At 62.7% G+C, this 57,671-nt stretch carries 52 protein-coding genes and 1 pseudogene (1 of these 53 running past the window's edge); 33 read left to right on the forward strand and 20 right to left on the reverse strand.

Annotated elements, in window-relative coordinates:
- Positions 1–54: 54 nt before the first annotated feature.
- The gene (locus EU800_RS17815) at positions 55–243 is read right to left on the reverse strand and encodes a hypothetical protein (RefSeq protein ID WP_207209935.1); all 189 of its coding nucleotides are present in this window, start codon (positions 241–243) and stop codon (positions 55–57) included.
- Positions 244–266: 23 nt separating this feature from the next.
- On the opposite strand from EU800_RS17815, the pseudogene EU800_RS17820 reads away from it, so the two are divergent.
- Positions 267–485: pseudogene (locus tag EU800_RS17820) on the forward strand (IS5/IS1182 family transposase); the annotation flags it as partial.
- 4 nt (positions 486–489) lie between these two features.
- Here the strand turns inward: EU800_RS17820 and iolG are convergent.
- The 5 genes from iolG to iolD are packed head-to-tail and all read right to left on the reverse strand — an operon-like array spanning position 490 to position 6,021.
- Positions 490–1,473: an inositol 2-dehydrogenase gene (gene iolG, locus EU800_RS17825; protein WP_129634384.1), complete on the reverse strand. Its 984-nt coding sequence runs from the start codon at positions 1,471–1,473 to the stop codon at positions 490–492.
- 6 nt (positions 1,474–1,479) lie between these two features.
- Entirely contained in the window at positions 1,480–2,319 is an 840-nt protein-coding gene (locus tag EU800_RS17830; RefSeq protein WP_129634385.1) for a class II fructose-bisphosphate aldolase, read from the reverse strand.
- Positions 2,316–3,158, reverse strand: coding sequence for a 5-deoxy-glucuronate isomerase (locus tag EU800_RS17835; RefSeq protein WP_129634386.1), 843 nt, complete (start codon positions 3,156–3,158; stop codon positions 2,316–2,318). Before EU800_RS17835 ends, EU800_RS17830 begins: the two co-directional genes overlap by 4 nt.
- A 14-nt stretch (positions 3,159–3,172) precedes the next feature.
- Positions 3,173–4,156, reverse strand: a complete 984-nt coding sequence (gene iolC / locus EU800_RS17840) for a 5-dehydro-2-deoxygluconokinase (protein WP_129634387.1) — start codon at positions 4,154–4,156, stop codon at positions 3,173–3,175.
- Positions 4,156–6,021, reverse strand: a complete 1,866-nt coding sequence (gene iolD / locus EU800_RS17845; RefSeq protein WP_129634388.1) for a 3D-(3,5/4)-trihydroxycyclohexane-1,2-dione acylhydrolase (decyclizing) — start codon at positions 6,019–6,021, stop codon at positions 4,156–4,158. Before iolD ends, iolC begins: the two co-directional genes overlap by 1 nt.
- A 122-nt stretch (positions 6,022–6,143) precedes the next feature.
- Between iolD and EU800_RS17850 the strand changes: the two genes are divergently transcribed.
- Genes EU800_RS17850 through EU800_RS17860 form a run of 3 tightly spaced genes read left to right on the forward strand, consistent with a single transcriptional unit; the run spans position 6,144 to position 9,310 of the window.
- On the forward strand, positions 6,144–7,244 hold the full coding sequence (locus tag EU800_RS17850; RefSeq protein ID WP_129634389.1) for a Gfo/Idh/MocA family protein: 1,101 nt from the start codon (positions 6,144–6,146) through the stop codon (positions 7,242–7,244).
- 26 nt (positions 7,245–7,270) lie between these two features.
- Positions 7,271–8,164: a TIM barrel protein gene (locus tag EU800_RS17855; RefSeq protein ID WP_129634390.1), complete on the forward strand. Its 894-nt coding sequence runs from the start codon at positions 7,271–7,273 to the stop codon at positions 8,162–8,164.
- A 12-nt stretch (positions 8,165–8,176) separates the two neighbouring features.
- The gene (locus tag EU800_RS17860; RefSeq protein WP_129634391.1) at positions 8,177–9,310 is read left to right on the forward strand and encodes a Gfo/Idh/MocA family protein; all 1,134 of its coding nucleotides are present in this window, start codon (positions 8,177–8,179) and stop codon (positions 9,308–9,310) included.
- A gap of 65 nt (positions 9,311–9,375) precedes the next feature.
- Here EU800_RS17860 and EU800_RS17865 read toward each other — a convergent pair whose 3' ends face one another.
- Entirely contained in the window at positions 9,376–10,380 is a 1,005-nt protein-coding gene (locus tag EU800_RS17865; protein WP_129634392.1) for a LacI family DNA-binding transcriptional regulator, read from the reverse strand.
- Positions 10,381–10,561: 181 nt separating this feature from the next.
- Here EU800_RS17865 and EU800_RS17870 point away from each other — a divergent pair, with 181 nt between their 5' ends.
- From EU800_RS17870 to EU800_RS17885, 4 genes are all read left to right on the forward strand, one after another.
- Positions 10,562–11,512, forward strand: coding sequence for a sugar ABC transporter substrate-binding protein (locus EU800_RS17870; RefSeq protein WP_129634393.1), 951 nt, complete (start codon positions 10,562–10,564; stop codon positions 11,510–11,512).
- 72 nt (positions 11,513–11,584) lie between these two features.
- On the forward strand, positions 11,585–12,709 hold the full coding sequence (locus EU800_RS17875; protein WP_129634394.1) for an ABC transporter permease: 1,125 nt from the start codon (positions 11,585–11,587) through the stop codon (positions 12,707–12,709).
- 1 nt (position 12,710) lies between these two features.
- Complete coding sequence (locus EU800_RS17880) at positions 12,711–13,505, forward strand: ATP-binding cassette domain-containing protein (RefSeq protein ID WP_129634395.1); 795 nt, start codon at positions 12,711–12,713, stop codon at positions 13,503–13,505.
- 60 nt (positions 13,506–13,565) lie between these two features.
- Entirely contained in the window at positions 13,566–13,805 is a 240-nt protein-coding gene (locus tag EU800_RS17885; protein ID WP_129634396.1) for a hypothetical protein, read from the forward strand.
- Positions 13,806–14,109: 304 nt separating this feature from the next.
- On the opposite strand, the gene EU800_RS17890 is transcribed toward EU800_RS17885, so the two are convergent.
- Entirely contained in the window at positions 14,110–15,186 is a 1,077-nt protein-coding gene (locus EU800_RS17890; protein WP_129634397.1) for an ABC transporter ATP-binding protein, read from the reverse strand.
- Positions 15,187–15,285: 99 nt separating this feature from the next.
- Here EU800_RS17890 and EU800_RS17895 point away from each other — a divergent pair, with 99 nt between their 5' ends.
- From EU800_RS17895 to EU800_RS18005, 23 genes are all read left to right on the forward strand, one after another.
- A complete protein-coding gene (locus tag EU800_RS17895) occupies positions 15,286–16,017 on the forward strand; it encodes a GntR family transcriptional regulator (RefSeq protein ID WP_242500620.1) in 732 nt (243 codons plus the stop codon).
- Positions 16,014–16,922, forward strand: coding sequence for an alpha/beta hydrolase (locus EU800_RS17900; RefSeq protein WP_129634398.1), 909 nt, complete (start codon positions 16,014–16,016; stop codon positions 16,920–16,922). Before EU800_RS17895 ends, EU800_RS17900 begins: the two co-directional genes overlap by 4 nt.
- A 27-nt stretch (positions 16,923–16,949) precedes the next feature.
- Positions 16,950–18,170, forward strand: coding sequence for a sugar ABC transporter substrate-binding protein (locus EU800_RS17905; protein WP_242500621.1), 1,221 nt, complete (start codon positions 16,950–16,952; stop codon positions 18,168–18,170).
- 87 nt (positions 18,171–18,257) lie between these two features.
- The gene (locus EU800_RS17910; RefSeq protein WP_129634399.1) at positions 18,258–19,184 is read left to right on the forward strand and encodes a carbohydrate ABC transporter permease; all 927 of its coding nucleotides are present in this window, start codon (positions 18,258–18,260) and stop codon (positions 19,182–19,184) included.
- Complete coding sequence (locus EU800_RS17915) at positions 19,184–20,017, forward strand: carbohydrate ABC transporter permease (RefSeq protein WP_129634400.1); 834 nt, start codon at positions 19,184–19,186, stop codon at positions 20,015–20,017. Before EU800_RS17910 ends, EU800_RS17915 begins: the two co-directional genes overlap by 1 nt.
- A 19-nt stretch (positions 20,018–20,036) precedes the next feature.
- Entirely contained in the window at positions 20,037–20,924 is an 888-nt protein-coding gene (locus tag EU800_RS17920; RefSeq protein ID WP_129634401.1) for a sugar phosphate isomerase/epimerase, read from the forward strand.
- Positions 20,921–21,919: a Gfo/Idh/MocA family protein gene (locus EU800_RS17925; RefSeq protein ID WP_129634402.1), complete on the forward strand. Its 999-nt coding sequence runs from the start codon at positions 20,921–20,923 to the stop codon at positions 21,917–21,919. Before EU800_RS17920 ends, EU800_RS17925 begins: the two co-directional genes overlap by 4 nt.
- A gap of 225 nt (positions 21,920–22,144) precedes the next feature.
- Entirely contained in the window at positions 22,145–23,059 is a 915-nt protein-coding gene (locus tag EU800_RS17930) for a LysR family transcriptional regulator (protein WP_129634403.1), read from the forward strand.
- Between the two features lie 123 nt (positions 23,060–23,182).
- Positions 23,183–24,343 (forward strand): ABC transporter substrate-binding protein, encoded by a 1,161-nt coding sequence (locus EU800_RS17935; RefSeq protein ID WP_129634404.1) that lies wholly within the window; start codon positions 23,183–23,185, stop codon positions 24,341–24,343.
- 63 nt (positions 24,344–24,406) lie between these two features.
- Complete coding sequence (locus EU800_RS17940) at positions 24,407–25,408, forward strand: ABC transporter ATP-binding protein (RefSeq protein WP_129634405.1); 1,002 nt, start codon at positions 24,407–24,409, stop codon at positions 25,406–25,408.
- Positions 25,408–26,349 (forward strand): ABC transporter permease, encoded by a 942-nt coding sequence (locus tag EU800_RS17945; protein WP_129634406.1) that lies wholly within the window; start codon positions 25,408–25,410, stop codon positions 26,347–26,349. The genes EU800_RS17940 and EU800_RS17945 overlap by 1 nt, the downstream gene beginning before the upstream one ends.
- Positions 26,339–27,145 (forward strand): ABC transporter permease, encoded by an 807-nt coding sequence (locus tag EU800_RS17950; protein WP_129634407.1) that lies wholly within the window; start codon positions 26,339–26,341, stop codon positions 27,143–27,145. Before EU800_RS17945 ends, EU800_RS17950 begins: the two co-directional genes overlap by 11 nt.
- A gap of 16 nt (positions 27,146–27,161) precedes the next feature.
- A complete protein-coding gene (locus EU800_RS17955) occupies positions 27,162–28,586 on the forward strand; it encodes a gamma-aminobutyraldehyde dehydrogenase (protein ID WP_129634408.1) in 1,425 nt (474 codons plus the stop codon).
- Positions 28,587–29,025: 439 nt separating this feature from the next.
- Positions 29,026–29,610: an ANTAR domain-containing response regulator gene (locus EU800_RS17960; RefSeq protein WP_129634409.1), complete on the forward strand. Its 585-nt coding sequence runs from the start codon at positions 29,026–29,028 to the stop codon at positions 29,608–29,610.
- Positions 29,607–30,785, forward strand: a complete 1,179-nt coding sequence (locus EU800_RS17965) for a CmpA/NrtA family ABC transporter substrate-binding protein (RefSeq protein ID WP_129634410.1) — start codon at positions 29,607–29,609, stop codon at positions 30,783–30,785. The genes EU800_RS17960 and EU800_RS17965 overlap by 4 nt, the downstream gene beginning before the upstream one ends.
- A gap of 274 nt (positions 30,786–31,059) precedes the next feature.
- On the forward strand, positions 31,060–32,427 hold the full coding sequence (locus EU800_RS17970) for a CmpA/NrtA family ABC transporter substrate-binding protein (RefSeq protein WP_129634411.1): 1,368 nt from the start codon (positions 31,060–31,062) through the stop codon (positions 32,425–32,427).
- 127 nt (positions 32,428–32,554) lie between these two features.
- Entirely contained in the window at positions 32,555–33,640 is a 1,086-nt protein-coding gene (locus EU800_RS17975; RefSeq protein ID WP_129634412.1) for an ABC transporter permease, read from the forward strand.
- A 5-nt stretch (positions 33,641–33,645) separates the two neighbouring features.
- Positions 33,646–35,349, forward strand: coding sequence for an ABC transporter ATP-binding protein (locus EU800_RS17980; protein ID WP_129634413.1), 1,704 nt, complete (start codon positions 33,646–33,648; stop codon positions 35,347–35,349).
- 23 nt (positions 35,350–35,372) lie between these two features.
- Positions 35,373–36,314, forward strand: coding sequence for a GAF domain-containing protein (locus EU800_RS17985; protein WP_129634414.1), 942 nt, complete (start codon positions 35,373–35,375; stop codon positions 36,312–36,314).
- Positions 36,315–36,328: 14 nt separating this feature from the next.
- Complete coding sequence (nirB, locus tag EU800_RS17990) at positions 36,329–38,773, forward strand: nitrite reductase large subunit NirB (RefSeq protein ID WP_129634415.1); 2,445 nt, start codon at positions 36,329–36,331, stop codon at positions 38,771–38,773.
- On the forward strand, positions 38,770–39,102 hold the full coding sequence (gene nirD / locus EU800_RS17995) for a nitrite reductase small subunit NirD (protein WP_129634416.1): 333 nt from the start codon (positions 38,770–38,772) through the stop codon (positions 39,100–39,102). Before nirB ends, nirD begins: the two co-directional genes overlap by 4 nt.
- Positions 39,102–41,723 carry a nitrate reductase gene (locus tag EU800_RS18000; RefSeq protein ID WP_129634417.1) on the forward strand — a complete coding sequence of 874 codons (2,622 nt, stop codon included), beginning with the start codon at positions 39,102–39,104 and terminating at the stop codon, positions 41,721–41,723. The genes nirD and EU800_RS18000 overlap by 1 nt, the downstream gene beginning before the upstream one ends.
- A 394-nt stretch (positions 41,724–42,117) precedes the next feature.
- Complete coding sequence (locus EU800_RS18005) at positions 42,118–43,239, forward strand: M20 family metallopeptidase (RefSeq protein ID WP_242500622.1); 1,122 nt, start codon at positions 42,118–42,120, stop codon at positions 43,237–43,239.
- Here the strand turns inward: EU800_RS18005 and EU800_RS18010 are convergent.
- Entirely contained in the window at positions 43,209–43,874 is a 666-nt protein-coding gene (locus tag EU800_RS18010; protein WP_129634418.1) for a TenA family protein, read from the reverse strand. The genes EU800_RS18005 and EU800_RS18010 overlap by 31 nt on opposite strands.
- Positions 43,867–44,709, reverse strand: coding sequence for a BtpA/SgcQ family protein (locus EU800_RS18015; RefSeq protein WP_129634419.1), 843 nt, complete (start codon positions 44,707–44,709; stop codon positions 43,867–43,869). The genes EU800_RS18010 and EU800_RS18015 overlap by 8 nt, the downstream gene beginning before the upstream one ends.
- A 32-nt stretch (positions 44,710–44,741) precedes the next feature.
- Between EU800_RS18015 and EU800_RS18020 the strand changes: the two genes are divergently transcribed.
- Positions 44,742–45,620: a ribokinase gene (locus EU800_RS18020; RefSeq protein WP_129634420.1), complete on the forward strand. Its 879-nt coding sequence runs from the start codon at positions 44,742–44,744 to the stop codon at positions 45,618–45,620.
- Between the two features lie 88 nt (positions 45,621–45,708).
- Here EU800_RS18020 and EU800_RS18025 read toward each other — a convergent pair whose 3' ends face one another.
- The 10 genes from EU800_RS18025 to EU800_RS18070 form a co-directional block, all read right to left on the reverse strand.
- Positions 45,709–46,473 carry a glutamine amidotransferase gene (locus EU800_RS18025; protein ID WP_129634421.1) on the reverse strand — a complete coding sequence of 255 codons (765 nt, stop codon included), beginning with the start codon at positions 46,471–46,473 and terminating at the stop codon, positions 45,709–45,711.
- A 17-nt stretch (positions 46,474–46,490) separates the two neighbouring features.
- The gene (locus EU800_RS18030) at positions 46,491–47,555 is read right to left on the reverse strand and encodes a phosphotriesterase (RefSeq protein ID WP_129634422.1); all 1,065 of its coding nucleotides are present in this window, start codon (positions 47,553–47,555) and stop codon (positions 46,491–46,493) included.
- The gene (locus EU800_RS18035; protein ID WP_129634423.1) at positions 47,552–48,556 is read right to left on the reverse strand and encodes an ABC transporter permease; all 1,005 of its coding nucleotides are present in this window, start codon (positions 48,554–48,556) and stop codon (positions 47,552–47,554) included. Before EU800_RS18035 ends, EU800_RS18030 begins: the two co-directional genes overlap by 4 nt.
- Positions 48,556–49,329: an ATP-binding cassette domain-containing protein gene (locus tag EU800_RS18040; RefSeq protein WP_242500623.1), complete on the reverse strand. Its 774-nt coding sequence runs from the start codon at positions 49,327–49,329 to the stop codon at positions 48,556–48,558. Before EU800_RS18040 ends, EU800_RS18035 begins: the two co-directional genes overlap by 1 nt.
- Before the next feature lie 8 nt (positions 49,330–49,337).
- Positions 49,338–50,270: a substrate-binding domain-containing protein gene (locus EU800_RS18045; protein ID WP_129634425.1), complete on the reverse strand. Its 933-nt coding sequence runs from the start codon at positions 50,268–50,270 to the stop codon at positions 49,338–49,340.
- A 24-nt stretch (positions 50,271–50,294) separates the two neighbouring features.
- Positions 50,295–51,311, reverse strand: a complete 1,017-nt coding sequence (locus EU800_RS18050) for a LacI family DNA-binding transcriptional regulator (protein ID WP_129634426.1) — start codon at positions 51,309–51,311, stop codon at positions 50,295–50,297.
- Positions 51,312–52,222: 911 nt separating this feature from the next.
- Positions 52,223–53,155 carry a dihydrodipicolinate synthase family protein gene (locus EU800_RS18055; protein ID WP_129634427.1) on the reverse strand — a complete coding sequence of 311 codons (933 nt, stop codon included), beginning with the start codon at positions 53,153–53,155 and terminating at the stop codon, positions 52,223–52,225.
- A 120-nt stretch (positions 53,156–53,275) separates the two neighbouring features.
- Positions 53,276–54,370, reverse strand: coding sequence for an oligogalacturonate lyase family protein (locus EU800_RS18060; RefSeq protein ID WP_129634428.1), 1,095 nt, complete (start codon positions 54,368–54,370; stop codon positions 53,276–53,278).
- A gap of 3 nt (positions 54,371–54,373) precedes the next feature.
- Positions 54,374–56,278 (reverse strand): TRAP transporter fused permease subunit, encoded by a 1,905-nt coding sequence (locus EU800_RS18065; RefSeq protein WP_129634429.1) that lies wholly within the window; start codon positions 56,276–56,278, stop codon positions 54,374–54,376.
- A gap of 91 nt (positions 56,279–56,369) precedes the next feature.
- On the reverse strand, positions 56,370–57,368 hold the full coding sequence (locus EU800_RS18070) for a TAXI family TRAP transporter solute-binding subunit (RefSeq protein ID WP_129634430.1): 999 nt from the start codon (positions 57,366–57,368) through the stop codon (positions 56,370–56,372).
- 236 nt (positions 57,369–57,604) lie between these two features.
- On the opposite strand from EU800_RS18070, the gene EU800_RS18075 reads away from it, so the two are divergent.
- Positions 57,605–57,671: the 5' end (the start) of a LacI family DNA-binding transcriptional regulator gene (locus EU800_RS18075; RefSeq protein ID WP_242500624.1), read on the forward strand. Its footprint extends 953 nt past the window's final position; only the first 67 of its 1,020 coding nucleotides appear in the window; its start codon is at positions 57,605–57,607; its stop codon lies beyond the right edge, outside the window.

Genomic DNA, 57,671 nt, shown 5'->3' on the forward strand with positions numbered 1-57,671 from the left:
GGGGATGACGGCTATTCGATAGCTGTTACGCATTGAACCTGTCCACGCGAAGTCTCACGCTTCGAGCCATTCCCGGAAGGCTGTGCCATAATCCGGATGCCAGCGCGAGAGCGGCGGACGGTTTTCGGTGATGTCGCCGGCGGCCCAGGCGATCCGTTTCTCGTCGGTCTGCCGATCGACTTCGTTGTCGGGACAGAGGATGTAGAAATCCCCCGCCTCGACCCGGTCGAACAGGAAGGTCACTGTCTGTTCGGGCGTCCAGGCGCCTGCGGGCCACGCGATGTCCGGGCCCCGCACTCTGGAAGAAGTGGACCGGCTATCATGCCCGAAGCCGCGTCGAGGCGCAGATGAACCGCCTCAAGCCCTTCGGCGAACGGATCATGTCACGCGATCCCGACCGCCAAATCGCCGAAATAAAGATCCGCATCGCCATCATGAATCGCTGCTCGGCCCCCGGAAGGGCCGAAAACGAAGCCGTCGCTTGAACACCTAAATCGGCACGGATCGACCAGTTTTCCAGGATTCAGTGGCTGCATCTGCAATCAGTTGCGCCTTCAGGCCGTCATGGATCGAAGGCACCGGCTGTGTGCCCTTGCGAACGCTCGTAATGAAGCTTTCCAATTCACTCCGATATGCCGCTTCGTAGCGTTCGAGGAAGAAGACTTTTGCTGGCGCACTTTGAAAGCCAGCACGATTGGCCAGCTCGACTGTATCCTGGTGGACATTGCCGGCCCGGAGCAAACCCTTCGCTCCGTGCACCTCGATCCGTTGATCATATCCATAGGTGGCTCGTCGGGAGTTGGAAATCTGACATATCCGCCCGCTGGGCGTGGTCAGTGTCACCGCGGCGGTGTCAACATCGCCAAGTTCGGCCACTTTCGGGTCCACGAGGGCCGAACCGAGCGCATGGATAATGTTCGGCTCCTCTCCGAGCAGAAAGCGGGCCATATCGAAATCGTGGATCATCATGTCCCGGAACAGCCCGCCCGAGGTCCGGACGTAGTCGTGTGGTGGCGGGGAGGGATCGCGCGAGAGAATAGTCACAATCTCCACATTGCCGATTTCACCCTCGTTGATCAGGCGTTGGAGCCGGGCGAAGTTCGGATCGAAACGTCGGTTGAACCCTGTCATGAAAGGTATGCTGGCCCGACTCACCGCGTCGATGCATTCTCGAATACGGTCTGCCGACAAATCGATCGGCTTCTCGCAGAAAATTGCCTTTCCGGCTTTGGCAAGTGCATGGATCAGGTCAAAATGGGTCGTTGTCGGAGTTGCAATCACCGCGGCGTCGATATCATCGGCCGAGACGATCTCTTCCACTGTCCGGGCGTCTGATCCGGTCTCTGCGGCCAGCGCCTTCGCAGCGTCGTGGACGGCATCGGCCACGGCGACCAACCGCGCGTCGGGAAGCGCCAAAACGCTGCCGGCGTGAACCCGGCCGATACGGCCACAACCGAGAATTCCGATGCGCATCCTGCACTACCTTTCCAGTGGCTTGCTGATCGGGCGCAGCACCTGTCGCGTCGCCGCAACAAGAGGATCATGAGTTTCCTTGAGGATCTGCACCCGATCGAACCGGTCCTCGTCCCGGTTCACGGCGCTCCGCAGCGCTGCCCCAAAGGCCATGCGGAGCTCTGTGCCGATGTTGAATTTGCAGATGGCGGAACCTCGCGACAGATGCCGACGCTGTTCGATCGGAACACCGGACCCGCCGTGAATGACGAGTGGAACATCCGTAACGGCTTCAATCGCTCGGATGCGCTCTTCGTCAAGCCCCTCGCCACTCTGCTTTTGCAGATGGACGTTGCCGACAGAGATTGCCATTGCATCCACGCGCGTTGCACGCGCGAAGGACGCCGCCTCTTCGGGGTCGGTGCCTGCGGAAGCCTCTCCATTGGAATACCCGACGAAGCCGATCTCGCCCTCGCAGGATATCCCTGCCGAATGGGCGAGCTCGGCAACGGCTGCGGTCTCGTCCATGTTTTGGGCAAGCGGCTTTCGTGACCCGTCATACATGAGCGAGGTAAAACCCGAGTCCAGCGCGACTTGGCATTCTTCCATCGTATAGCCGTGGTCGAGATGAGCCACGACAGGCACCGACGCGCCTTCTGCCAGATAGCGAAACATCTTTCCCAAGATCGGCAAGGGCGTGTGTTCTCGGCAAGAAGGACCTGCCTGCAGGATGACGGGCACTTGCTCGGCTTCGGCGGCATCCACATAGGCGCGCATGTCCTCCCAGCCGAGCGTAACCAGACCTCCCACGGCGTAGCCCTGCTTCATTGCTGGTTGCAGGACCTCTGCAAGAGTCGCGATCGTCATTTGAACTTGGCCACCATGTCCATGATGCCGGGAATCGTGTGGAGTTGGGCCGCATGGGTGGGTTGGAAATACTGTTTCAGGCTGCGCTGGCTCAGCCCGCCAAGAATGGTGAAGTAGTACATCTCGTAGCCTGGGAGCACGGCGCACGGGTGGTAGCCCTTGTCGATCAGGATCGTGGAGCCATCCATGATGTGATAGGCGTCTCCCGGCTCGTTATCCTGCCGTTGCAGCATCTGCAGGCCGGTGCCGTAGTTCGGGCGAAACCGGAAATTGTAGGTTTCGTCGTGACGGGTTTCGTCGGGAAGGCGATCGGTGTCATGCTTGTGGCTGGGGAAGCCTGACCATCCTCCCTGGCCGACGGTATAGAGTTCGCTCACGAGCAGCCGGCCCACCTTGTCGTGGTGTCTTGCGCCGAGAATGTGCTTGATCTTGCGGTGCGTCTTGGTTTCGTCCGAACCGTATTGCACCACGTCCAGGCCATCCGCGCGGACCTCGAACGGCTCCAGGGCCTTGTCGTATTTGGCGCCGGCGATGAATGTCTCCGTGGCGTCGGTTTCGCAAGTGATCCGGACTTTCGCGCCGACGGGGACATAAACGCCCTCTGGCTCGCCGTCCCAGACGTCGATCGTTCGAGTGCCAAGTGACGCAAAGGTCACGCCCTCAACTTCGACATTTACGGTGCCGGTGGCAGGCACGACGCAGGTTTCGTAACCCGGCACGGCGTATTCGAAGCTCTGGCCTTTGGTGAGCTTGACGATGTTGAAGTAGTTGAGCGGCACCAATGGGTGATTGGTGTCCACGATGGGCTGGTTCTGATTGTCATGTGGGGCAATGTGCATGGATCTTGGCCTTTTCAGTTGTCGGTTGGGCCGGGATGAGCGGCAAGAAACGCATCGAGTTCGGCCGTCGTCGGCATCGATGGAGCACAGCCCGGTTTGGAGACGACGATGGAGGCGCAGGCCGAGCCGCGCAGAACCGCCTCGCGCAGATCCCGTCCCTCGGCAATGCCAGCCAGAAGGCCGGCCATGAAACTGTCGCCGGCGCCATTCGGCTTGACGGCGGTCACGGGGAAGATGCCGGTGTGGATTTCCTGCCCGTCCGCGAGCGTGATGGCGCCCTTCTGGCCCATCTTGTAGATCACGATGCGCCCGGGCTGCCGGGCGAGTTCGCGCGCCTTGTCGAGCCCCTTGTCAAGGCCGCCGGCCATGAAACCGAACTCATCGTCATTGCCAACGATTAGGTCGCATTCGTCCCCGGCACGGGACAGAACCTCTGAGGCAACCTCGGGCGATGGCCAGGAGTATGGGCGGTAATCGATATCGAAGATAACCGGAAGGCCAGCCTTCCGCGCGTTCCGAAAGGCCCGGAAGGTGGAGCTGCGCGAGGGTTCGGCGGCAAAAACGGTCCCGGCGGTAATCAGGGCGCCGAAGGCGTCATAGTCGACACGGTCAACGTCCTCTTCGGTGACCTGGAAATCGACCGCGTTGTTTCGATAGATGCAGAGCTGGAAGTCCTCCATCGTGCTCTCGTAGACCGCGAGCGAAATGCGGTATTCCCCGTCCAGCACGCGCAGGTATTGGGTGTCGACGCCGTAATGGCGGAGCTGATTGGCACAGTATCTGCCGACGCAATCGTTCGAGATCGAAGTCACGAGTGCCGATTGTCCGCCCAACTTGCACAACCCGGCGCAGATATTGGCCGACGAGCCTCCGAGGCCTGCCCGAAAGGTCTCTGCGACTTCTGCCTTCGTGCCTTGCGGATCGGCAAACATGTCCATGCCGGCCCGTCCGAATACCACGAAGCGATTCTTGCGGATTCCGTCGAGAAGGGCGCTCATCACACACCCCTCCGCTGACGCGTGCGGGCCGATTCCCACTCTTCGTGCGCCGCACGAACCCTGGCGCTTTCCGAAACATGAGGCGTGCCGCATTCCCACCAGGTGTGCCCCTGATCGGTCCAGGAATCGTGAGCCTCAACCTTCATGCAGATCACATAGGTCTTGTCCGACGCCTTGGCCCGCTTGAAGGCTTCGCCCAGTTCCGCGGCATTGGCGACAGTCTCGGCAGTCGCGCCCATCGAGGCGGCATGTGCCTCGAAATCCACGAGGAAGGGTTCGGGGATCGTGGGAGCATCTTCGATAAGGCAGTTGAAGCTTTCGTTGCCGGTATTGTTCTGAAGCTTGTTGATGACGGCCCAGCCGCCGTTGTCGAGCAGGAGGACGATCAGCTTTTTTCGGGTCAGGACAGAGGAATAGATGTCCGAGTTCAGCAGCAGGTAGGCTCCGTCACCGACGAAAACGATGGTGTCTTTGTCGCGTTCCCGCTCGGTCTGCGCGATCCGGGCCCCCCAGCCACCGGCAATCTCGTAACCCATGCATGAATACCCGAATTCCACGTCGACCGTTCCCTGCGACAGCGTCCGCCAGTTGGCAGTCACTTCGGCCGGCAATCCTCCCGATGCCGTCACGACGCGGTCGCGAGGATCGCAGAGCGCGTTCACCACGCCGATCGCTTGCGCATAGGAGTTCGGCCGGTTTCCATGAGTCACATTGTCGGCAACGTAGGCATCCCATTGCCTGCGTTGAGCCTGCGCGAACTCGACCCATTCGGCAGGAGCCGCGTAGCCCGCCATGGCGGCCCCGAGCGCTTCCAGTGCGCGTTTCGCATCTCCCACAACGGGAAGCGAACGGTGCTTGCCCGCATCGAACCTTGCAGCGTTGATCGAGATGAAACGCGCGTTCATATCGAATGCCGTCCATGACCCGGTGGTGAAATCCTGCAGGCGCGTACCGATGGCGACGATGACGTCGGCTTTCTCCGCAATCGCGTTGGCGCTGTCCGATCCGGTAACCCCGATGGGTCCAATGTTGAGCGGATGGGATGCGAGCAGGTTGGCTCTACCGGCAATCGTCTCGACGACTGGGATCTGGTGCGCCTCGGCAAAGGTCGTGAGTTCGGTCACGGCACGGGAGTACTGCACCCCGCCGCCAGCGATAATCATCGGTCGTTGCGCCGAATTCAATAACGCCACCGCATCCGCGATTTCATCGGTATCCGGGGAAAGGCGGCGAATGCGGTGAACCTTGCGTTCGAAGAACACGGCCGGAAAATCATAGGTCCAACCCTGCACGTCCTGTGGGAGCCCTAGGAACGCGGGGCCGCAATCTCCGGGATCCAACATGGTGGCAAGTGCTGCCGGCAGAGATTGAATGACCTGCGCCGGGTGAGTGATCCGGTCCCAGAAGCGCACGACGGGCTTGAAGGCATCGTTCACGCCAAAGGTCGGGTCCTGGAAATTTTCCATCTGTTGCAACACCGGGTCCGGCAGGCGGCTGACATATGTATCGCCGCACAGCATGAGCATCGGCAGTCGGTTGGCATGTGCCAGCGCGGCGGAGGTAACGAGATTTGACGTGCCGGGGCCGGCACTCGCCGTGCAGAACATGAAGCGCTGGCGCAGCCATTGCTTGGCGTAGGCAGCGGCCGCGAAGCCCATGCTCTGCTCGTTCTGCCCGCGGTAGAGCGGGAGTTCCTCGCGATGATTGTAGAGTGCCTCTCCAAGGCAGGTCACGTTGCCGTGCCCAAAAATTCCAAAACCTCCTCCGCAAAGGCGAATTTCTTCTCCATCGATCTCGATGAACTGGTTTGCAAGCCAGCGAATGATGGCTTGCGCCGTTGTGAGGCGGATCGTCTCTGCACCCATTCTCGTTCCCTCTCCCGGTAGCCCCAAGCAACGACTCTGGCCGATTGCAGCTTGCGCGAATTCGACTCCAACGATAACAATTTTGCAACCGGTTGCAAATCGAATCTGATTGGGGAGGGATCATGGACCAGCGCGGGATCGGCATTGGTATCCTGGGAGGTGGCTACATGGGTAAAGCCCACTCCGTCGCCATGGCCGCCGTGGGAGCCGTGTTCGAGACGGCGCTCCGTCCGCGCCTCGAGATGATCTGCTCCAGCAGCGCGGAAACATCCGAACGCTATCGCAGGGCATATGGGTTCGCACGGGCCACGCATGATTGGCGCGCGCTGGTCGATGACCGCAGCGTGGAGGCCATCATCATCGCAACTCCGCAGGTGATGCATCGAGACATCGCGGAGGCTGCATTTGCGCTCGGCAAGCCCGTGCTTTGCGAGAAGCCAATGGGCGCCTCGCTCGAAGATGCCGAGGCCATGGTCGCGGCGGCGGAGGCAGCAGGCGTGCCGAACATGGTCGCTTTCAACTACATCCGAACCCCGGCGAGCCAGTTCGCGCGGCAATTGGTCAAGAAGGGCGAGATTGGTGCAGTCACCTGGTTCCGTGGCGAGCATACCGAAGATTTCTATGCAGACCCCCAAATGCCGGCGAGTTGGCGCACATCTGGTATGGCAAATGGCACGATGGGAGATCTTGCCCCGCACATGATCAACGCCGCGCTGGCGCTGATCGGGCCGATCTCCTCCCTCGTGGCCGAGGTCGAAACGGTGCATTCCGAGCGTCCCGGCGGCAACGTCACCAACGATGACCAGGCACAGATGATGTGTCGGTTTGCCAACGGCGCCATGGGTCAGATGCACTTCAGCCGGATCGCGACGGGCCGGAAGATGGGCTATGCCTACGAGATCACCGGCACGAAGGGCGCGATACGGTTCGACCAGGAGGACCAGAATGCGCTTTGGCTCTATCGATCCGAAGGGCCCGAGGCAGAGCGCGGTTTCACCAAGATCCTGACAGGGCCGACCCACCCGGACTACCTGCAATTCTGTCAGGGTCCGGGCCACGGCACGGGATATCAGGACCAGATCATCATCGAAGCCAGGGACTTCCTGGAGGCAATCGAGACCGGCAAGCCGGTCTGGCCGACGTTTCGTGACGGGCTGGACGTCCAGCGCGTCGTTCAGGCCGCGATCGAGTCCTCCCGAACGAGAACCTGGCAAGACGTCTAACCGGCAACTGTTGAAAGGCCCGGACCATGACCATTCGCATTGGCAATGCCCCTTGTTCCTGGGGCGTGGAATTTGCAGATGACCCGAGAAACCCCACCTGGCAGACCGTCCTGAAGGAATGCGCCGAGGCGGGCTACAAGGGAATCGAGCTGGGTCCGGTCGGTTTCATGCCTGAAGATCCCGCTGTTCTTGGAGACGCTCTCGCGGAACATGACCTCGAACTGATTGGCGGCGTTGTTTTCCGAGCATTTCACGACCCCGACCAATGGGATGACGTGCTCGACGGGATCCATCGGACATGCAAGGCGCTGACCGCGCATGGTGCGCAGCATCTCGTGCTGATCGACTCGATTTCCGGACGCCGCGCGGCCACGGCCGGTCGCGTTGCAGAGGCTGAGCAAATGGATCCTGCCGAATGGACTGCATTCCGTTCTCGCATCGCAGAGGCGGCACGGATCGGAACCGAGGAATACGGGCTAACAGTGGGTATGCATGCCCATGCCGCTGGCTTCATGGATTTCGAACCGGAGCTCGAGCGGCTACTGGACGAGGTCGACGAGGCCATCCTGAAGATTTGCTTCGATACCGGCCACCATTCCTATGCCGGGTTCGATCCGGTTGCTTTCATGAAACGGCATATCGGCCGCATATCCTATATGCATTTCAAGGATATCGACCCGAAAGTGAAGGCCGAGGTGATCGCCGCCCGCGCAGGCTTCTACGATGCCTGCGGCCAGGGAATCTTCTGCAAGCTGGGACTTGGGGATGTCGATTTCCCTGCTGTGCGCCAAGTGCTGCTCGACAATGGTTTCGAAAGCTGGTGCACGGTTGAGCAGGATTGCGACCCCACGCTTGACGTCACGCCGATGGAGGACTCGCGCTACAATCGCGAATTCCTCGAGTCCATCGGCTTCAACTGAGGGATCCGGTCCATGAGAAAACTGAAATGGGGTATGATCGGTGGTGGCGAGGGCAGCCAGATCGGGCCGGCGCATCGTCTTGGGGCCTTGGCGGATGGTCATTTTTCCTTCGCCGCGGGAGCTTTGGATCATCGACCGGAGGCTGGCCGGGAATACGCCCAAAGGCTCGGGATCGCTGCTGACCGCGCCTATGGCGACTGGAGAGAAATGCTGGAGGGCGAGCGCAGGCGGGACGACCGCATAGATCTCGTGACCGTCGCAACGCCAAACGCAACGCATTTCGAGATCACCAAGGCGTTCCTGAAGGCGGGCTTCAACGTGCTATGTGAAAAGCCCATGACGATGACGGTCGAAGAGGGTGAAGAGATCGTGCGTGTGGCCAAGACGACCGGTCGGATCTGTGCGGTGAACTATTGCTATTCTGCCTATCCAATGGTCCGGCAGGCGCGTGCGATGGTTCGTGCAGGCGAAATCGGCAAGGTGCGTCTTGTCGTGACCAACTTCAGCCACGGACACCACGGCGATGCGACAGATGCCGACAATCCGCGCGTGCGCTGGCGGTACGATCCGGCGATGGCCGGAGTCTCGGGCCAGTTCGCGGATTGTGGCATTCATGCCCTCCACATGGCCTGTTTCATCTGCGATGACCAAGTCGAAAGCCTTTCTGCCGACTTCGCCTCGACCATTTCCAGTCGCGAACTGGAAGATGACGCAATGGTGAATTTTCGCATGTCTGGCGGCACTGTTGGGAGGCTATGGACGTCCTCGGTCGCAATAGGCCGGCAGCACGGCTTCGACATTCAGGTCTTCGGCGAGACTGGAGGGTTCCGTTGGGCGTCCGAGCAACCAAACCAGCTGGTCTACACCCCTGTGGGCGGGCGCACCGAGATCATCGAAAAGGGCGAGGCTGGGTTGCACCCCGATGCGCAGCGGCTGTCCAGAGTGGCGATCGCGCATCCCGAAGGGTTTCCTCTGGCAGTTGCCAACATCTATTGCGACCTGGCGGACGCCATCCGTGGGGAGGTACGCGATTGCCTGCCTGGCGCGGCTGACGGCGTTCGTTCCATGGCCGCGGTCCACACGGCTGTTGCGTCTGCCCGAGATGGCGGCGCCTGGCTGGACGCCCGTCCGTCCATTTTCCGCTGAGTTTTTAAGGATATGACTTGCGCCGCCCGACCGCTCCGACACCCGTGGCAGGTGTCGGGACGAAATCACGGGGCAGGTCGGAGTGTTTTTCTTTCCACCACGGAGCAAGGGAAGAGCCGTGCCTCGGGATACCGGTCCGGCTCTTCCAGCGTGGCCTCAACGAGTTCGATCGAGGAGCGGATAATCTGCCTGATCGGCTGACGTATCGTGGTGAGCGAGATGTTTTCCCAGGCTGCCATTTCCATATCGTTGAGCCCGATCAGGCCAACATCATCCGGAACGCGAAGACCGGCATCCTGCACGGCGCTGAGAACGCCGATCGAGAGCACGTCGTCGCCGCAGAAGAAAGCTTCAGCGATAGGTTTGCCCTCCGACAAGAGCCGTTGCATCTCGGCGCGCCCGGCTTCGAAAGAATAGGCCGTGGCGTAAGAGTGACTCACGTCCAGTTCCGGATGCTTTGCCAGCTCTTCGGTGAAACCGGCAAAGCGGTCCTGGGTGGATGTCGCCTGCTCGGGGCCGCCAAGAAAACCGATGCGGCTGTAGCCGCGCTTCACAAGCTCTCGTGCCGCCATGCGGCCGCATTCGACATTGTCGATCCCCACCACGTGGACCTGCGGAGAACTCGAGTAGCGGCCGAAGCTGTGCACAACGGGGATATCCGCGTCGCGAAACGCTCGGGCAAAGGCGGGGGGCAATGTCGACGATGCCACCACGACTCCATCAACGGAGTATTGCCGCAGCATTCGGACCGAGTTGTCGGGCTCCGTCTCGTTCGTGAGGTTCACCAGCAGCGGCCGCAGGCCGCGATCCTGAAGCCCGCGGGTGAAGAGGTCGAAAACTTCCAGAAAGATCGGATTGTGAAAGTTGTTCGAAACCAGCCCGATCAGCTTCGTTCGGCCTGTCGTAAGGCTGCTCGCGAGTGCATTCGGGCTGTAGCCCAGCTCTGACGCGGCCTTTTCGACCTTGCGTCGCATCTTGGCTGACACAGAAGCGCCGTCGGTAAAGGTGCGCGATACTGCGGAACGAGAAACTCCCGCCCGCTCAGCAACGTCCTTAAGAGTCACCGGCACGCTCTGGCCCTCCGATAAAACGCGACCAACGCTATCCATACATCAGTCGCAAGGTGAGCACATTATGGAAATCCGCCTACCGATTTGCAACCGGTTGCAAAAATGATCGATTCGTGTTCTTGTGTGTTCGAGCGAAGGGAAAACACCGCTCCGATCAATGAATCGATACAGGGAGGACACCATGAAATCGAACCTGACCAAGCTTCTGTTGGGTGCAGCTATCGCAGTTGCGCCAATCGTTGCGCCGACTTTTGCCTCAGCCGAGGGCGAGAGATACGTCCTCGTGAGCCATGCACCGGACAGTGACAGCTGGTGGAACACGATCAAGAACGGGATCGCGCTTGCCGGGGAGCAGATGGGTGTGGAGGTGGAATACCGCAATCCTCCGACCGGCGATATTGCGGATATGGCCCGTATCATCGAACAGGCCGCGGCCTCCGCCCCGAACGGGATCATCACGACGCTTGCCGACTATGACGTTCTCAAAGGGCCAATCATGGATGCGGTGGCCTCGGGTGTCGATGTCATCATCATGAACACCGGAACCCCGGATCAAGCGCGCGAAGTAGGAGCGCTCATGTATGTCGGTCAGCCGGAATATGATGCTGGTCTTGCCGCCGGCCGGCGCGCCAAGGACGAAGGCGTCACGTCGTTCCTGTGTGTCAATCACGCAATCCAGCAGCCCACGGTGGGCGAACGCTGCCAGGGTTTCGCTGACGGCCTCGGCGTTGAACTCGGCGAGTCGATGCTCGACAGCGGCACAGACCCGGCCGAGATCAAGAACCGCGTCATGGCCTATCTCAACGCACACCCCGACACCGACGGCATCCTGACGCTCGGTCCGGTTTCGGCGGACCCGACCATTCTCGCGCTCGAGGAAAACGGAATGGCGGGAGACATCTATTTCGGAACGTTCGATCTCGGGGACGAGATCGTCAAGGCGATCAAGAGCGGTGTGATCCAGTGGGGGATCGACCAGCAGCCCTTCCTGCAGGCCTACCTGCCGGTCGTGATCATGACGAACTACCATCGCTACGGCGTCCTTCCGGGCAACAACATCAATTCCGGCCCGGGCTTCGTGACCGCCGACGGACTTGAAATGGTAGAGAAATACGCTGGCGAATACCGCTGAGCCGACCAGGAGGCGCAGGGTTCGCCTGCGCCTCCACTCACTTTCTTCCCAAAGACAAACGGAGCTTGAGCGATGTCACAGACAGCGCAGTCACAAACTGTGTCCGACGAACGCGTCAAGGAAATGTCCGCCTTGCGCCGTGCGCTGATCCGCCCGGAACTGGGAGGTCTGGTCGGAATCGTTGCGGTCTTTGCCTTCTTTCTGCTCTTTGCATTCGACAGCGGAATGTTCGGTTCTCAAGGCGTGATGAACTGGTCGACCGTGTCGGCACAGTTCATGATTATTGCCGTCGGCGCTTGTCTCTTGATGATCGCGGGAGAGTTCGATCTCTCTGTCGGATCCATGATCGGCTTTTCGGGCATGATGATCGCGATCCTGTCGGTCACGCTGGGTTGGCCCGTGTGGCTCGCGATCGTCGTGACCTTCGTGCTGTGCATCGCCATTGGGGCACTCAACGGTTACATCGTGATCCGAACCGGCCTGCCGAGCTTCATCGTTACCCTTGCATTCCTGTTCATCCTGCGCGGCTTTACGATCTACCTGCCGCAGACGATCGAGCGGAAGACGATCATCAGCGGTGTCAGGGACGTGGCCGAGGGCGACTGGCTCGCCTCGCTGTTCGGTGGAAAGATCCTGACCGGTTTCTTTACCTGGCTGGGCAATGCCGGGCTTATCGAGACGTTCGAACGTGGCACCCGCGAGGGACAACCGGTTGTCGACGGAATCCCAATGCTGATCGTCTGGGCGATCGCGCTCGTTGTGTTCGGGCATATTCTCCTGACCCGCACGCGCTTCGGCAACTGGATCTTTGCGTCGGGCGGAGACGCGGAGGCCGCACGCAACTCCGGCGTGCCGGTCAGCCGGGTAAAGATCCTGATGTTCATGTTCACTGCGTTCTGTGCCTGTGTCTTTGCCACCTGCCAGGTGATGGAGTTTGGCTCTGCCGGTGCCGACCGCGGTCTCCTGAAGGAATTCGAGGCAATCATTGCCGTGGTCATCGGAGGCGCTCTCCTGACGGGCGGCTATGGTTCCGTCATTGGTGCTGCGCTCGGTGCCTTGATCTTCGGAGTGGTGCAACAAGGGTTGTTCTTCGCCGGAGTGGAAAGCTCGCTGTTCCGCGTCTTCCTTGGCATCATCCTGCTCTTCGCAGTGATCCTGAATACCTACATTCGCCGGCTGATTACGGGAGAACGTTGAGATGAACACGCGCACAACCCACGAACCGATTATCCGCATGGTGAATATCGAGAAACATTTCGGCTCGGTCATTGCGCTGGCCGGTGTTTCCGTCGACGTTTATCCGGGGGAATGCCATTGCCTGCTGGGTGATAACGGCGCCGGAAAGTCAACTTTCATCAAGACCATGTCGGGCGTACACAAACCCACTGCGGGGGAGATCTTGTTCGACGGCAAGCCAATGCACTTTGACGATCCACGCGATGCAATTTCTGCAGGGATCGCGACGGTTCACCAGCATCTGGCGATGATTCCGTTGATGTCGGTCAGCCGAAATTTCTTCATGGGAAATGAACCACTTAAAAAGATCGGCCCCCTGAAGTTCTTCGATCATGATCTGGCCAACCAGGTGACGATGGAAGAGATGCGCAAGATGGGAATCAACCTGCGTGGTCCAGACCAGGCCGTCGGGACCCTGTCTGGCGGTGAGCGGCAGACGGTGGCCATTGCCCGTGCGGTTCACTTTGGAGCCAAGGTCCTGATCCTCGACGAACCCACGTCGGCGCTCGGCGTACGCCAGACGGCCAACGTGCTCGCGACGATTGACAAGGTGCGTAAACAGGACGTCGCAGTGGTCTTCATTACGCATAACGTGCGCCATGCTCTCGCCGTTGGTGACCGCTTCACCGTTCTTAACCGTGGTCAGACATTGGGCACCGCGCAGCGCGGCCAGATTACCCCAGAGGAGCTGCAAGACATGATGGCGGGCGGCCAGGAGCTTGTGGCTTTGGAAGAATCTCTCGGCGGAACGATTTAGGGAGGCATTGTCAGAGCGACTTCTGTCGAGCGGGGCAGGGGGGTCTCGTGGCGTCTCGGGATGACGAACGACGAGCCGTTCAATCACTTCAAGACGAGCCGCGAGATCATCCGCTTGGCGGTGATGATGTGCGTCCGTTTCCCGATGTCTCTCCAGAACGTCGAGCATGTGCTGCTCGGGCGAGGTAAATGCTTCGTGACGACGATGCGGGGCAAGATTGCGGCACCAGAAGTCCTGAAGAAATCAATGAAACACTACGGTCGGCCAATTGCGTTTGTTCCGGACAAGCTCCGGTACTAAGGCGCCGCATTGACGGAGGTCGACGCACCGAACCGACAGAAAACCGGGCGTTGGCACCTGCCATTCCGATGAATAGATCGCACCATCAAACCATGGGATCAAACACCTGCAAAACGCGCGGCGGGAGATAAATTGCGGTCGGCAAGACACAGGATTCCTTCCTTTCGCCCAAGTATTCCGGAACCGGCAACCCTGTACGCATGTTGAGCAGTATGCCAAACCTGTTCGAGACGTTCGTCATGGCGAGTGGATCGAGCGCTCGGTCTCGCCCCGCGCGGTGTCTCAGGCGTCCGAACTTCTTCGGTCACCCTGCGTCAATTCGTGCGCCATCCCGCGGATCGAAGAAATGGAGGTTGCTGGCATCGAAACCAAGACCGATGCGTTCTTTGGGTCTGATCCGAACTTTCGGATCGAGCCGGGCCGTCACTTCCTGACCTTCGAGATCGCAGATCGCCATCGTGTCCGACCCCAGGGGTTCATAGACATCGACCATGGGTGTCAGGAGGCCGTCGTCAAGCGAGGTCCAGTAGATGTGCTCGGGGCGGATCCCCACATCCACGTGCGTCCCGGTCCGCAGCGGGAGGTCAGCGGTGGGAACCGATGTCGAGCCGACACGGAGAACGGTCTGTGATCCGGTCCTGTCGACAATTGCATCGAGGATATTCATCTGCGGCGAGCCGATGAATTCACCCACGAAGCGGCAATTGGGTCGCTCGTAGAGTTCGAGCGGATGGCCTTGCTGCACCACGCGTCCCTGGTCGAGCACCACCACGCGGTCCGCCAGCGTCAGCGCTTCCGTCTGATCGTGGGTAACATAGACGGTCGTGGTGCCGAGCATGGCATGGAGGCGCTTGATCTGGGTACGCATCTCGACACGAAGCTTGGCATCGAGGTTCGACAGCGGTTCGTCGAACAGGAACACCGAGGGCTCTCGCACGATCGCCCGTCCCATTGCCGCCCGTTGCCGCTGTCCACCAGAAAGTTGGGCGGGCCGCCGCTCCAACAGTGGTTCGATCTGGAGGATGCGGGCGCTCTCCTGCACCTTTCGGTCGATATCGCGCTTCTTCCAGTCGCGCATGCGGAGCCCGAAGCCGATGTTTTCGGCAATCGTCATATGCGGATAGAGCGCGTAGTCCTGAAACACCATCGCCACGTCGCGGTCACGCGGCTCGACCTCGTTGACCAGCCTTCCGCCAATCGTGAGCCGCCCGCCCGAGATCTCTTCAAGTCCCGCAATCATGCGCAGGAGGGTGGACTTGCCGCAACCGGACGGACCGACGAAGACCACGAACTCACCGTCACCAACGTCAAGGTCCACGCCGTGGATCGCGCGAAAGCTTCCGTAGTCCTTGACGATCCCCTCCAGCCGAACCTCAGCCATCGCCGCTCCTCCCGTTTTGCCGGCTGCCGAAATCGGTTCGCGCGACATTCGCCATTGCATTATCGATAATTTGCTTGTTATCGATAATCAACACGCAAGATGAAAGCCACTGTCAGAGAGCGTAACGCAGGGATGGTTTCCGTGACGCTTCATCACCAAGCAGCTCCCGAGGTCGCCGCGAAGGCGTCGGGACGCCGGAGCGAGCACGTGTTCAGCGAACTGCAGCGGGAAATCGTGCTTGGCCTTGCGGAGCCGGACGGCGCCCTGATCGAACTCGATCTTGCGCAGCGTTTTGATTGCAGTCAGGGGACGGTCCGCGAAGCGCTGATGCGGCTGAACGAAGAGGGCCTTGTCACACGGCGCCCGAGACGGGGAACGTCGGTTGCGCCATGTCGGTCGGCGGATGCCCGGGCGCTGATCGGGCTTCGGTTGAGCATCGAGTGCGACAACATTGGTCGCCTGCTGCGCCGTGCTGGCGGCGACCTCGACGAGCGACTGCATGCCAAGCTCAACGACATGCGCAACGCGGCGCGCGACGCGGACGAATACGGGCTTGCAGCACATGACCGGGCATTTCACCTTGCCCTCTTCGAAGCGGCCGACCTGCCATTGGTTGCGCCGATCCTCCGCCGGTGTCTTCTGCATGTGCACCGGTTCAAGATCATGAATTCCGGCCAACTGAGGGATCTGGAAGAAACCGCGGAGCGACATGTGCCCATCCTCGATGCGCTGCGCGCCCGAGAGCCCGACCGGCTCGCGGAAGTGTTGCGCCACCATATTTCCACCATCGTGGATTTCGGTCCCGACCTGACAGAGCGGAGCACACAATGAGACATCCGAGTCCATCGATGCAGGCGATCCTGAATCGGCTCGAGACAGAAGATGCCGGGCTGCCGCGTCCAACTGACGTCGATGCCTCGCGTGGGCGGACATTGGCGCTTCTGAACAATCTTCGGTGGAACGAGGCCCTGCCTGAAATGGCCGAGGCACGAACCATCCTGCACGCTGGCATGCCTTCGCGCCTCGTCATTCCTGAAAACGACACGGGCAGGGATGCGATCCTGCATGTGCATGGCGGTGGCTGGGCCTTCTGTTCGCCGGCGACCCACGAGGGCGCGGCCAGGCGCCTGGCAATCGCCTGCCAGGCGCCGGTTCTCACCTTCGACTACCGGCTCGCGCCGGAAAATCCTTATCCCGGCGGTCTCGAGGATTGCCTCACGGCCTGGGAGGCGCGTGGGCGGGATCGAAGGTGGAGCATCGCCGGCGACAGCGCGGGGGCAAACCTTTGCCTCGCACTGATGCTTCGGCTTCTGGCCGAGGGCCGCGAGATGCCCGTGACGGCCCTGCTGTTCTATGGTGTCTACGGTGCAGATTTCGGCACCGAGTCCTATGTCGAACAGGCCGATGGGCCGGGCCTGACGCAAGCCGGGATGCGCACCTACTGGAACTACTACGTCCCGGCGGAAAATCGGAACGATCCCTGTGCGGCGCCGCTTTGTGCCGCCGACGAGGATCTCGCCCGGTTGCCCCCACTTTACCTCAGTGCGGCAGAACTCGATCCGCTGCGGTCCGACACGGAGTTGTTGCTGGCCCGCCTTAGGGCCGTCGGGCGTCGGGACCGGTATGATCTCTTCCGTGGCGTGATCCACGGTTTCATGCAGATGGGAAATGCCCTGCCGGAAGCGCGAGACGCTTTCGTGCGGGCTGGAAAGGCGTTTCGGGAGGAGACCGCCTGAACAGAAAATCATCAAAGGGAGGAAACGATGATGAAGACGACAGTGAGACTGGGGCTGAGTGCCAGCCTTCTTGCGCTTGCGGCCAGCGCGGCCAGCGCCGAAAGCACGGTGCGTTTCTGGTACCATTTCGACAATGCGGACAACCCGATGGACGCGTTGATCGCAGCATTCGAAGAGGCCAATCCCGATATAACGATCGAGGCCGAGAACGTCCCCTGGAACAGCTACTACGACACGCTCTATACCTCGATCGTCGGTGGCAACGCGCCGGACGCGGCGATGGTCAAGATGTTCGCGCAGCCGCGACTTCTCGAAATGGGCGCGCTTGAGCCGCTCGGCGAGCGGATCGACGCGTGGGACGGCAAGGCCGACATGCTGGACAATCTGCTTGATTTGACCCGCGGCGATGACGGCGAGAACTACTATCTGCCGGTGCAGTATGTAGCACTCTATCTCTACTACCGTGCGGACATGTTCGACGAGCTGGGACTGAGCGTCCCCACAACCTGCGACGAATTCCGCGACGTTGCCAAGGCGCTCACGCGGGATACCAATGGTGACGGCCAGATGGATGTCTATGGCTTCGGCTTCCGGGGCGGCAAGGGCGGGCATGACCACTGGGCCAGCTTCACGCTCGGCCGTGACGGAGTCAGCCTCGTGGACGGAATGGACTCCGAAGCAGCACTCGAGGGCACCCAGTTCGTGGTCGACCTCTTCCGCGAGGACGGCGTCTTCCCACCATCGGCCCCCAATGACGGGTTCCAGGAGATCATCGGGGCCTTCAAGGCCGGCACGACGGCCATGACGATCCACCACATCGGATCGGCCAACGGCATGGTCGAAGCGCTCGGCGACAAGGTCTCCGCGGCGCCGGTCCCGGAATGCGGCGGCGGCCACTGGACTGCCTTCGGCGACGAGAGCACGGCGGTCTTTTCCACGGCAGAGGACAAGGACGCCGCGTGGAAATGGATCTCGTTCCTCTCGACTGCCGGAAACAACACCATGTTCAACGAGGCCACGGGACAGCTTCCGGTCACCAAGACCGACAGCGCGAAATGGTCATTGCACCCCGAGCGTTTCGTCACGGCGACGATGGAGTCACTGCCCTTCGCCAATCTCCTGCCGAACCGCTCCGAAACCTCGGATTTCGTCAACACGGTCTGGCCAGTGGCGATGCAGCGTGCCCTCACGGGGGAAATCACCGCGGCCGAGATGAACGCCGAGATTGCCGAACTCTTCGGGCAGTGAAAACCACGCAAAGAGCGGGGCGGCGGCATCCGTCGCCTCGCGAAATCATGCTGCCCGACCAATCGGCCCAAAAGAGCCCGACGCCCCATGAGTGCCACTGATCCTTCGCAATACGACGTGCCTGAACGTCCGGTTCGCCGATCTCTGGCCCGGCAGGTCCTGCCATACGCCATGCTGTCCCCGGCGGTTCTGGTCACGCTCGCCATCGTCTTCCTGCCGATGATCCAGACTGCGTGGATGAGCCTGCATGAATACGTTCTGTTCCGTCCGAAGGAGTTCGACTTCATCGGGCTGGAAAATTTCCGCGCCGTCCTCGGCGACGAAGTCTTCTGGATCTCGCTTCGTCACACGCTGATCTGGATCGGCATCACTGTTCCCGCCCAACTTCTGCTCGGCCTCGTGACGGCGCTGCTACTCAACCAGAGCTTCCCGTGGCGGCCTCTGGCCAGGGCGCTGATCATCATCCCCTGGGCGCTGCCCTCGGTGGTGATCGCGCTGATGTGGGCCTGGATCTACGACAGCAACTACGGCGTGATGAACGACTTCCTGCTACGGCTGGGACTCATCCAGCGCTCCATGCCCTGGCTTGCCGATCCCGATACCGCCCTCGGTGCCATCATGCTGACGCTCACCTGGCAGGGTTTTCCCTTCTTCGCTGTGATGATCCTCGCCGGCCTTCAGGCTATTCCGAAAAGCTACTATGAGGCCGCCTCGATCGACGGCGCCTCCACTTGGCGGCAGTTCCGCCACATCACCCTGCCCGGCATCTCTGGCGTGCTCGTCACTGCCGTCCTGCTCCGCGTCATCTGGGTGGCCAATTCCTTCGACGTGATCTTCGTGATGACCGGCGGCGGCCCGGGCTACGCGACATACACGCTGCCGCTCTACGCGTTCATCAAGGCCCGCACCAACCTCGACTTCGGCTACGGCTCCGCGCTGGCCGTCACCTTCACGATCTTGCTGATGATAATCGTCGTGATCTACCTGCGGCGCACCGGAAAGGCGCTTCGCTGATGGCTCTCAAGCGCAAGTCCCTTCGCCGCCGTATCCTGACAGTAGACCTGCCGATGCTGGCGGTCCTCGTCTTCACCCTCGGCCCCTATCTCTGGATGTTCCTGACATCGATCACGCCTGAGAACCGGCTATTCACCGAAGGCCCCTCGATCGCGGGCGCCACGCTAGAGAATTACACCCGGCTCTTCCGCACCGTGGGCTTCGCCGACAACCTGCTCGACAGTTTCATCGTCGCCAGCGGAACGGTTGTCGTCGGCCTGTCGCTCTCGGTCACCGCGGCCTATTCGTTCTCCCGGTTTTCCTTCCGTGGGCGCCGCGCGCTGATGATGCAGTTCCTGCTCATCAACATGTTCCCTCTGGTGCTGCTGATCCTGCCGCTCTTCGTGCTGATGCGGGTGCTGGGCCTGCTCGACAGCCACCTTGCCCTCATCATCGCCAATTCCACGATCGCCATCCCTTTCTCGGTCTGGATGATGACGAGCTACATGAACGGCATCCCCCGGTCCCTCGACGAAGCCGCGATGACAGACGGATGCACACGGCTCGGTGCCATGCGGCGGGTCGTGCTGCCGCTCTGCCTGCCGGGGATCATCGCCACGGGCATCTACATCTTCATCACCGCCTGGAACGAATACCTCTACGCCCTGACGCTCGGGGGCCGCAACGTGCGAACTATCACTGTCGCCGTGCAGACGCTGATCGGCGAATACGAGGTGCAATGGGGTCTGCTGACCGCAGGCGGAATCGTCGGCGCGATGCCGGCCACCGTGCTGTTCCTGCTGGTACAGAAACGCCTGATCTCCGGCCTTACCCAGGGCGCGGTCAAGGGCTGAGACAGGAAAGGAAGACCACTTGGACAACCCCGTCGGCATCATCTCGATGCAGTTCATCCGGCCCTTCACGCGGAAGGACCTGCACTATTTCGCGCATTCGAAGGCGCTCGGCTTCGACTTCGTCGAACTCCTGGTGCCGGAGCCGGAGGACGATCTCGCACCGGCCGACGTCCGCCAGGCGGCGGGGGATGCCGGGATCGATATCGTCCTTGCGGCACGGGTGAACCCGCAGCGCTCTATCGCCTCGGACGACCCCGCCGCCCGGCAAGGTGGGCTGGACTACCTGAAGACCTGCATCGAGGTCGCGGAGGCCATCGGCGCCCGGATCGTCGGCGGCCCGCTCTACGGCGAACCGATGGTCTTCGCCGGACGGCCGCCGCTGCCTCGAACCGACGAGGACATCGCCGCACGCGCCGCCCGTACCGTCGAGGGGCTCGCCGCCGTCGCGCCGCTGGCCCGTGCCGCTGGCAAGGTCTTTGCCGTGGAGCCGCTCAACCGGTTCGAGACGGACATTCTCTCCACCACCCGGCAGGCCATCGAAGTGGTCGACGCGGTGGATGATGCCGGCCTCGGTATCATGCTCGACACGTTCCACATGAACATGGAGGAACGCTCCATTCCGGACGCGATCCGCGCCGCTGGCTCGCGGATCGTCCATTTCCAGGCGAACGAGAACCACCGCGGTCATCCTGGAACAGGCCACCTCGACTGGCCCGCAATCTGCAGGGCGCTTGCAGAAGTGAACTACAAGGGCCCCGTCTCGCTCGAACCGTTCCGGCGCGCCGACGATCGCGTGGCACTGCCAATTGCCCACTGGCGCGCCCCGAGAGAGGACGAGAGCGACAAGCTGAAAGCCGGCCTCGGCGTGATCCGGTCAGCGCTGGCTCTCGCGGAGGTGGATCAATGACCCTGAATATCGGTTGGATCGGCTGTGGCAGGCATGCGCGCCAGATGCTTTTGCCACGCCTGCCAGATCACGGAATCCGGTTGACTGCCCTGTGCGACAGCGATCGTGCCGCGATGGCAGCGACCGCGCAAGCCTACGGTGTTGCTGACTGCTACAGCGACTTCCGGGACCTGTTGCGGCATCCCGGGCTGGACGCTGTCGGCATGGCTGTCGGCCCGGATATCCATCAGGCTGCCGCAATCGCTGCGTTGGAACGCGGCTTGCCCGTTTTCATGGAGAAACCTCCTGCCGCGACCGCCGCCGGCGCGAAGGAGGTGGCCGCTGCTGCGCGGAAGGCCGGCAAGCCGGTGATCGTGGGCTTCATGAAGCGCTATTCCAGCGGCAACCGCATCGCGATGAACCTGCTCAAGAAAGCGAATTTCGGCCCGATCCTTGGCATAACCGGAAGCTATCTGACTGCGCCCACCTATTTCGAGGGCGAGCCGGACTACACAGGCTTCTTTCTGCATCACTGCGTCCACTACATGGACCTCGTCCCCTGGTTTGCGTCCAGCGAATTCGCCGAGCTGAGTGTCCGAAAGGTCAGCCCGGCGCCGGGCCGGCTTCTGCTGCACCTCGGCTTCACGACCGAGGCGGGCGCGATCGGCAACATCGTCATGGGAACGGTCCAGTCCCGGGGAACCCCGATGGAGGAGATCCGGATCATGGGCGATCACAAGCGGATCGAGGTGGACAATATCGTCAACGTCGAACTCCACCGGGACCCGCCATTCAAAGCCGACGATCCCGCGGCGACTCTCGACGACACCGTGGACACCCTGACCTGGCAACCCAATTTCACAGCGGCGGCCAATGAGGACCACAAGGGCTATAGCGGGCTACTCGCCGATGCCGCTGCGGTCCTGAGAGGAGAGAGCCGCGACGCACCGACGATCGAAGACGGAGTTCTCGCGATGGAGCGCCTGGAGCGTATGATCGCGTTGATCGAGAAGTAGACGGGTCGTGTATTATCCCGACCTACCTATGGCGGCCCATTGCGAAGTGGTTCAAAACGAATTGTCGTCGCGCACGCCTTGATTGCCCCTGGTTCCGCCGCAAACCGCGCGAATCCTCACACGTCCCGCAGGGCGTCGGTTCCCGCCTTCCGGATCGGTGCAGTGGCCTCTGAGGCGAGATGAGCCTAAGATCGCTGCCGAGCTTTCCGGATAGGAAAAGGGTCCGTGGCCTTCACGCTTCGACAGGTTCAGTATTTCGTCGCTGTTGCGGAGCACGGCTCCATCAGCCACGCGGCGCAGGCGCTGTCGATTTCTCAATCCTCAGTGACAGAGGCTGTTCGATTTCTTGAAGACGATCTCGGCGTCAAGTTGTTTGACCGGCACGCGAGGGGTCTCAGCATTACTCATAAGGGCCACCAGTTCCTCCGGCACGCGACGTCGATTCTTTCGGAAGTCTCGGGCGCGCGCAGGGCACTGGAGATCGAAGGCGAGGAGATTACCGGGACGCTTCACCTTGGCGTCACGTCTCTGATGGCTGGCTATGTCATGTCGGATCTCCTGGCGCGGTACCGGCGTGCGAATCCGCTCGTCGAAGTCTCGGCGATCGAGGACAATGGCGAGTATCTCGAACACCTGCTGGTCGGTGGCGAGCTGGACGTGGCAGTCATGGTCACGTCAAACCTGAGCGATCGGATGGCACTTCAGGTGGAGATCCTCGAGGTCTCGCCCTATCGCCTCTGGTTGCCGATCGGGCATCGGCTGGTCGCTGAGGATTCGATCACGCTCGATGATCTGACCGGCGAACAGCTGATCATGCTGGACATCGACGAGATGGGCGAAGCGGCCGTCAAATTGCTGTCGGCACTCGGAACCCGGCCGAAGATCGCATTTCGCACCAAGTCGGTCGAGGCGGTTCGCAGCCTGGCGGCCACCGGCGCCGGAATCGCGCTTCTGCCGGACCTCGTATACCGTCCATGGTCGCTCGAGGGGGACCGGATCGTCTCGCGGGACGTCTCCGGGTCGCTGCCAGTGGTTCAGGTTGGGATGGCCTGGAGAAAGGGCTCACCCCTTTCCAAGGCGGCGCGGGATTTCATCACGATTGCTCAGGAACATCGATCTGTCAGGGACCGCCAGAAGTAGGTATCGGATTTTCCGATATCGATCATCTGAATTTTGAATTTGCGAACGTTGACGGCGGCGCGCATCCTTCGCGGCAATTCAGAAACCCATGAGGGTTCGGACTTACCCAACAGGAGAACGGAAATGCGCGCTTCATCCCAGAAAACAATTCTACTTGCCACGGTGAGCCTTGTCGCGACCCAGGCATTCGCCGCCGACATGCTGACCGAAATCGGCCCCGGCGAGGGTCAGGTGAACATCGTGGCCTGGCCGGGCTACATCGAGCGCGGCGAGACCGACGCCGCCTTTGACTGGGTCACCAAGTTCGAAGAGGCCACCGGCTGCATGGTCAACGTCAAGACAGCCAATACCTCCGACGAGATGGTCGCGCTGATGAACGAGGGCGGCTTCGACCTCGTCACCGCGTCGGGCGATGCCTCGCTGCGCATGATCGCTGGCAAGCGGGTGCAGCCGATCAACACGGACCTGATCCCGAGTTGGAGCACAATCGACGACCGCCTGAAGGAAGCGCCATGGCATTTCGTGGACGGCACCCATTATGGTACGCCCTACATGTGGGGCCCGAATGTGCTGATGTACAACACCGAGGCCTTCCCGGAAGCGCCGACCAGCTGGTCGGTGGTGTTCGAGGAAACCACGCTGGCGGACGGCCAGAGCAACAAGGGCCGCGTGCAGGCGTATGACGGCCCGATCCACATCGCGGATGCCGCCAACTACCTGATGGCCCACCAGCCCGAACTTGGCATCACCTCGCCCTACGAGCTGAACCAGGAGCAGTACGATGCTGCGCTCAACCTGCTGCGCGGCCAGCGCGAGTTGGTGTCCCGCTATTGGCACGACGCGTTCATCCAGATCGACGACTTCAAGAACGAAGGCATGGTCGCTTCCGGCTCCTGGCCGTTCCAGGTGAACCTGCTGCAGGCAGACGGCGTGCCGGTCGCCTCGGTGATCCCAGAAGAGGGTGCCACGGGCTGGGCCGACACCACGATGATGCATGCCGAGGCCGAGAACCCGAACTGCTCCTACATGTGGATGGAGCACACGCTGTCCTCGAACCTGCAATCCGACCTCTCGGTCTGGTTTGGCGCCAACCCGTCTGTGCCCGCCGCCTGTTCTGACGGCAGCGGCATGCAGACCGCCGAGGGTTGCACCACCAACGGCATGGACGATTTCGAGAAGATCAAGTTCTGGCAGACTCCTGTCAGCAAGTGCGAGAGCCAGGGCGAGTGCGTGCCCTACTACCGTTGGGTTTCGGACTACATCGGCGTGATCGGCGGCCGCTGACCCGACAAACACGGCCACTCACCCCATCGCCCTTTGGGCGGTGGGGCCTCCCAAGAGTAATACATGAATACAGCAGCAGTAAGATTCAAAGGCGTTTCGCGCCACTATGGCTCCGTGCGCGCCGTCGATGAAGTGGACCTGAGCATTGCCGAAGGCGAGTTCTTTGCGATGCTTGGCCCCTCTGGTTCCGGCAAGACCACGTGCCTCCGCCTGATCGCCGGTTTCGACCAGCCGACTGCCGGCGAGATAACGATCTTTGGCGAGGATACCCGCGGCGTTCCACCCTACAAGCGCCACGTCAACACGGTGTTCCAAGACTACGCGCTGTTTCCGCACATGAACGTGCTCGACAACGTCGCCTACGGCCTGATGATTGCCGGCATGCCGAAGGCCGAGCGGCACAAGAGGGCCGAGGGCGCGCTTGAGCTTGTGGCCCTGCCGGGATTCGGGGGGCGCAAGCCTTCCGAGCTTTCGGGCGGCCAGCGGCAGCGCGTCGCGCTTGCCCGGGCGCTGATCAACGAACCTCGCGTCCTTCTGCTCGACGAGCCGCTCGGCGCGCTCGACCTCAAGCTGCGCGAACAGATGCAGCAGGAACTGAAAGACCTGCAGCGCAAGCTCGGCATCACCTTCATCTTCGTTACCCACGACCAGGGCGAGGCCCTGTCGATGGCCGACCGTGTCGCCGTGTTCAACGACGGCAAGATCGTGCAGATCGGCAAGCCCGAGGACGTCTATTACCGCCCGGAAGTGCCCTTCGTGGCCGATTTCGTCGGCTCCTCCAACGTGCTGCCGCCGCATGTGGTCGAAAAGATCGCCGGCAAGTGGACCCATGCCAGCGTGCGCCCCGAGGCGGTGTCGCTGGTGGATGCGGGTCTTGGCGTCGACGGGCTGCATGCGACCGTGCATTCGACCGCCTTCCTCGGCACAGCGACGCGGGTTTCGCTCGACCTCGACGGGTTCTCGATGGTCGCGCTGCTGCCCAAGGGCACGCGCATCCCCGAAACCGGCGAACAGGTCCATGTCAAATGGTCCCCCGAGGACCTGCACCTGATGGATACCGCCTGATGAGCGAGCATGTCCTTGAAACCGAACGCTCCGGCGGGCTGAGAGGCATCTCGGATGTGCTGTGGCGCAATCCGCGGCTGGTGATCTTCCTGCTGCTGGCGCCGCCCGCGCTGTGGCTGGGCATCGTCTATCTGGGGTCCCTCTTCGCGCTCCTGGCGCAGAGCTTCTATTCCATCGACGAGTTCTCGGGGCTGATCCAATACGAGTTCACGCTCAAGACCTATGGCGAATTGTTCACACCCGCCAATTTCGACATAATCGTACGGACGGTAGTGATGTCGGCAAGCGTGACCATTGCCGCCGCGATCATCGCCTTTCCCATCGCCTATTTCGCGGCACGTTACGCCAAGGGGAAATGGAAGGCGCTGTTCTACATCGGGGTCATGCTGCCGCTTTGGTCGAGCTACCTCGTCAAGGTCTACTCGTGGAAGTTGATTCTGGCCAAGGAAGGCATTCTCAACTGGCTGTTCGAGACGCTGCACCTGAGCTGGCTCTTGAACGCCTACCTCTCGATCCCGGTGATTGGAGGCAATTCCCTCTCGGTCAGTGCGACCGGCACATTCCTCGTGTTCCTCTATGTCTGGCTGCCGTTCATGGTGCTGCCGATCCAGGCATCGCTGGAACGCGTACCGCCCTCGATGCTCGAAGCCTCGGGGGACCTCGGAGCCTCGCCGCAGCAGACCTTCCGCCATGTGCTGCTGCCATTGGCGCTGCCGGGGGTTATCGCCGGCTCGATCTTCACCTTCTCGCTGACGCTGGGCGACTACATCATCCCGCAGATCGTCGGCACCTCGCGCCGCTTCATCGGCCAGGCCGTCTATGCCTACCAGGGCACGGCCGGGAACATCCCGCTCGCCGCCGCCTTTGCCGTGGTGCCGATCGTCATCATGGCCTTCTACCTGTGGGTCGCAAAACGAAAGGGAGCCTTCGATGCGCTCTGATCGCGCCCCCCTTGGCCTGAAGATCGCCGCCGGCGCCGGCCTCGCCTTCATGCACCTGCCTATCGTGCTGATCTTCGTCTATGCGTTCACGACCGAGGACAAGTCCTACCAGTGGCCGCCCCCGGGGCTGACGCTGAAGTGGTTCGGTGTCACCTGGAACCGCCCGGATGTCTGGGAGGCGCTGTCGCTGTCACTGCGAGTGGCCGCCATCTCGACCGCGATCGCGCTGGTGCTAGGCACGCTCTGCGCCGCCGCCGTCAGCCGGACGAAATTCTTCGGTCGCGAGGCGATCTCGCTCATGGTGATCCTGCCGATCGCCCTTCCGGGCATCATCACCGGCATCTCGCTGCGTTCGGCTTTCAACCTCGCCGACATCCCGTTCAGCTTTTGGACCATTGTGCTAGGCCACGCGACCTTCTGCGTCGTGGTCGTCTACAACAACGCCGTGGCGCGGTTCCGGCGCACCTCCGGGTCGCTTGTCGAGGCATCGATGGATCTCGGCGCGGACGGCTTTCAGACCTTCCGCCACGTGATCCTGCCCAACATTGCCACTGCACTTCTGGCGGGCGGAATGCTCGCTTTCGCGCTCAGCTTCGACGAGGTGATCGTCACCACCTTCACCGCCGGACAGCAGCAGACGCTGCCGATCTGGATGCTGGAAGAACTGGTGCGCCCGCGTGAACGCCCCGTGACCAACGTTGTCGCCATGATGGTGGCGCTGGTCACGCTGCTGCCGATCCTCGGCGCCTATTACCTGACCCGCGGCACGGACACCGTCGCCGGGCAGGGCAAATGACAACAGGGAGATATACATGGAAACCAAGATGCTGATCGGCTCGAGCTTCGAGGCTGGAACCGAGACCGAGGAACAGGTGCTCAACCCGCGCACGGGCGAGACCGTCCTCAAGATGCCCGAGGCCAATGCCGAGCAGATCAACCGCGCGGTGGCGGCAGCCCGCAAGGGCTTTGCCACCTGGTCACGGACAACTCCGGCCGAACGGTCGGAAAAGCTGCTGGCGATCGCCGACGCGGTGGACGCCAACCTCGAGGAACTCGCACAACTCGAGGCGCTGAACTGCGGCAAGCCGATCAACGAGGTCCGCACGGCCGAGGTTCCGGCGGTGTCCGACTGCTTCCGCTACTTCGCCGGTGCGGTGCGCAACATGCACGGGCCGCTCGCGGGCGAGTACATGGAGGGCCATACCTCGATGATCCGCCGGGACCCGGTGGGCGTCGTCGCCTCCATCGCGCCGTGGAACTACCCGATGATGATGATGGCGTGGAAACTGGCGCCGGCGTTGGCGGGCGGCAACACGGTGGTGCTCAAGCCCTCCGAGCAGACGCCGCTGACGGCACTGAAACTGGCGAAGATCCTGTCCGACATCCTGCCCGAAGGCGTGGTCAACGTGATCGTGGGGCAGGGGGCGAGCGTCGGCAACACGCTGATCAACCACCCCGGCGTCGACATGATCTCGATCACGGGTGACATAGCAACCGGCAAGAAGGTTCTGGTGGCCGCCGCGAATTCGGTGAAGCGGACGCACCTGGAACTGGGCGGCAAGGCTCCGGTCATCGTCTATGACGACGCCGATCTGGATCGCGTCGTCGAGGGGTTGAAAGCCTTCGGCTACTACAACGCAGGCCAGGACTGCACCGCCGCCTGCCGCGTCTATGCGGGCAAGAAGATCTACGACAAGTTCGTGGCCGAGCTTTCCGGCGCAGTGTCTTCCATTGTCTATGCGAACCACGACGACACCCTGAACGAAATCCCGCCGCTGATCAGCAAGCGCCAACGCGACCGCGTGGCGAGCTTCGTGCAGCGCGCCGCCGACCAGAGCCATATGGAGGTCGTCACCGGCGGCGCCCTGCACGAGGGGCCGGGCTTCTATTACCAGCCCACCGTCATCGCGGGTGCGCGGCAGTCCGACGAGATCGTCCAGCGCGAAGTCTTCGGCCCGGTTGTGTCGGTTACGCCATTCGGAGACGACGATGACGTGATCGGTTGGGCCAACGACAGCCAATACGGCCTGGCCTCCTCGGTCTGGACGAACGACATCGGCCGGGCGCTTGATGCCTCGGCGCGGCTCCACTACGGCTGCACCTGGGTCAACACCCACTTCATGCTGGTCAACGAAATGCCCCACGGCGGCTTGAAACAGTCCGGCTACGGCAAGGACATGTCGATGTACGCCCTTGAGGACTACACGGCCGTGCGCCACGTCATGATCGCGCATTAAGTCAACCGGTATCTGCCAGGTTCGCGACTGATCTCCGGCCCGATTGCCTTCCCTGGCCGGAGATCGCTGCACTGGCGGCAAAGGTTCCGGAGTTCGGCATCATGAAATGACCGACGCCCGACGGCATCGACGTGCCGCCTTGGGTCCGAAACGATCCGCAAGGGGAGGGCGGTCATATCATCAACGCGGGCCTGCTCAGAGATCGGAGGTCTTCTCCGCCGGGCCCCCGACCGTTAAAACTCGGGGAGTGTCTCCTGCCCGGCCATTTTCACAACGCCGAATCTTTGGGCACAAAGGCATTGCCATCCCGTGCATGACAAGCACCCCGTGCTTGCCTGGACAGCTGATTGGAGTTCTTGTGTCCAATCGCGGTGGAGACTGTTCATGTTGCGAAGCGGAGCGACCTACGACGACTGCTCTGCCAAGCAGACGAAAGCGAATGTCGAACAAACTTTCAATTGTGGTCGTTGAGCCCGACCGGGAGCGCGCGATCCTGATCGTCGACAGCCTGCGTGCAGCAGGCGATTTCGACGTTTCGGTGATTTCCGAGGTCACCGGGCTGGCGCGCCACGTCTCAAGCCGCGATCCCGATGTCGTGCTGGTCGATCTCACGAGCCCTTCGCGCGACATCCTCGAGGAGTTGACGCTCGCCTCCGGACCGCTCGACCGGCCGGTGGCGATGTTCGTCGACCGCTCGGACGACAGCCTGACCAAGGCAGCCATCGAGGCGGGAGTCTCGGCCTATGTCGTCGACGGGCTGCGCGCCGACCGGATCAAGCCGATCATGGACGCGGCGATCGCCCGCTTTCACATGTTCCACCGGATGCGGCTCGAGTTGGAGACGACCAAGCGCGCGCTTGAGGAGCGCAAGGTGATCGATCGGGCAAAGGGCCTCCTGATGAAGGCGCGCGGTCTGGACGAAGAGGCTGCCTACGCGCTCCTGCGCAAGACGGCGATGGACCAGGGGCGAAAGGTGGTCGACGTCGCCGAGGCGCTGGTGACCGCCGCGGGGTTGCTGTCATGAGCCTGAAGCCGCTGGAAGCGGGCTTTATCCCGCTGGTCGATGCCGCGCCATTGATCCTTGCGCGCGAGATCGGCTTTGCCGAAGAGGAGGGCCTCGATCTCCGGCTTCGCGCGGCGCCAAGCTGGTCGACACTCAGGGACATGCTGGCCATCGGCGCGATCGATGCGGCGCATATGCTTTCTGCTATGCCGGTCGCCATGGCGCTCGGCCTAGGCGGCATCTCCGAGCGGATCGACGTGCTCTCGGTCCTCTCGGTCAACGGCAACGTTGTCGGAGTCTCCAGCGCGCTCGCGGAACGGATGCGCGTAGCCGGCCATCGGTTCGATTTCGCAGATGCCGACAGCGCCGGTCGCGCGCTTATCGAAGCGGCAGGGGACAGGCCCCGGATTGGCGTTCCCTTCCCCTTCTCCATGCACGCCGACCTGCTCTTCCACTGGCTCGGTGCGCTCGGTCTGCCCGCGCCGCAGGCGCTTCAGGTCGTCACGGTGCCGCCGCAGCTTATGGCGGAGGCCATCGCCGCGGGCGAGATCGATGCCTTTTGCGTCGGTTCGCCCTGGGGCTCCATCGCCGTCGAGAACGGAGTTGGCGAGCTCCTGTTGCCGGGCTCCGCGATCCGGGCCTTCGCCCCGGAAAAGGTTCTCGCGGTTCGGCATGGCTGGGCCGAGGCCGAGCCGGGCCTGACCCGGTCGCTCATGCGCGCGGCGTGGCGCACCGGCCGTTGGCTCAGCGAGGGCGGCAACCAGGTAACGGCGGCTGAGATCCTTTCCCGCCGCGAGTATCTCGACCTGTCGCCGGAGATCATTGAGCGGTCCCTTAGCGGCCAGCAGGTGATCTCCCCGCGAGGCGAGGTGCGCAGCGTGCCAAACTTCCTCGTCTTCTTCCGCGGCGCCGCAACATATCCGTGGCGCTCGCAGGCGGCCATGATCGCGCATTCCATGGCCGCGCGCGCGGGTCTTGACCGCGCAAACGCCATCGAGGCGGCGCGATCCATCTTCCGCACCGATCTCTATCGGCAGAACCTGCGCGACCTTGGTGCCGAGATGCCCGGGGCGTCCGACAAGATCGAGGGCGCGCTCACCCGCCCGACGCCGGTCGCTTCCGAATCCGGCCGGCTGATTCTCGAACCGGATTCGTTCTTCGACGGCTACATTTTTGATCCAAGCACGCAAGACTGACCGCCTTTTGGGCAGCGATCGCCGCGGGAGACGGCGAACTTTCGAGAATCCCCCCACCAAACCGGGCAAACCATCCCTGCGCGTTGACTTTGCAATGCTGCACCTGCATCCATGATAACGACCGGGGCAACGACGTCCCGTCACACGAAATCACCCTCAATGTCGTGGGTAGCCGAGCAAAGCCGCTCGACCTCCTGTCCCTCCGGGCAGGTTTGGTCAGCGGCTTTTTTGTTTTTTCGGCCCCCTTGCCGGGCCAGACACAGGACACAGAGACATGAAACGGACCGTCGCCTGCCTCCTCGCCACCTCCTGCCTTACGCTGCCCGCCGCGGCCGAGATGCTGGACGTCGAAAAGGACGAACTGACCTTCGGCTTCATCAAATTGACCGACATGGCCCCGCTCGCGATCGCCTACGAGATGGGATATTTCGAAGATGAAGGTCTCTTCGTTACGCTTGAAGCCCAGGCGAACTGGAAGGTCCTGCTCGACGGCGTGATTGGCGGCCAGCTCGATGGCGCCCACATGCTCGCCGGTCAGCCGCTCGCCGCCACCATTGGCTTCGGCACCGAGGCGCATATCATCACGCCCTTCTCGATGGACCTGAACGGCAACGGCATCACCGTGTCGAACGAGATCTGGGAGCAGATGAAGGAGAACATCCCGTCTGATGCGGACGGCAAGCCGGTGCACCCGATCTCGGCCGCCGCCCTGAAGCCGGTCGTCGACAGCTACCGCGCCGAAGGCAAGCCCTTCAACATGGGCATGGTCTTCCCGGTCTCGACCCACAATTACGAGTTGCGCTACTGGCTCGCCGCTGGCGGCATCAAGCCGGGCTACTACTCCCCCGAGGACGTGACCGGCCAGATCGACGCCGAGGTTCTGCTCTCCGTGACTCCGCCGCCGCAGATGCCGGCAACGCTCGAGGCCGGCACGATCTATGGATATAGCGTCGGCGAGCCCTGGAACCAGCAGGCGGTCTTCATGGGCATCGGCGTTCCGGTGATCACCGATTACGAGCTGTGGAAGAACAACCCCGAGAAGGTTTTCGGCATTACCGCCGCCTTCGCCGAGGAAAACCCCAACACCGCCATCGCCGTGACCAAGGCACTCATTCGCGCCGCCATCTGGCTTGACGAGAACGACAACGCCAACCGCCCGGAGGCGGTGGAGATCCTCAGCCGCTCCGAGTATGTCGGCGCGGACTATGACGTCATCGCCAACTCGATGACCGGTACCTTCGAATACGAGAAGGGCGACAAGCGCGAGGTGCCCGACTTCAACGTGTTCTTCCGCTACAACGCGACCTATCCCTACTACTCCGATGCCGTCTGGTACCTGACCCAGATGCGCCGCTGGGGCCAGATCGCCGAGGCCAAGCCCGACAGCTGGTATGACGAGGTCGCCCGCAATGTCTACCGTCCCGACATCTACCTCGAGGCCGCGAAATCCCTCATCGACGACGGGCTCGCCACCGAAGACATGTTCGATTTCGAGACCGACGGCTACAAACCCGCGACCCCGGCGGAGGATGTCATCGACGGCATCGCCTATGACGGTCGCACGCCCAACGCCTATCTCGAAAGCCTGCCGATCGGCCTGAAGGGCGAACAGACCGTCGTCGGCAACGAAGTCCAGGGCTGACAGCACCCGCAACCGCCGTTTCCCACGGCCCACCACTCACGGGATGGCGGGCGGGTCGAGCCTCCGCCAGGGGCGAGCATCCGAACCGCCATCCCGACACCAACCCTTCAAGTCAGGACCGCCCGACATGACCGCCATCGACCCTGTCTCCCTAAGCGCCGCCGAGGCCAAGGAAGCCCGCAAGGCCCGGCTCTTTACCCGCATCAACAAGGCCGATTCCTGGTTCAAGGTCTTCGGTCTCTCCTTCATGACACCGCTTCTCAAGGCCGCCGCCGGCGACAACCCGAAGGCACAGCTCAAGGAGATCTGGCTGCTCCTCGGCGTTCCGATCGTCGCCATCGCCGCTTTCCTGATGCTCTGGGCCACGCTGGCGCCCAAGGTGCAGACCTCGCTTGGCGCCGTGCCCGGCCCGGCGCAGGTCTGGGAACAGGTGATCAACCTCAACGAGGACGCAATCCGGGAGCGCGAGAAGGAAGCCGATTTCTATGCGCGCCAGGAAGAACGCAACGCCAAGCTCGAGGCCGCCGGCAAGTCCGACAAGGTCAAGTGGCGCGACTATACCGGCAAGCCCACCTATTACGACCAGATCTGGACCTCCATCCAGACCGTCTTCTTCGGTTTCCTGCTGGCTTCGGTGGTCGCCATCCCGCTCGGCATCCTCGCCGGTCTCTCTCGCGTCGGCGACGCCGCGCTGAACCCGATCGTCCAGATCTTCAAGCCGGTCTCTCCGCTGGCCTGGCTGCCTATCGTGACGATGGTCGTTTCGGCCACCTACACGACCAACGAGGGCCTGTTCACCAAGTCCTTCCTGATCTCGGCCATCACCGTCACGCTCTGTTCGCTCTGGCCGACGCTCATCAACACCTCCCTCGGCGTGGCCTCGATCGACAAGGACCTCGTCAACGTTTCCAAGGTTCTGAAGATGTCGACCTGGACCAAGATCACAAAGCTGGTGCTGCCTTCCGCGCTGCCGCTGATCTTCACCGGCCTCAGGCTCTCGCTCGGTGTCGGATGGATGGTTCTGATCGCGGCCGAGATGCTGGCGCAGAACCCCGGCCTCGGAAAGTTCGTCTGGGACGAGTTCCAGAACGGATCGTCGCAGTCGCTCGCCAAGATCATGGTGGCGGTCTTCACTATCGGCATTATCGGCTTCCTGCTCGACCGGCTGATGTTCGCGCTGCAATCCCTCTTCACCTTCTCGAACAACCGGTGAGCGCGATGTCCATCCTGAAATTCGACAACGTCTCCAAGAGCTTCGGTGAAGGCACGGCCAGGACCGACGTGCTTAAGGGCATCGACCTGGAGGTCCGGGAGGGCGAGTTCCTCGTGCTCCTCGGCTTCTCCGGCACCGGCAAGACCACGCTGATCAACCTGATGGCGGGGCTGGAGATGCCCTTCTCCGGGTCAGTCACCTTCAAAGGTTCGCCGATCACCGGCCCGGGCCGCGAGCGCGGAGTGATCTTCCAGAACTACTCGCTGATGCCCTGGCTCACCGTGACCGGCAATGTCCGCCTCGCCGTAGACACCGTCTTCCCCAACCTCTCCAAATCCGAGAAGGAAGCGAAGGTCGCGGACTACGTCAAGATGGTCGGCCTCTCCCATGCCGCCACCCGCCGTCCGGCCGAGCTCTCGGGCGGCATGCGGCAGCGGGTGAACGTCGCCCGGGCGCTGGCGATGAGCCCAGAGGTCCTCCTCCTCGACGAGCCGCTTTCTGCGCTCGATGCCCTCACTCGTGCCAATCTCGCCGACGAGATCGAGAGTATCTGGGAGGCCGACAAGAAGACCTGTGTGCTCATCACAAACGACGTCGACGAGGCCATCGTGCTTGCCGACCGGATCATCGCGCTCAACCCGGACGGCACGCTCGGAGAGGAGTTCCACGTCGACATCCCGCGGCCTCGCGAGCGCGGCGAGATGAACCACCACGAGGGCTTCAAGCAACTCCGCGGCGCGGTGACGAAGTATCTCATGGATGTCGGCTTCGCCGCCAAGGCCGAGGAGACCAAGACCCTCCCGCAGATCACCGCGATCCACAACGAGCCGCTGCCCAAGGCGCTGGCGGATGCGCGGGAAACCACGCTGGAGGAGAAATACCTGGACTTCAGCCAGATCCACAAGATCTACCCCACGCCCAAAGGACCGCTCACCGTGGTCGAAGACTTCAACCTGAAGCTCGACAAGGGTGAATTCATCTCGCTGATCGGCCATTCGGGATGCGGCAAGTCCACCGTGCTGACCATGGCCGCCGGGCTTAACGCGATCTCCAAGGGCGTGATCCGGCTGGACGGCCGCGGCGTCATCGGTGCTGATCCGGAACGCGCGGTTGTCTTCCAGTCGCCGTCGCTCTTCCCCTGGCTGACGGCGCGCGAGAACTGCGCCATCGGCGTCGACCGGGTCTATCCGAAGGCATCGCGCGCCGAACGGCAGGACGTGGTCGATTACTACCTCGAGCGTGTCGGCCTCGCCGACAGCATGGACAAGCCCGCGCATTCGCTTTCGAACGGCATGAAGCAGCGCGTCGGCATCGCCCGCGCCTTTGCACTCTCGCCCAAGCTCCTGCTGCTCGACGAGCCTTTCGGCATGCTCGACAGCCTCACACGCTGGGAGCTTCAGGAAGCGCTGATGGAGGTCTGGAGCCGCACCAAGGTCACCGCGGTCTGCGTCACCCATGACGTGGACGAGGCGATCCTGCTCGCCGACCGGGTGGTGATGATGACCAATGGGCCGCAGGCCACGATCGGCCGCATCGTCGATGTGGACCTGCCCCGGCCACGCACTCGCAAGGCGCTGCTCGCGCATCCTGACTACTACCTCTACCGCGAGCAGGTCCTGAGCTTCCTCGAGGAATACGAACACGGGGCCAAGCCGAAATCCGCCCCCGCTGAGCCCGAACCGAAGGCCAGCGCCAGCAAGGCCGCCTGAGCAGCCGCATTGGAGAGATGACGATGAGTGACGTGATGGAACTCGCCCAGCAGACCTTTATTCAGGTCTCCGAGATCTGGGTCCCCGAGGGCGACCGGCTGGTGCTCGACAAGGGCAATTACGGCGGGCTCGACGCCTTCGCCGCCGCTTCACACCGGGAGAGCTTTGCCAAGAGCGAGGGGCTGCCGGGCAAGGCCTGGGCCGAGGGGCGCCCGGTGGTTCTGAAGGAGTTTGACGGCTCCTATTTCAAACGCACCGAGGCCGCCAAGGAGGCCGGGCTGACCAGCGCCGTCGCGGTGCCGGTCTTTGCCGGCGCGGCGCTCAAGGCGGTGCTCGTCGTGCTCTGCGGCGACGATGCCGAGCGCACCGGCGCGCTCGAGGTGTGGGAGGAGGAAGACGGCCTCCTGATGCTCGACGAGGGCTATTACGGCGCCGCCAAGCATTTCGAATGGGTCTCCCAACATACGCATTTCCCCCGCGGGCAGGGCCTGCCCGGCGGTGTCTGGGCGGCGAGCGCGCCGATCCTGATGCGAGATCTCGGCTCGGGCTATCACTTCATCCGCGCCGACAGCGCCGGTAAGGCAGGGCTCACCACCGGGCTCGGCCTGCCGATCCCCTCGCCGAGCGGCAAGACCTATGTGCTCACTCTGCTCTCCGCCCGTGGCACTCCGATCGCTCGGCGCTTCGAGATCTGGGACGCCCGCGCCTCCCGCGGCGCCGCCGCCGAAGCCATCCTGACCGACGGGATCTGTGAGCGCGATGGACCGCTCTGGAGCACAGAGAACCCGCCGGTCTCGCCACCGAAGGTCACCGCCTGGCAGGGCGCTCTGGGGCAAGTGCTGGGCTCCGGCCTGCCGGTCGTCAAGGCGGACGGCGCGGGGCTCCCGGTCGGCTACCGCTCGATGGTGGCGCTGCCGATCTACCGCGAAGACCAGCTGGCCTATGTGGTCGCCTGGTATCTGTGAGAGGGACGGAATCCATGACCAGACTTGTTGTCATCGGCGCCGGCATGGCGTCCGGCCGTGTGCTGGAGCATCTCTTCGAGGCTGCGCCTGAGAAATTCGACGTCACGCTGTTCAACGCCGAACCGCGCGGCAATTACAACCGCATCATGCTCTCCCCGGTGCTCTCCGGCGAGAAGAGCTATGCTGAAATCGTCACCCATGACGACGCCTGGTATGGCGCGCACGGGGTGACCTGCCGCTTCGGCGAGCGGGTGACCGGCATCGACCGGGACCGAAAGGTCGTGATCGGCGAAAAAGGCGAGGTTGTCTATGACAAGCTGATCGTCGCTACCGGCTCCAATCCCTTCATCATTCCCTTTCCTGGGCACGACCTGCCCGGGGTGGTAGCGTATCGTGATCTCGAGGACACCAACGCGATGATCGAGGCAGCCGGAACGCCCGGCGCCAGCGCCGTGGTGATCGGGGGCGGGCTTCTCGGGCTCGAAGCGGCCGCAGGGCTCAGGTTGCGCGGGATGGACGTGACGGTCCTGCACAATGTCGGCCACCTGATGGATCGCCAGCTCGACGAGACCGCCGGATATCTCCTGAAGAAGGATCTGGAGAAGCGCGGCATCGGCGTGATCACCCGGGCCGCCACGAAGGCGATCGAAGGCGACGGCCGCGTCGAGCGGGTGGTTCTGGAAGACGGGACCAGCCTGCCGGCCGACATCGTGGTGATGGCTGTGGGCATCCGTCCCGCGGCGCAGCTCGGCCACGCGGCCGGGCTGGAGATGGGCCGGGCGATCAAGGTCGACGCGCAGATGCGCACGTCCGACCCGGACATCTTCGCCGTTGGCGAATGCGTCGAGTTCGACGGCGCGCTCTTTGGCCTCGTGGCGCCGCTCTACGACCAGGCGAAGGTGCTGGCCAGGACGCTTCTCGGCGAGGAGGACGCTTTCCGGATGCGCGAGCTTTCCACCAAGCTGAAGGTGACCGGCTGCGATCTCTTCTCGGCCGGCGATTTCGCCGAAGGCGAGGAGCGTGAGGACATTGTCTTCCGCGACCCCGCGCGCGGCATCTACAAGCGCCTGGTGATCGAGGGCGACCGGCTCGTCGGCGCGGTGATGTATGGCGACACAGCTGATTCCAACTGGTTCTTCGGCCTGATCAAGGACGCAACCGACATCGACGAGATGCGTGACACGCTGATCTTCGGTCCGGCCTTTCAGGGGGGTGGCGCTGCCGCCGCGGACCCTATGGCGGCCGTTGCAGCCTTGCCGGATGATGCGGAGATCTGCGGCTGCAACGGCATCTGCAAGGGCGACATCCTGAAGTCCATCGCCGGCGGGGCCCACACACTTGATGCGGTGCGCGCCCAGACCAAGGCCTCGGCCTCATGCGGAACCTGTTCCGGCCTCGTGGAACAGGTGCTCGCGATCACGCTCGGCGACGGCTTCCAGATGCCGACCGAGAAACCGGTCTGCACCTGCACCGAGCTCACTCATGAGGACGTGCGCCGCCTGATCAAGGCGAAGGAGCTGAAATCCCAGCCCGCCGTGTGGCAGGAGCTCGGATGGAAGACGCCGAATGGCTGCCATGTCTGCCGTCCGGCGATCAATTTCTACCTGCTGGCGGACTGGCCTCTCGACTACCTCGACGACCCGCAGAGTCGCTTCGTAAACGAACGCAACCACGCCAACATCCAGAAGGACGGCACCTATTCGGTGATGCCGCGGATGTGGGGCGGGATCACCACGCCGGACGAACTGCGCGCTATCGCCGATGCGGCCGACAAGTTCGGCGTGCCCACGGTGAAGGTCACCGGCGGCCAGCGCATCGATCTTCTCGGCGTCAGGAAGGAGGACCTCCCGGCCATCTGGGCAGACCTGAACGATGCTGGAATGGTTTCTGGTCACGCCTATACAAAGGGGCTCAGGACGGTGAAAACCTGCGTCGGCTCCGACTGGTGCCGCTTCGGGACGCAGGATTCGACCGGGCTCGGCATCAAGCTGGAGAAAATCCTCTGGGGCTCCTGGACGCCCCACAAGGTGAAGCTCGGCGTCTCCGGATGTCCGAGGAACTGCGCCGAGGCGACCTGCAAGGATGTCGGCATCATCTGCGTCGATTCCGGATACGAGATCGGCGTCGCCGGCGCCGCGGGAATGGACCTCAAGGAGACCGAGCTGCTCGCCAAGGCGACCTCCGAGGAGGAGGCCATTGCACTGGTGATCGCCTTCGTGCAGCTTTACCGGGAAAACGCCAAATACCTCGACCGGGCCTATAAATGGGTGGCCAAGGTCGGGCTCGACTGGGTCAGGGAACAGATCGTCGATGATGCCGAGAACCGCGCCCGTCTCGTCGATCGGTTCGAAGTCTCTCAATCGGTCTACCGCAAGGATCCCTGGGCCGAACATGCCAAACCCAAACCGGCGCAGAGGTTCCACCTGCTGGCGGACCTGACGCAGGAGGCCGCGGAATGAGCTGGATCGACATCGGGCATATCGACGACATCCCGCTCCGCGGCGCGCGGTTGGTGAAGACCCATATGGGCTGCCTGGCGGTGTTCCGAACCGGGGAAGCGGAGGTCTTCGCCGCGTCCGATTCCTGCCCGCATCGCGGCGGCCCGCTCTCCGAAGGCATCGTGCATGATCGTAAGGTGACGTGCCCGCTGCACAACATGGTCTTCTCTCTGGAGACCGGCGAGGCGCAGGGCGCCGACGAGGGCCGGATCGAAACCTTCGCGGCGCGTGTCGAGCAGGGTCGGATCCTGCTCGACGGGACCCTGATCGCGGCGCGGGGCGCCGCGTGATGGCCACCAGCTCCACCTGCCCGTATTGCGGCGTCGGCTGCGGCGTCCTGGTCGGCCAGTCCGACACGGGCGGCTGGACGATCAAGGGCGATCCGTCCCATCCCGCCAATCTCGGCCGGCTCTGCTCGAAGGGCACGGCGCTCGGCGAGACGCTGGACCTTTCGGACCGGCTGCTGGAGCCGCTGATTGGCGGCGAGACGGCGGGCTGGGACACCGCGCTCGATCTCGTGGCGGCCCGGTTCCGAGCCGCGATCGACGCATATGGGCCGGACAGCGTCGGCTTTTACGTCTCCGGCCAACTGCTGACCGAGGACTACTACGTAGCCAACAAGCTGATGAAGGGCTTCATCGGCTCGGCCAATATCGACACCAATTCGCGTCTCTGCATGGCATCGTCGGTCGCCGGTCACAAACGTGCCTTCGGAACCGACACGGTGCCGGGCCAGTATACGGATCTCGAGGAGGCCGACCTCGTGGTGCTGGTAGGCTCCAACCTCGCCTGGTGCCACCCGGTGCTCTACCAGCGGCTTGTGGCCGCGAAAAAGGCGCGCCCCGGCATGCGCGTGGTCAACATCGACCCGCGCAAGACCGCGACTTGCGACCTCGCCGACCTGCACCTGAAGATCGCGCCCGCGGGCGACGTGGCCCTCTTCAACGGATTGCTCGCGGAGATCGCCGAGAAGGGTGCGGTGGATAGCGAATACGTTCAGGCCCATGTCGACGGATTCGACGCCGCGATGGACGCCGCCTCCCGCGACGAACTCGCCGCCACCGGGCTCTCGCGCGCGGAGTTGCGGCAATTCTTCGATCTTTGGATCGGCACCGAAAAGGTCGTCACGATTTATTCGCAAGGCGTCAACCAGTCCTCCGCCGGCACCGACAAGGTCAATGCGATCCTGAACTGCCATCTGGCGACGGGGCGTATCGGCAGGCCAGGCATGGGGCCGTTCTCGGTCACCGGCCAACCCAACGCCATGGGCGGGCGCGAAGTCGGCGGGCTGGCAAACACGCTCGCCTGCCATCTCGACATCGAGAATGCCGAGCACCGTGCCGCCGTCCGCGCTTATTGGAACGCGCAGGCGCTGCCGGACACGGCGGGGCTGAAGGCGGTCGACCTCTTCCGCGCCGCCGGCGACGGACGGATCAAGGCGCTCTGGATCATCCACACCAACCCGGCGGTCTCCATGCCCGAGGCCGACGCCGTCCGCGCCGCGATCGAGGCATGCGAGTTCGTCGTAGTCTCCGATATCACTGCAGCGACCGACACCGCGCGGCTCGCAGACGTGGTGCTGCCGGCAACCGCGTGGGGCGAGAAGGACGGCACGGTCACCAACTCGGAGCGCTGCATCAGCCGCCAGCGGCCCTTCCTGCCCGCACCCGGCGCGGCGCGAGACGACTGGCGCATCCTCTGCGATGTCGCCGCCCGGATGGGCTGGGCGGATGCCTTCGATTTCAGTGGCCCGGCCGAAATCTTTCGGGAATACGCCGCCCTCTCGGGGATCGCCGGTCAACTCGGACGGGATTTCGACATCTCGGGCCTCGCCGACCTGAGTACCGCCGAATATGACGCGCTGGCCCCCACAGTATGGCCGGTGACACGCCACCGGACAGGCGGGCGGTTCTTTGCCGAGGGCGGATTCTTCACCGAAAATCGACACGGCCGGATGCTGCCGCTCTCTCGACGTGCGCCGCGGTCCGTCCCGACGCCGGAATTTCCCTTCCGGTTCAACACCGGTCGTGTGCGGGACCATTGGCACACGATGACCCGGACCGCGAAATCGCCGCGCCTCAGCCAGCACATGGCCGAGCCCTATCTCGAGATCCACCCCGAGGATGCCGAGCGCCTCGGCCTTGCGCCTACCATTATCTGCGAGGTGACGAGCCCCACGGGCCGCGCGCTCCTGCGTGTCGTCGTCACCGACCGCGTTCGCCCCGGCGAGGTCTTCGCCCCGATGCACTGGTCCGGCGAGACCGCCTCTGCCGGCCGGATCGACGCACTGGTCCGGGCCGAGGTCGACTCGGTCTCCGGCCAGCCGGAGAGCAAGGCTTCCGTGGTCGCCGTCGCGCCCTTCCCCGCGCGATGGTACGGCTTCGCGGCGGCTGCCGGCGAGATCCGGCCACGAACCGACTACTGGGCGAAGGCACGCGCGAAGGCCGGCTGGCGCGCAGAACTGGCCTGCCGGGACGTTCCTGAAAGCTGGGAAGACTACGCACGACAGCTCTTCAACCTCCCGGATGCGGCGGCGGTGTCGGTCATCGACGCAAGGCGGGGTCTCGCGCGCCTTGCGCTGATGGAGGACGGCCGCGTGGTTGCGATGTTCTTCGCCGCGCCCGGCCCCGTCGCCATCTCCCGCGCCCATGTCGCCGCACAACTCGGTGGGGAAGACGCCTCCGGCGTGCTTGCCGGCCACGCCGGCGCGGACCGGCCTGACCCCGGCGCAACGGTCTGCGCCTGTTTCGACGTTGGAATTAACACCATCCTCGCGGCCATCGAGTCGGGCAAGGTCCGAACGGTCGAGGAGATCGGCGCCGCTCTCCGCGCCGGGACGAGTTGCGGCTCTTGCCGTCCGGAACTGGCCACTCTCCTCAGAAACACCCTGCCGGCCGAAGCCGCAGAGTGACACGCGTGCCCAAGGGTCGCGCAATGGCGAGCAGACCGCTGTCCGGCCAAGCACGTTGCTTGACGGACGTGACCCGGCGTCGGGCAACGAGTTCACGCTAAAAGACACCGAGTCAATGTTCTGACATCACAAATTCACTCCACTTCCCGAGGAACCATAAAAACGGTTTGTCCCCCGGGCCAGTCGGCTTCGCCTCGAGCTTGATCCCGGTACATCCTCTGCCCATCCGGGTATTGTGGAGCAACGCCAAAGAGGGATCGGCAAGTGTGGCGGCTCCTGCGGCCCGCGATACCGGATGTTCACGGCCAGAGTTTTCCTGCGCCGATCTTCATTCAGCGCCCATTTGCGCAACAGCTATGGCATCCACTGCTTGGGATCGATACGGGAAGGTCGAATGCTGGTGGATTGGAGAGTATGGCGCATGACCTCAGACCAAATCGAAGTCGTTTCGCTGACCCGTCGCCTCGTCGCATTTGATACGGTCAATCCTCCCGGAGAGGAAAGGTCGGCCATGCAGTATTGCGCAGATTTGCTTGGCCGCTTCGGCTTTGATTGTCGCTTGATTGATCACAGCGCAGAACGGGCCAGTTTGGTAGCGGTGCGCGGGGCGACAAGCGGCCTTTGTTTCAGCGGCCACCTCGACACGGTTCCTCTTGGGCGGGCGGAATGGCGCTGGCCGCCGCATGGCGGGCTGATCGAGGGCGATCGGCTCTACGGGCGCGGCAGCAGCGACATGAAGGGTGGCGTGGCGGCCTTCATCGTGGCGGCCGCGCTTAGTCGAAAGCCAGTTTCGATAGTTCTGACGGCGGGCGAGGAGACCGGTTGCGACGGTGCGCGCTGGCTGGCAGAGGCCGGAGCGCTGCCACCGGCGCGAGCGCTGATCGTGGGTGAGTCCACCGACAACCAGCCGGTCGCCGGCCACAAAGGCGTACTCTGGCTGAAGCTCACTGCAGAGGGACGAACGGCGCATGGCGCGACGCCGGAACTGGGGATCAATGCGATAGGGCGGATGTCGGCCACACTCTCGCGTCTTGTCGATTTCGATCCGCAGGTGGAGCACCCTCAGATGGGGCGTGCGACCTGCAATCTCGGGACGATCCGCGCCGGAATCAATGTGAATTCGGTGCCGGATCTCTGCGAACTCACGGTGGATCTACGCTCCGTCGACGGGATCACCCATGATGAGCTGCGGAAGGCTGTGCTTGCAAGATGCGACGATGGGATCGGAGTTGAGACGATGCTCGACCTGCCGGCGGTCTGGACCGACCCTGCCGCTCCCTGGTTCAGAGGAGCCTCGGCTTGCGTCCGCCAGATCACCGGTCGCGAAAACGATCTGGCCTGTGCTACCTACTTTACCGATGCGTCCGTTCTGACGCCGGCGATGGGATATCCGGAGGTCATGATCCTCGGTCCCGGTGCCTTGGATCAACCGCACAGTACCGACGAACACGTCAGCATCGCCCGGCTGTCCGAAGCGGTCGAGATCTATGCAGCGTTGATCGAGGCCTTCGGGTAAGCGGCTGCGTGGAAGTCGATTTCGAGTTGCTGAACGTGACCGAAGACGCGAAGCGCCTCTGCACGCTGGACCTTGGACATATCCTTTCCGAGCGCATCGAGTCGGTCACGCAGCCAATGCGCCTGGGCCGTGAAGCCGGGGGCGGCGTGCATCTCGACCCAGTCGCGAACCATCGGATCGCTGATCGGCGCCGCTTGGACGGCACTGCACCACGTCCAGTACATCCACTCCGCCGCGAACATCGCAGTGACAATGGCGCCAAAATCCCCGTCACGGGCAATGGCATGCATCCCTTCGCGGAACGCAGCGACGCGCGGCTCGGCCTGAAGAGCCGGATCTGGAGAAATGCCTCGGCGGGAGAAGGCGTTCTCGAAATAGCTCATCTGTTCGTTGGCGAGCGCATCGAGCGTGGCGATCAGTTTGCGGCGATCGTCGAGGTTGGTGGACTTTGCGACGGCATAGCCGAAGATCGCAATTGCCGTCTCGACGAAAGCACCTTCAATCAGCAGGTAGCGGTCGAACACCTCCGCCGACAGGGTATCGGTAGCGATGTCCTGCACAAAGCGGTGCGAGATCATCGCGTCGAAAACCGCGGCGTTTTCCGCGAGGATTTTCTCCGTGAGCGGCTCAGTCATCGAGCCCCTCTTGCGCAGCAGCCACGAAGCGCGCGACTCGCGCGGGCTCGACCGGGTTCCACCAGACGCCGCCTTCTTTGAGCGAGGACGCGACGATCACGCCATTCGTGCGTTTGAGGATTTCAACGATGTTTTCCTCGGTCACGCCTGAGCCCACGAGCAGGGGAAGGTGTGTCGCGCTCCCGATCTCCTCTATCTCCTCGATGGTGGCGCTGTTGCCCGTACGCTGGCCTGTGGCGATGATGCAGTCGCTGTCGAAGAAGGCCAGGTCGCGCGTCAATTCCGGAATCGAGCGGTCGGCGACGATGGCGTGACTGCCGTGTTTCACATGGGCATCGGTAAAGACCTTCACCCGCTCGGCGCGGAGAAGGGAACGATACCGCAGCGCCTCGGCGGCGCGGCCCTCCATAAAACCCTCATTCGCGACATAGGCGTTGGCCCACTGGTTCACCCGGACGAAATTGGCACCCCCGGCGACTGCGGTGGCCAGCGCCGGCAGCGGTGCGTTGGCCAGCACGTTAATTCCCATTGGCACTCCAAAGTCACGCCGGATCCGGTCAGTGACCACCGACAGGAAAGCCGGCGTTTCGGGGCCGATATCCTCGGGCTTGGAGAAAGGAATGTCGCCATGGTTCTCGACAATCAGCCCATGTAATCCGCCTTCGATGAGCCGTTCGGCGTCGCGCAGACAGGCGTCGTAGATCTCATCGAGCGTTTCGCCGCGGTAGCGGGGAGAACCGGGGAAAGGGGGGCAGTGGATCATTCCGATCAACGCCTTGTCGCGCCCGAAAATATCTCTTATCGCACCGGGAGTCCGGTCGGATATGAGCTGCATGTCATGACCTTTCGGTGTGGAGGAAATGGAAGATGAAAGCCTTCGTCATTGGCAACGTGGCCCTGGACGAGACGCTTTCCATCGAGGATTTTCCCCGCCCCGGCGCGTCGATCTTCGGCGCAGCGCTCTCGCATGACCTCGGCGGGAAAGGTGCGAACCAGGCGATTGCCATGTCGCGGACGGGACTGGACTGCCGCTTTGCCGGAGCGGTGGGGCGAGATGCGCGGGGGGAGGAGATTGCCCGGCGTCTGGCCGTCGAAGGGCTCCCTGCGCGGTTGATCGAGATTGATGGCGTCGCGACCGATCTGTCCATCATCCTGATGGCCGAGAGGGGCGAAAACGCGGTCATTACCACGCGGGAGGCGGCCGCCGCCCTGACACCGGACATGGTGCGCGATGTGCTCGACGACGCCGAGCCGTGGGACCTTCTGGTGATGCAGGGGAATCTCGGCGCGGAGACAACCCGGGCGGCCCTTTCGCGCGCCCGGGATCTTGAAATGCGAACCGCGATCAACCCCTCTCCGCTGCAACCGTATTTCGGCGAACTATGGTCACTTGTTGACAGCGCCTTCGTCAACGAGGGCGAGGCCGAAGCGCTCGGCGGTATCGAGGCGTTGCTCGCGGCGGGCGTTGAGAACGTCGTGCTGACGCTCGGTGGCCAGGGCGCCGCGCTGATCCGGACCGACGGGCGCGTGGACGTGCCCGCCGTGCCTTGCGCGGTGATCGACACGACCGGTGCCGGCGATTGCTTCATGGCGGTGGCATTGGCTTCGGCCGCGCTGAGAGGTGGTGCACTGGACGCGCGCGCGCTGGAACATGCCGCACGCGCTGCGGCCCACACCGTTGCGCGCCCGGGCACCGTTGCTGCGTTCCCTGACCGGGCCGAGATGACCCGGATACTCGCCGCCTGATCCCCGCCCCCGGCGACCCGGGTCTGAGCCAGGGACGAACTCGGCCGCGCAGGTCGAGCCGGAGGCGGGAAACCTGTATCGACTGGGATCACCGGTCGACGAGCCAGCCGAGAACGTTACTCCAGAGCCTCGCATAGCCCTCCCATTCACAGAAATCGGGAGAGAGCCAGTGCGGGCCGATATCCGAGGTCCAGACAGCGGTCCGCCCCTTGCCGTGGCTGCCCAGGACCAGCAGCGGATGCCCGCCCTGATCATCGGGCAATTTCGCGATGACCTCGACGTCGTCGCGTAATTCGACCTCGTTGACGCCAAGGATCGGCGGCCAGGCAGAACCCGTCAGGCCGGCCATCGTCGGATGTTCCGGTTGGAGGATTTCGGCCACCGCGCCCTCGGGAACCTCCACGCGGTCGTCCCACGCCAGGCAGGTTACCGGCAGCACGTCCTCCACCGGTGTCTTTCGCCAGCGGGCCTTGCCGTCGATGCCCTGAAACGAAAAATACCCGCCCATCATGATCAGGTTGCCGCCATCGGCCACCCATTGCTTCAACATCCTGAGGCGGTTGGGTACGCATTTCGAGCGCAGCCAGACGTCGGGCGGCAGCAGGAAGGTGTTTGCACCGATATCCGACAGGATGATGATGTCGTATTCCGCCAGCCCCTCGGGCTCGAAGGGAAAGCCTTCGGCCGCTGCGTGGGCCGTCATCTGTTCGATCTCGAAGTCGCTTCCTGCCATCGCCTTCAGCAGCGGATCCGCACCGGTATGGAAATGTACGGATCCGAACTGGTCGAAGCCTTTGTAATGTGTCTCGGACGTGGTCCAGCTCTCGCCGACCAGAAGCACTTTGGTGCTCATCAGTTCCTCCTGTTCGTTCAGATCGTCGCGTCGAAAACGCGGCGGGGATTGGTCACCATCAGCTCTTCGAGAGCGGCGGGTTCGGCGCCATGACGCAGCAGGCGCGGCAGGAAATGCCGGGTGACGAAGGCGTAGCCGTTGCCGCCGTAGCGGGTGAGCATCATCTTGATGAAGACGTCATGCGACAGCAGCAACCGGTCGAGATAGCCGTGCTCGATCAGTCCAATGATCGCGCGGGCCACCTCGTCGTCCGAGGGGCATTGCACGCCCTGATCGGCATAAAAGAAGTCCATGCCGATCATGTCGAACTCGATGAAGGCGCCCCTTTCAGCCAGCGTCGCCTGGTAGACGGGGTCCATGTGCGACGGGTTCATGTGGCAGAGCACCGTGTGGCGCAGGTCGCCGCCCTCTTCCTCGACGATATCGAGCACCTTATGCGCGAGCCGGAACCAGCCGGGCAGGTGCACCATCAGGGGCAATCCCGTGCGGCGTTGCGCCCGCGCGGCGCCGCGCAAGGATTTCTCCTCGTCTGGTGTGAAATCTGAGGAGACGCCGATCTCGCCGATGAGCCCGATCTTTGCATCGGTACCGTCGACGCCGTGAAGCGCCTCCGCCACGATCTCGTCGGCGATGTCATCGACAGAGAGTCCGGCGACCGTGTCCGGCATCGAGGAGGCGAGGTAGTAGCCCGCTCCCATGACGACCTGCACCCCGGTCTCCGCCGAGATGCGCTGGAGCTTGGTCGGGTCCCGGCCAATGCCACGGCAGGTGGGGTCGACAATGCTCCGGCCGCCGACATCGGCGAATTGCTTTACCTCCGCTATGGCCAGGTCGAGATCGTCCAGCGCGATGTTGTGCTTGTTGACGAAGGGATCCTGCCGCAGTTCCGAAAGGATCTCGATGGAAACCGGAGTGTCGGCAAGGTACTGACGCTCAGGTTCTGTCGGCGGGTTCCACCAGCAGGTGCAATCGTTCTGCAAATGCTCGTGCATCAGCGTGTGGCCGAGATCGGCGGACGGGATTGGCCCGTCCACCGTCATGATCCGCCCCGAACCCGTGTGGCATTCGGACAGTTCGCTCATGCGGATTTCCTTTTCGAAAAGCGCCAGTTTCGGTCGAAGAGCCGGGTGTTCATCCAGATCGCGATCAGGATGATTGTGCCGGTGACGATCTGTGTGAAGAAGGGCGAGATATGCATGAGGATCAGGCCATTGCCGATAACCGCGATGGTCATCGTGCCGAGCACGGTGCCGAGCATCGAGGCCTTGCCCCCCATCAACGACGTCCCGCCGAGCACGACCGCCGCGATTACCTGCAGTTCGAAGCCCTGCGCCGCGTTGGACGAGCCCGACCCGAGCCGGGCCGCAATCAGGATGCCGGCCAGCGCACTCGCGACGCCGGAGACGATATAGACTGACGCGAGCACCTTCTTGGCCGGCATGCCGACACGCCGCGCCGCTTCCATATTGGAGCCGACCGCGACGACCTGCCGTCCATATTGCGTCTTCAACATCACGATGAAGCCCAGGATGGCGACCAGAATGGCAATCAGGGCTGGAACCGGGAAGCCCGCGATTTCGCCGCGCCCGAGCCAGAAGAAGCCGTCCGCATCGCGGATCGGGATCGAGTAGCCCTCAGTCATGAAGAGCGCCCAGCCGCGCAGGATCGACAGACCCGCGAGCGTGACGATGAAGGCCGGGATGCCCTGGTAGGAAATGAACCAGCCCTGTATTCCTCCAATCGCTCCGCCGGCGATCAGCATTAGCAGGACCACGACCGGCCAGGGCAATCCAGCGGCCATCAGGATCGCGGCCAGCGCGTTGATCAGCGCCACTGCGGAGCCAACCGAGAGGTCAATGCCCGCCGTGGTGATGACCAGCGTCATCGCCACGGCGACGACAAGGATCGGCGCAGCCTGGCGCACCACGTTCAGAAGGTTGCCCGCCGTCAGGAATGTCGTTGTCATCGCGCCGAAGAAAAGCATGCAGATCGCGAAGAACAGTGCGATGGAGAGCACCTGCGCATGATCGGTGAGAAAATCGGCCAGATCGGAACCGGCCTGCCGTTCGGTGTAGGTCGCCATCAGTGGGCCTCCTTGCCGACGATGAGGTCGACGAGTTCCTGAAGATCGGTTTCGCCGATATTGCGCTCCGCAACCTTGGTGCCCTCATACATGACCGCTACCCGGTCGCAGACCCGGAACAGGTCCTGCATGCGGTGCGTGACGAGAACCACGGCCACGCCGCGGGCCTTCACCCGGTTGATCAGTTCGAGCACCGCCTCGACCTCCGCCACGGCCAGTGCCGAGGTCGGCTCGTCCATGAGCAGCACCTTGGGCGTGAAGCTCGCCGCCCGCGCGATGGCGATGGCCTGACGTTGGCCCCCGGAGAGTTTCTCGACCTTCGCGGTGAGCCGCGGGATGCGAATTTCCAGCGCGGCGAGCATCCTCTCGGCCTCCGCCAGCATCCGTTTCTGGTCAAGAAAGGGGCCGCGCTTCAATTCGCGCCCGAGAAACAGGTTGCCGACCACATCGACGTGGTCACAGAGCGAGAGGTCCTGGTAGACCATCTCGATATGCAGATCGCGCGCCTGGGAAGGCGTTGCGAAGCGGACCTTCCGGCCCTCCATCTCGATTTCGCCCTCGTCCGGTATGTAGGTGCCCGAGATGACCTTGGAGAGGGTCGATTTGCCGGCGGCATTGTCGCCGATCAGCCCGAGGCACTCGCCAGGCCGCACATCGAGATCGACACCGCGCAACGCTTCGTGCGATCCAAATGTCTTGTGAATATTGCGGAGCCGCAGGATCGGCTCGGCCGGGAGGGGGCTCGCCCCCCTCCCTTCCTCATGTTCTGCCATTGCAGTCATTAGAAGAGCGACCGGAAGTCGTCGACGTTTTCCTTGGTCACGATGGTGACCGGAACCGAGATATTCGCATCGACTTCGCCGCCATCCGAAAGGGTCATAAGCGCCTCGACCGCCGCCGCGCCCATCAGCGAGGGATCCTGCTGAATCACTGCCTTGACGTAGCCCTCATCGATGCCGTCGATCACCTGTGCCGTAAGGTCCCAACCGTAGATTGCGACATCTGCCTGCTTGCCCTGGCTGACCACGGCCGCCACAGCGCCCATCAGCGCCGGCTCGCCGGTGGCGTAGAGCGCGTTCAGGTCGGGGTTGGCGGTGATAAGGTTCTCGGCTGCGCCGAGGGCGACATCCTGGATGTTCTGGCCGTCCACCGTGTCGGCAACCGTCACTTTGCCAGCGTCTAGCGCGCCCTCGAAGCCATCCTTGCGGACGTTCTGGATGTAGGAGTTCAAGGCACCGACGATTCCGAGCTTGGCCTCGCCTTCCATGTTCTCGTTGAAGTAGGCGGCGAGGTCCGCGCCGGCTTTCGCGTTGTCGACGCCGATCTGCGCGGCCTGCGGTCCGTCCGGAAGGATCGCATCGATGGCGACGACCGGAATGCCCGCCGCGGCGGCCTGCTCTACAGCCGGCATGATCCCGTTGACGTCAATGGCGACGACAGCCAGTCCGTCCACGCCTTCCTGGATGTAGGTCTCGATGGCGCTGTTCTGGGCGGCGGAGTCATTGTTGGCGTTGAAGATCACCAAATTGACGCCGGCAGCCGCGGCTGCCTCTTCCGCTCCCCGGTTCATCTCGTTGAAGAACAGCGCTTGCTGGTTGATCTGCACCAGAGCGAAGGTCTTGGCGTCCTGGGCCGAGACCGGAAGGGCGACGGCACCGAGAAGGGTCGATGCCAGAAGCACGCCAAGACTTCTGCGGGTAAAGTGTTCAGTCATCTTTTTCCTCACTGTTGAAGTTGCTCAGGCATTTCTGATCGGCGGCGCAACCGAGTCCCGTTCGATCAGAGTGACAGGAAGTAACTCCTCGTGAGGGAGCGTGCTGTCTGCATCCGGCTTGAAGTCGAGAAGCAGCTCGAGCGCTCGCTTACCCAACTCCCGGACCGGCTGCCGCACCGCTGTCACGGCCGGTGCGAAAAGGTGAAGTGGACTGACGTCATCGAAGCCCACAACAGAAACATCCCGTGGAACGGACATGCCCGTCTCTCCCAGTACCTCGTAGAGGCCGATCAGAAGCTCGTCCGAGGTGGCGAAGATTGCGGTCGGTCGGTCGTCGCTCCTGGAGATGAATTTCCGGGCCGCTTCCCGACCGGCCTCGACGGTATAAGGACCAGAAATGCGTTCGACCCGCAGGTCCGTGTCCGCCACCTCCCGCAACCCGCGCAGAAAACCCTTGTGGCGCCTTTCGCCGCTGATCATTTCATCCACGCCGCCGACAAAAAGCAGATGCCTGTGCCCATTGAGCGCCAGGTGCCGTCCGGCCAGGTAGCCGCCCGCATCATTGTCACAAAACAGCTTTGGTACATGCGTCGCGGCCACGTCCTCGTCCACAACGACACAGGGGCCCGCAGTGTTGATCTTCTCGGACAGCGTAGCATCGCCAGCATGGTTGGTGATGAAGATAAGGCCGTCGGCACGTCCTTGCCGGATATGGTCGAGATACGAAATCTCCCTCTCACGACGGTTCAGCGTGGCGTGCAGCGACAGCGACAGGTTTCGACGGTCTGCCTCGGCCTCCACCGAGGCGACGAAGGTTGAGAAAAACGGTGTCGAGATATCGGGAACCATCAGGGCGATTGTCTCGGAGCGACCGAGGCTGAGTCGGCGCGCTTGTGCATTGGGAACGTAGTTGAGCTCTTCGATCGCGGTGTCGATCGCGTCGGCGGTGCGTTTCGGCAGGTCAAGGGAGCCGTTCAGGTATCGTGAGACAGTCGTCTTCGACACATTTGCCAGCCGCGCAACGTCCTGCAAATTCGCCATGAATGCTACCCAAGCGCAAAGTAAACCGGTTCAGTAAATCGGTACACTATATCGGTAGGCCGATTCCTCTTGGGCTGTAAAGAGGTTTTCGGCGCACCGTCGTCGCCTCTGGTCAATCGGTCGTGAAAACGATGTTCATGCCCAATTTTTTGGCGGAGGACCATTCGAAGGGGACACTGGTTCCACCAAGCCTCATTGGCGGCGCCAGGCCGACTGCTGACGAAAATCTTTCCTGATCCTTGCATGTAAGACAATCATTGGTTTGACGACTGCAGTGTTCTGCCATCTTTGGTGCACGGGACTCATTGGTGCGCAATCAGAAGAAGACGCGGCCAGTGGAACTACAATAGGTCGGCCAAAGGAGGTGAACTTACGCACTTCGGCGGCTCAAACTCCGTCAGCGTTGCAAGCGCAGAGCGCTCCGGGTCCATATATTTGGACGGCATTGACCGGTTCAACCAAAGTGAACAAATCGGACGAGGGCAGGAGTGACTTCGTGTGAGTTGAAGCCAAGGTCGACGCGATCTGGAACGCGCTGTGGACGGGGGCTATCGAACCCGCGAACTGTAATGGAGCAGTTCACGCTTCTTCTCGTCCTCAGGGGCTTCGATGACGCACAATCCCGCGCGGAACGTCAAGCCCGGGCACGAGGCCCTAACGAGTTTGTTCGCTCGGGCCAGTTGGTTTCACGCTTTCGCAAATCAAAAAAAAAGAGAGCGAGTTCCGGATATACGCTGCGACAGTGATCTGTCTCGACTTGTTCTGCGCTGCTGTCGTTCGCCGAAGTGGCGCATAAGGCCAAAACACACCAGGATTCTTGACTTTCTTAGTTGATCGGCCCCGCGCATTCATGCACGGGGCCGGTATTCTGATACCCTCTGGCATCGCATTCGGTCGTCCACGCGCAGCTGTTACGCGGCTTCCAGCTCTTTGATCACGGGAAGCCCGGACGCCTTTACAGCGGCGCGGATCTCGACATCGGCCGCATCGCCGAGCGGCTTCAGCGGTTCGCGGATGTTGACGTTGTCGATGATCCCGCGAGCGCGCAGGGCGTGCTTCAGTGCGACGCTGCCTTCCATGTGCGAGCCGCGGTGGTACACGGCCTTGGTGACAGGCAGCAGCTGCTCATGGATTTTCCTGGCGGCGGTGTAGTCCTGTGCCTTCCCGGCCTTCAGATACTCGATCAATGCCTCGGGCGCCATGTTGCCGTAGCCGACCAGCAGGCCGTCGATATCGAACATCGTGGGCAGCAGCCACTCGTCGTGGCAGGACATGATGGCGAGATCCGGGAACTCGTTCTTCAGGACCGGAATCTCGTTGTACCAGCGCTTCATGTCGCGCACGCCGTTCTTGGTGGCGGTGACACCGGGGATCGCCGCAATGTCGAGTTGCGTCTGAAGATCGTAGGTGCACTTGGTGACGTTGGGATATTGGAACAGGATGCATTCCAGCCCGGATTCGGCGACGGCCTGGTACCGCGTCTGTGGGGCGCCCTTCTGGTAACCAAAGCGCAGCCAGCCGTGGTTCGGATAGACCAGCGCACCGCGGGCGCCTGCGTCGTATTTCTCTTTCGCCTCGAGCTCGGCGACTTTCGTGCCTTCTCCGGTGATGCCGGCCACGATCGGGACGTCCACCGCGTCGGCGTAGACGCGGATCAGTTCGATCTGTTCGTCATGGGTGAGGAACGTGCCCTCGCCGGCGTGTCCGAGGATCACGAGGGTTTTCACACCGTCGATCCCAGCCAGCCATTTCGCGAGCTTCGCGTTCTGATCGTAGTCGACGTCGCCGTTGTCCTTGAAGATGGTCACGGGGGCCGGGTTCAGTCCTTTCCAGTCAATTGCCATAGTAGGTCTCCCTGGGTTGATGAAAGTGTGGATTCGGTGGTTTGGTATCGATACTGGGAACGTTCCTATTTATGCTGCCATTCGTGTCGTCTGTCAAGTCTTCATTCCCTCCTGATGATTCTATTGAGGTTGCGGGGCGGTTCGGAGCGTGGCCACGAAGACCTGTGCAGCACCTGTTCGGTCGGAGGTGAAGACGACCTGCGTCCCGTCGGGCGAAAAGCGCGGATGCGGGTGAGTGTGCTGCGGCGCGTAGACTTTCACTGGACCGTCGTTGTAGGGAAATGGCTCCGCCCAGTGATCCCCGCGCGATGAAGCCTCCGAGGCGAGCAGAAACTGCGGCGAGGTCTTTCCGGCAAGGTCGAGCAGGTGTAGCCCGCGATCGGGGAAGTTGGTGTCGCAGACGAGCCTCGTCCCTGTTGTGTCCGGCGCTCCGTGCCAGACCGGGAAGTCGGTCACGCGCGTCACTGCGCCCGTGTCGGGATCGATCTCGCCCATCCCGTTCGGCCAGTCCACGAACAGAACGGTTCGATGTCCGGGGCGCCAGACCTCATGGGTGATCCACTGCATGTCGTGTTCGCGTTCGAAAATCCGGCGCGCACGGCCGCTCCGGTCGGTAACCCAGACACGGTCGGTCATCGGGCCGGCAAAAAGGATCAGGTCCTCATCGTCAGGGCAGAATTGTGGATGACCGATAGTGTCGCGTTCGAGGAATACCTCCGCGCTCTGTCTCTCGGTGTCGATCATCCAGAACCGGCTGACCGCGCCGGTCTTTACTGGCACCGCCCAGAATCGGCCGCTTGCGGAAAGAGCGGTGGTGCCCATCGCCGCCCCGACCATGCCGGCTTCGCGTATCTCGGCGCGGCCGAAATCGACCAGCTCCTCCACTCGACCGTCTGAGGTCGAGACACGCTTGCCGGATTGTCCGGAGACAAAATAGATCCACGCACCGTCCTTGGAGGGGATCACCGACCATTCCGCCAGCGATGGATCGTCCGTGAGCTGAATGACCTCGCCCCCTTCCTGTTGCTCGATGTAGATCTGCGGAGCGCCAGACCTGTGCGAGAGAAAGACCAGGAATTGACCTGCCGCGTCCCACGCATCGACGAAGAAGAAGGGATGGTGGTGGATGGAGGGGTGCGCGGTCACCTGCCGCACGATTGCGTTTTCGGTCTCCGAGACGACCCGGGATTCCGATGGAAGTGGATTCCAGACCATGATTCAGTGATCCGCGGATTTGGCGAAGGGGGGGACAGGTCCATTCCTTCTGGAGAGCGTGAAGATCGCGGCAACCAGTGCCCATCCGGTGGCCACAGCCGCCAGCCAGGTCAGCGTGCCAGCCGGTGCAACAACACCGAGCAGGCCGGCAAGGCCGATCGGGATACGGGTTGCCCAGGTGAGCTTCCGGCCGCACCAGCCGACAAAGGCTACCGCCCACAGCGCCGTCGAGACAAGCAGGGCGAGAGCGCTGAGTCCGATCTGGACGGCAGGTCCCTGAGCCAACACACCCGGATCGAAGACAAAGGCGAAAGGCACGAAGAATGCGACGAGGCTGAGCCCGAAGGCCGACAGGCTGGTCTGCATGGTCGATGCCTTTCCAACACCCGCGGCTGCGAAGGACGCCAGCGCCACGGGGGGTGTCACCATGGAGAGCACGCAGTAGTAGAAGATGAAGAAGTGGGCCGCGAGCGGCTGGATGCCGAGATCCTCGATGGCCGGCACGAAGAGCACCGCGCCGATGATGTAGGCCGCCACGGTCGGAAGGCCCATGCCCATGATGATGCAGCCGAACATGGCCAGCGCAAGGGAGGCGTAGATCGACCCTTCGGACAGTGACAGGAGAGAACCCGCGAACTTGAGCGCCAGGTTCGATTGCACGGCGACCGCGATCACGAGGCCGATCGAGGCGATGGGGACGGCCACTTCGGCAGCCTGCTTGGGCGCCTCACGAAGTGCGTCCAGAACCTCCTTGGTGCCGATCCAGGTGTTCCGGCGAATGAAGGGGGCGATGAAGCAGACGGCCGAGGCAGCGACAGCGGAATAGGCAGCCGAGTAACCGTAGATCAGCATACCGATCAGCAGCAACGGCGGCAGAATCAAGTGCAGGCGGGGCAGCAGCGGCGGAGTCTGGTTGACCTCTTCCGCTGTCAGAGCACGCACGCCGTCTCGCCGGGCGATCAGGTCGACGACAAGCAGCAGCGCAAGATAGAAGGCCAAGGCCGGGATCAGGCCGGCAAGGGCGATCTGCGCATAGGGAATGCCGAGCAGTTCGGCCATGACGAAGGCGGCGACCCCCATGACTGGTGGCATCAGCTGCCCGCCGGTCGACGCGATTGCTTCGATACCTGCCGCTCGGTAGTCGGGAATGCCTGTACGCTTCATCATCGGGATCGTGAGAACACCGGTGGAGACGACGTTGGCGACCGCGCTGCCAGAGATCGAGCCCATCAGCGACGAACCGATGATCGCCGCCTTGGCGGTACCGCCGGTGGCGCGACCCGCAGCGCGAATGGCGAGATCCATGAAGAGCTGCCCGCCGCCAACCGCGGCATAGCAGGCGCCGAAGAGGATGAAGTAGAAGACGAAGCTGACCGATGTGGAGGTGGTGACGCCGAGAACGCCGGCGGTGGTCATCGTGGTGATTTCGATGGCGGCTTCGAGCCCGAAACCGCGGAAATTCAGCCAGCCCGGCAGCACATTGCCCCAGAAGGCATAGGCGATGAAGGCCAGCAGGACCCAGACGAGAATCCACCCCACTGCGCGGCGTGCGCCTTCAAGCAAGAGAAACACGAGCGTGATTCCGGCGGCGATGTCGATAGCGAAGATCGGCGAAACGTTTTCCATGCGCGTCGTCAGGCGCTCGAAAGCGAGCAGGTAGTAGGCGAGCACGGCGATCGATGCAGCAATCAAAGCGCTGTCGATGACAGCCCGGAGCCACCCTGGCAGCGCCGGTGCCTCGAGCGGACGCCAGAGGAACAACAGTACGAGCGTCGTGGCAAGGTGAACCGGACGGTCGAACAATGGCTGCTGCGGGTAGATCAGGATGTAGACCTGGAACAGGATCAGGCCGATGCCGATCACGAAAGCCAGGCTCTTGGCCGTTGAACGGTTGATTCCGCTGGACATGGACTCCTCCCTGGAGTTCGCGATGACGATGCGAGAATGAATGGGCGGTCGAGTCTGCGTGGCGACGCATGACCCGGCCGCCCTGAGCGGGTCACATCAGACCGGCTTCCTTGTAGTAGCGCTCGGCGCCCGGATGCAGCGGGATACCGGTGTTTTCGGGCTTCATCGCCTGTGCAGGATCGAAGTTGCTCCAGGCCCCGTGCGATGCCTTCAACTCATCGGCATTCTCGATGATCGTCTTGGTGATCTGATAGGCCGTCTCTTCGTCGAGGCCGGCGTTGGCGATCAGGACGGTTCCGAGGTTGGCGCCGATCGTCGCGCTTTCCTGCCCTTTGAACCACGGGCCGTAGGTGCCGATCTTGAGCCCGTTTTCGGCAAGAAGATCCTGCACTTCCTGCGGCAGGTCGAGGAAGGAGACATCGGCGGTCAGTGCGACTTCGGTGATCGTCGGGTGACCCTTGATCATCGTATCGACATAGAGATCGGCATTGCCATTGCGGATCTGGTCGGGGATCTGGCCGGTGCCGACCTGGATGATGTCGCCGCCGTTGGACTTGATCTCGTCAGCGCTGGTTCCGAGCGCTTCGAAGATCATCTCGGCCGCCGGGACCGCCGACGAACCGACCGGCTTCATCAGCACACGTACAGGCTCATCCGACTGTAGAATTTCCTTCAGGTCAGTTGTGCCTCGCTTCTCGAGAAATCCGTTCCGCGCGATCACGCCGACATAGACGTCGTTGAGGCCTCCAACCAGAGCGCGGATGTCGGGCGCGGCCATGCCTTGGTAGGCGTCGCCACCATTGGCGGCCCAGACCGCGGTCGCGACGTTCGACAGAGCGATCTCGGCCTTGCCGCCCTGCACCACCATCGGGTTCGCGACACCGCCGCCGCGGGCGATCACCTCGACCGAATTGTTGCCGAGGATCGGCTCGATCATCTGCTCGAGCGTCGCGGCAAAGACGTACCAGGACGACCCCTCGCGCATCGCCCCGATACGAACGTCCTGGGCCACCGACGCGGTGGCGGTCAGCGTAATTGCGGCGGCGGCCAGCGTGGCTCCCCGAATGTGGCTTCGCATGTAGTTCAGCATGGATTCTCCTCCCGGTGTGTTTCCGTGCCCCGGCACATGATATCAGGGCAATCGTTCGTTCCAAAACTGGCACGGATCATGGCACTTCTACCTCTGGATCCATGTCAGCGTCCCAAAGCTCCTCCCATTAGGAACGTTTTTGGGAACGTTCCCAACCTGCCATTGCATCGTTCCCAAGTCAAGTGATATATTCGGGGCGTCCGGCAATCATGCCGGGGAACGCGAGGAGACGAGAAGTGAACCAGCAAAAGGCTCCAAGGGGGCGGGTTACCCTCCATGACGTCGCCCGTGCCTCCGGCGTAT

The sequence above is a fragment of the Tropicimonas sp. IMCC6043 genome (genome assembly GCF_004146235.1).
Lineage (GTDB): Bacteria > Pseudomonadota > Alphaproteobacteria > Rhodobacterales > Rhodobacteraceae > Tropicimonas.

What these genes read in the sequence shown, in the direction of transcription:
- iolG (WP_129634384.1), bottom strand. Translation starts at nt 1,473, where the DNA reads ATGCGCATCGGAATTCTCGGTTGTGGCCGTATCGGCCGGGTTCACGCC.
- EU800_RS17830 (WP_129634385.1), bottom strand. Translation starts at nt 2,319, where the DNA reads ATGACGATCGCGACTCTTGCAGAGGTCCTGCAACCAGCAATGAAGCAG.
- EU800_RS17835 (WP_129634386.1), bottom strand. Translation starts at nt 3,158, where the DNA reads ATGCACATTGCCCCACATGACAATCAGAACCAGCCCATCGTGGACACC.
- iolC (WP_129634387.1), bottom strand. Translation starts at nt 4,156, where the DNA reads ATGAGCGCCCTTCTCGACGGAATCCGCAAGAATCGCTTCGTGGTATTC.
- iolD (WP_129634388.1), bottom strand. Translation starts at nt 6,021, where the DNA reads ATGGGTGCAGAGACGATCCGCCTCACAACGGCGCAAGCCATCATTCGC.
- EU800_RS17850 (WP_129634389.1), top strand. Translation starts at nt 6,144, where the DNA reads ATGGACCAGCGCGGGATCGGCATTGGTATCCTGGGAGGTGGCTACATG.
- EU800_RS17855 (WP_129634390.1), top strand. Translation starts at nt 7,271, where the DNA reads ATGACCATTCGCATTGGCAATGCCCCTTGTTCCTGGGGCGTGGAATTT.
- EU800_RS17860 (WP_129634391.1), top strand. Translation starts at nt 8,177, where the DNA reads ATGAGAAAACTGAAATGGGGTATGATCGGTGGTGGCGAGGGCAGCCAG.
- EU800_RS17870 (WP_129634393.1), top strand. Translation starts at nt 10,562, where the DNA reads ATGAAATCGAACCTGACCAAGCTTCTGTTGGGTGCAGCTATCGCAGTT.
- EU800_RS17875 (WP_129634394.1), top strand. Translation starts at nt 11,585, where the DNA reads ATGTCACAGACAGCGCAGTCACAAACTGTGTCCGACGAACGCGTCAAG.
- EU800_RS17880 (WP_129634395.1), top strand. Translation starts at nt 12,711, where the DNA reads ATGAACACGCGCACAACCCACGAACCGATTATCCGCATGGTGAATATC.
- EU800_RS17885 (WP_129634396.1), top strand. Translation starts at nt 13,566, where the DNA reads ATGACGAACGACGAGCCGTTCAATCACTTCAAGACGAGCCGCGAGATC.
- EU800_RS17890 (WP_129634397.1), bottom strand. Translation starts at nt 15,186, where the DNA reads ATGGCTGAGGTTCGGCTGGAGGGGATCGTCAAGGACTACGGAAGCTTT.
- EU800_RS17895 (WP_242500620.1), top strand. Translation starts at nt 15,286, where the DNA reads ATGAAAGCCACTGTCAGAGAGCGTAACGCAGGGATGGTTTCCGTGACG.
- EU800_RS17900 (WP_129634398.1), top strand. Translation starts at nt 16,014, where the DNA reads ATGAGACATCCGAGTCCATCGATGCAGGCGATCCTGAATCGGCTCGAG.
- EU800_RS17905 (WP_242500621.1), top strand. Translation starts at nt 16,950, where the DNA reads ATGATGAAGACGACAGTGAGACTGGGGCTGAGTGCCAGCCTTCTTGCG.
- EU800_RS17910 (WP_129634399.1), top strand. Translation starts at nt 18,258, where the DNA reads ATGAGTGCCACTGATCCTTCGCAATACGACGTGCCTGAACGTCCGGTT.
- EU800_RS17915 (WP_129634400.1), top strand. Translation starts at nt 19,184, where the DNA reads ATGGCTCTCAAGCGCAAGTCCCTTCGCCGCCGTATCCTGACAGTAGAC.
- EU800_RS17925 (WP_129634402.1), top strand. Translation starts at nt 20,921, where the DNA reads ATGACCCTGAATATCGGTTGGATCGGCTGTGGCAGGCATGCGCGCCAG.
- EU800_RS17935 (WP_129634404.1), top strand. Translation starts at nt 23,183, where the DNA reads ATGCGCGCTTCATCCCAGAAAACAATTCTACTTGCCACGGTGAGCCTT.
- EU800_RS17940 (WP_129634405.1), top strand. Translation starts at nt 24,407, where the DNA reads ATGAATACAGCAGCAGTAAGATTCAAAGGCGTTTCGCGCCACTATGGC.
- EU800_RS17945 (WP_129634406.1), top strand. Translation starts at nt 25,408, where the DNA reads ATGAGCGAGCATGTCCTTGAAACCGAACGCTCCGGCGGGCTGAGAGGC.
- EU800_RS17950 (WP_129634407.1), top strand. Translation starts at nt 26,339, where the DNA reads ATGCGCTCTGATCGCGCCCCCCTTGGCCTGAAGATCGCCGCCGGCGCC.
- EU800_RS17955 (WP_129634408.1), top strand. Translation starts at nt 27,162, where the DNA reads ATGGAAACCAAGATGCTGATCGGCTCGAGCTTCGAGGCTGGAACCGAG.
- EU800_RS17960 (WP_129634409.1), top strand. Translation starts at nt 29,026, where the DNA reads ATGTCGAACAAACTTTCAATTGTGGTCGTTGAGCCCGACCGGGAGCGC.
- EU800_RS17965 (WP_129634410.1), top strand. Translation starts at nt 29,607, where the DNA reads ATGAGCCTGAAGCCGCTGGAAGCGGGCTTTATCCCGCTGGTCGATGCC.
- EU800_RS17970 (WP_129634411.1), top strand. Translation starts at nt 31,060, where the DNA reads ATGAAACGGACCGTCGCCTGCCTCCTCGCCACCTCCTGCCTTACGCTG.
- EU800_RS17975 (WP_129634412.1), top strand. Translation starts at nt 32,555, where the DNA reads ATGACCGCCATCGACCCTGTCTCCCTAAGCGCCGCCGAGGCCAAGGAA.
- EU800_RS17980 (WP_129634413.1), top strand. Translation starts at nt 33,646, where the DNA reads ATGTCCATCCTGAAATTCGACAACGTCTCCAAGAGCTTCGGTGAAGGC.
- EU800_RS17985 (WP_129634414.1), top strand. Translation starts at nt 35,373, where the DNA reads ATGAGTGACGTGATGGAACTCGCCCAGCAGACCTTTATTCAGGTCTCC.
- nirB (WP_129634415.1), top strand. Translation starts at nt 36,329, where the DNA reads ATGACCAGACTTGTTGTCATCGGCGCCGGCATGGCGTCCGGCCGTGTG.
- nirD (WP_129634416.1), top strand. Translation starts at nt 38,770, where the DNA reads ATGAGCTGGATCGACATCGGGCATATCGACGACATCCCGCTCCGCGGC.
- EU800_RS18000 (WP_129634417.1), top strand. Translation starts at nt 39,102, where the DNA reads ATGGCCACCAGCTCCACCTGCCCGTATTGCGGCGTCGGCTGCGGCGTC.
- EU800_RS18005 (WP_242500622.1), top strand. Translation starts at nt 42,118, where the DNA reads ATGCTGGTGGATTGGAGAGTATGGCGCATGACCTCAGACCAAATCGAA.
- EU800_RS18010 (WP_129634418.1), bottom strand. Translation starts at nt 43,874, where the DNA reads ATGACTGAGCCGCTCACGGAGAAAATCCTCGCGGAAAACGCCGCGGTT.
- EU800_RS18015 (WP_129634419.1), bottom strand. Translation starts at nt 44,709, where the DNA reads ATGCAGCTCATATCCGACCGGACTCCCGGTGCGATAAGAGATATTTTC.
- EU800_RS18020 (WP_129634420.1), top strand. Translation starts at nt 44,742, where the DNA reads ATGAAAGCCTTCGTCATTGGCAACGTGGCCCTGGACGAGACGCTTTCC.
- EU800_RS18025 (WP_129634421.1), bottom strand. Translation starts at nt 46,473, where the DNA reads ATGAGCACCAAAGTGCTTCTGGTCGGCGAGAGCTGGACCACGTCCGAG.
- EU800_RS18030 (WP_129634422.1), bottom strand. Translation starts at nt 47,555, where the DNA reads ATGAGCGAACTGTCCGAATGCCACACGGGTTCGGGGCGGATCATGACG.
- EU800_RS18035 (WP_129634423.1), bottom strand. Translation starts at nt 48,556, where the DNA reads ATGGCGACCTACACCGAACGGCAGGCCGGTTCCGATCTGGCCGATTTT.
- EU800_RS18040 (WP_242500623.1), bottom strand. Translation starts at nt 49,329, where the DNA reads ATGGCAGAACATGAGGAAGGGAGGGGGGCGAGCCCCCTCCCGGCCGAG.
- EU800_RS18045 (WP_129634425.1), bottom strand. Translation starts at nt 50,270, where the DNA reads ATGACTGAACACTTTACCCGCAGAAGTCTTGGCGTGCTTCTGGCATCG.
- EU800_RS18050 (WP_129634426.1), bottom strand. Translation starts at nt 51,311, where the DNA reads ATGGCGAATTTGCAGGACGTTGCGCGGCTGGCAAATGTGTCGAAGACG.
- EU800_RS18055 (WP_129634427.1), bottom strand. Translation starts at nt 53,155, where the DNA reads ATGGCAATTGACTGGAAAGGACTGAACCCGGCCCCCGTGACCATCTTC.
- EU800_RS18060 (WP_129634428.1), bottom strand. Translation starts at nt 54,370, where the DNA reads ATGGTCTGGAATCCACTTCCATCGGAATCCCGGGTCGTCTCGGAGACC.
- EU800_RS18065 (WP_129634429.1), bottom strand. Translation starts at nt 56,278, where the DNA reads ATGTCCAGCGGAATCAACCGTTCAACGGCCAAGAGCCTGGCTTTCGTG.
- EU800_RS18070 (WP_129634430.1), bottom strand. Translation starts at nt 57,368, where the DNA reads ATGCTGAACTACATGCGAAGCCACATTCGGGGAGCCACGCTGGCCGCC.